Below are 57671 nucleotides of genomic sequence, written 5' to 3' on the forward strand. Positions count from 1 at the left end.
TGGTGGGAGAAGACTCAACTGGGACTGGTTGTTGGTCTTCCAGACAGGACTGGCTTTCATACCATGAAGATACGAAATACTGAAAAGTATTCAAAAAAAAGAGACTGCCTTTTAAGACAGCCTCATTTTTTTATGGCCTTCCCTTGTTACATAATCTTAAGATTTCTTTAGAACAGATTGGAAGCGATAAACCGTAACTTTAACTTTTACTAATAAAATACCAACATAAATGATATTACAAAACGCTCAAGTTCCAAGAGATGCATTTGAGGTGCAAGATGCTATAGGTAAGTTATGGGAAAAATTAGGTGGATGGTTAGATGCCGTTATTCTTAAATTACCCAACTTTATTCTAGCAATAATACTTCTAATTATTTTTTACTTTATTGCAAAAGGTCTAGCAAAATTTAGTCGCAAAGTATTATTTAAAAAACTAGAACAAGAATCTATTAGACAGATGTTGAGCAAGCTCACGTTTGCTATTACATTTATAATAGGATTCTTTATTGCATTAAGCGTTTTAGAGTTGGACAAAGCCCTTACTTCTGTTCTCGCTGGTGCTGGTGTCGTAGGTCTGGCTATCGGTCTGGCTTTACAGGGTACGCTGAGTAATAGTGTATCTGGTCTCGTATTGTCATTTATTCCAAATGTGAGAATAGGTGATTATGTTGAGACAAATGATAAGAGCGGTTTTGTAACCGAAATAACTTTGCGTAGCATAGTCATAAGACAGCCTAACAATGAATATGTGGTTATGCCAAATTCAAAATTTGTAGATGAACCCTTTACCAACTATTCGTTAACAGAGCGTTCGAGAATCTCCGTATCCTGTGGGGTAGGATACGAAAGTGATTTGCAGATGGTAGAAGATATCACAACAGAAATTATTGGTCAGGCTTTTGAACAAAAGGGCACGGAAGAAATAGAATTCTTTTTTACAGAATTTGGAGATAGTTCTATAAATTTTGAAGTGCGATTTTGGATAGACTGTACAGCTATAAAAGCAAAAAAAGCTGCCACACACAAAGCTGTAAAAATTATTAAAGCTCGTTTTGACAAGGAAAATATCAATATTCCTTTCCCTATCAGAACGTTAGACTTTGGAAAAAATAATTTACAGATTGTAAAAAATAGTAAAGAGTAATAAATTTAATCTTTAACAATAATTACGGTAGCCTTAGCCCCTGTTGCAAGGTTCCAGACATTAGATGATATTACTTTTTTATCATCATCATACATCACAAACTGAGCTGTGTTAGGCCCAGACTCACCTTGATTCAAGGCTTCGATATCTATTTTATTGAAGCCTTTTTCTAATTCTATATAAAATCCTTGAAAATCACCCTGCAACAATATATTGGGATGAATTACCTGATCATTGATATAAACGCGTATTCTGTCACCGTCCACATACTCGTGATCGCGGTAAAGGAAATTTACAAACTTCGATCCACTTTTAAACTGCCCTAAATTCTGATCTTTATAAAACTCAGGTTTCAGGGGTCTATCTGCCTTAGCGTAAGATTTATTTAATTTCTCAGCAATGACTTGATAGTCTTTCTCTTTAAACTCATTCCCTTTATTAAACCGTACATTTTTCTTTATATCTGCCTTTAGAGGGTCACCTAATTTTACACGACTTTTAATGGAGATAGTGCCAGATGTAATTTCATCTTTTGCAAATTCTGGAGAGACGAGAACAGATTCTTTTATGGTATTTTCCTCAACAGCGCCTATTGCGATAGACTTTCTCTGAAAATCAATCTGTGCATTACTGGCAGCAACCACCGTAAAAAGAAATAAAAATGATAGTAGGTTTTTCATTATGATTTGGAAATCTATCCGGTCTCTATTGTAAATATAATCATAGTTACTAGACTAATGATTAACGTTATTGTTCCTCTCTTGGTTTATCTTATGACACGAATTATGCCAAAAGGATTAAGATTATGGCTTGATATTATTATTTATACGCTTTCGCGAAAGCGTAAATCTGACAACTACCTCTCCTATCAAAGATAGCTCTGTCTACTCGTCGTAGTACTCATTACAGCAAGTTTGAAATAAAGTCCTAGATATAGACGTTATCGCAATATCAATTTTAATCGAACAATTATGAAGTATAAAATGTTTACTGCCGCAATTATGGCTGCCTTCCTAACTTTAGGATGTAGCACTCGCGATGATGATGGACTCGAATCTAGCAATGTAGATGATTGCCTTAACTTTGGTTCTAGTGAGTTAAGACTCACAATACAAGAGTCCTTTACTACATTACCTTCTAAGGTTTCTGTATTTTTTAAAGTGACCGACAACGATGGTAATGGAGTCTCTAACCTCCTCGGCTCAAATTTTAGAGTTTTTGAAAAAGGAAGAAATGATGATTGTCCTAATGAAATATCAAGTGCCGAATCTTCAGGGGACATCTCTCCCAATGCTCAAATTTTTAAGAATAACGCATTTCTAGTTTTAGATTTAAGTAATAGCGTGTTATCCACCAGCTTAACCGAACTTAAACAAGCATCTATAAGTTTTGTAAACAATGTCGTTCCGCAAACACAAACAGATTCTTTTAGAATGGCTATTTACTGGTTTGATGGAGAAAATGAACTTCATTTATTACAACCACTTACATCAGATATTACAACACTAGAAGCTGCAATAAACGGTATTACTACAGACATTAGTAATGACCCGTCTACAGATTTATATGGTGCTGTTATAAAAGCGACCGCTGTTGCAGATGATGTAATAGATACGTTTGAGCAGCAAGAAATTTTTGCGGCAGCATCTGTCGTCATATTTACAGATGGTACAGATCAAGCCGCACGCTTTACAAAAGCACAAGCGCTACAAAGTGTACGCAACGCAGATGCCGATATATCAATATTTACGATAGGCTTAGGGAGCGAAATAGACCAGCAAACATTATCCCAAATAGGTAAAACAGGAAGCGTAGTCGCAGAGAATTCTGCACAGTTAGAACAAGTATTTAATACGATATCTGAAAATGTTTCTGGAGAGGCGAACAGTTTTTATCTTTTTGAATATTGCAGTCCTAAACGCGATGGAAGTGGTACTAACGAATTAACTATTCAAGCCTTTGACGGAGATAGACAGGGGTCTGTAGAAACTTCATTTAATGCAGAAGGGTTTACATCAGGCTGCACCAACTAGTAGTAATTAAGAAAGACTAATTATAAATTAGACATAATCCATTCTAAAACATTGCGCTTTTAGAATGGATTTGTATTTTTCGGTGTGAAAATGTTAGAATCTAATTTAATAAGTGAGATCGAGGATACTTATATCCTCGATTTTGGTACTTTCTATTTTTGTACCCATTACATCGTATCAGAAGTAAATGAGGGCGTAACATTTTCGTGGAAAAATGCCGAAAAGATTATGGAGTTGGGGTATGCCCACTATGGAAAAGATGTAAAAATTTCCTATATATCAAATCGCATAAATTCGTATGCTGTGGTTCCACAGGACTGGCTTAAATTATTTAGAGGACATGAAACAGTTCAGGCCGTCGCTGTTATAACGTATAACAAGTCTGCCCTAACAAATATTATGATGGAAAAACTATTTTTCCTATCTCAAACATTAAGACAGTTTGAATCTCTGGAAACAGCCGCTGCTTGGATCACTAAAAATAGGCCTGCAATAAGGTCTAAAACGTACGACCGCTAGTCTTACTCCTTCAGTTTAATAGAATCTGTTAGAAAAATCTTAGGTGATTTATAATAGTTTATTCCTTGTAAATCCATTCTAGACTGATGTTGTTTTAATCTGTTTTTGTATGATTCCCATTTGAGAGAAGCAGGTGCGCTCCAGCCCATTTCGGCGTGACCTATGATTCTTGGGAAAGCAAGATACTCGACATCATCTATAGTTACCGCCGTTTCTGACCATAGAGGGGATTCTATTCCTAAAATAGCCTCGTGGGGTACATCTTTGAGAATACTCTTTGGATTCCATAAATACGCACTATCTACTGCTGTAGGTCCGGCCCACCTCAAACCTATTCTAGTAGTATCGTTGTACTTCATATCAAGATATGTTTTAGGGGCTGGTGACAAAACGACTTTTGCTCCTTTGGAAACACCTAACTCAGCTTTATTTGCAGCTGTCCAATGCTGGACTATAGTTTCTTCATTCACATCCATTATAGAAATATCTTCCCAACCCATAACTTTCTTATTATACTTTGCGACAATGGGCGCAACCCTATTTAAGAATTTTACATAATCCGCATCAGAAGTTGCTTGGGATTCATCTCCTCCAAGGTGGATATATTCCCCCGGTGTCATCGCGGCAAGCTCTCGGATCACATCATCTATAAATTTGTATGTTAGTTCCTTGTCCACACAAAATGAAGAGAAGCCTACTCGCATTCCTGTATACATTACAGGAGAGATGCCATTACAGTTAAGCTCTGCATAAGAAACAAGTGCGGCGTTAGAATGTCCTGGCATATCAATTTCAGGAATTATGGCTATATAGTTTTGAGTGGCGTACTCTACAATCTCTTTATAGTCTTCCTGAGTGTAGAAACCGCCTTTACCTCCTCCTACGGCCGTCTTCCCTCCTATTGTTGTAAGTTTAGGCCACGATTTAATTTCTATACGCCAGCCTTGATCATCTGTCAGGTGCAAGTGAAGTGTATTCAATTTGTATTGAGCGATTAGGTCTATATACCTTTTTACATCTTCTACAGAAAAGAAATGCCTGGCTACGTCCAGCATTGCTCCGCGGTATTCGTATTCTGGATAATCTATAATGGTCAGTCCAGGAACTGCCCAGTTTATTGAGTCAGAAACAGATTCTTTGCTTTCGATTTGTGAGGGAAGTAGTTGTTTTATGGTTTGCAGGCCTCTATAAAGTCCGCTGGGATGTATTGCTTTTATTACAAGTCTTCTATTGGCGCTTTGGATTGTATATCCCTCCTTTTTATACATTAGTTCGGGGATACTATCAATCATAAAATAGACTCCCTCTTCACCTATTTCTGCGGTTATTATTGCATTTTCTATTTTGAAAATGCTTGCTTTATTAAACTGATTTACAAATCTCTGTGCAATTGCAAGTGGCTCATTTCCTGAGCTAGCATATACTCGAGTGTTTTCTCTTATGACAAAGGTTTGCTTTCCTAATTTTGAGGTATCGGGAAGAGTAAGCTTTTGCGTAAGCGGGATTAAAACCCTTTCACTTACATCTACGTGAAGGATTTCTGGCTCAAGTTCCTTTTCTGGAGCGCATCCCGTTATAAGAAGAAAAAAAACTAGAATTAAACTAGAAAAACACTTTATCATAACTTCTACTTTTTATCTAATACACTTTATAATAACCGCATTTAAGATAAGCACCCTCTGGAAAAGCGATAGGATGGTCGCTGTCGTGGTAGGTTTTATCTAAAATTTCAAAAGAATGACCCGCGTCTCGAAGTGTACTTTCCGAAATATCAAAAAATTGCTGAGCGCTTACACGAGAAGAACAAGATGCAAGAATCAATGTGCCCCCTTTTTTTGTTAGTTTCCCCCCTAAAGCTGCGAGACGGGCATAACTGTTTTTTGCCGTATGGACCTCAGAGGCGCGCTTTGCAAAGCTAGGGGGATCTATGACAACAATGTCAAACGCTTTAGAATCACTTATGAGTTGCTGCATTCCTTCAAAGGCGTCTATTGCATAAATGTTGTGAGTTCCCTTAGACGGGTTTAGTTTTCCGTTTTCTAGAGCTACTTCTAACGCTTGTTTACTAATATCTAAGCTCATCACCATCTTTGCTCCTCCAGCCAGAGCGTGTACAGAAAATCCTCCGGCATAACTAAAAACATCGAGTACCGTCTTCCCTTTAGCCATTGCTCCTACCCGTTTTCTATTTAAACGATGATCGAGAAAATACCCCGTTTTATGACCGTGTATCACATTTGCTGAAAAATTAATTCCGTATTCTTTAAAGAATACAACTTCATTTTTTAATACTCCAAAAACAACTTGTCCATCACTTAAACCATAATTCTTTTGCTGTTGTAGATTTCTGCTTAGACGCAATACCACAGTTTTTACTTTACTTATTTCTTTAAGTAATAGTAAAATCTCATTAAAGTAAGGGTACCAAATAGCCGAGTATAATTTTACCACGAGAAAATCATCATAAACATCTGCGATTAATCCCGGGAAGCCGTCATTCTCTCCAAAAATTAATCTGTAACTATTCGTATCTGTCCTAAGTAACTCAGCGCGAAGTTTAAAAGCCTTCTCTATTTTTTCTTTAAAAAAAACAGTTTCAAGTTTTGCGGGAGCGTAATTAATGACTTTAATGCGTATGGGAGACTGCGCATCATACAATCCAATGGCAAACGGTTTATCACGTCTATTGTCAAAAAGCACAGCGATATCCCCCGTTACACCTTCTTTATTACATTTTACGATGCTGTCTGTAAAAATCCAAGGATGACCCTGCTTTACTAGCTTTTCGGCAGTAGCGGTGAGTTTTATGGCTAGTGTTTTTGTTAAAATTTCTGGAAGAAGTTGCATGTATTGGGCAATTGCGGCTTGATAAGTTAGTAAAAGTAAGACAAAATAGTATTCCGCTTTCGCGAAAGCAAAATCAAAACAAATTAAAATCGTATTTTCAAAATATGAAACGATCGCTACTTCTTCTTCTCTGTCTGATAAATTTACTTACAACTGCCTTCCAAACTAAAAAATCTGAGCCGCTTGTAAATATAGAATCATTTGATAGTGTATTCGCATATGATGTGCGCTATGCAACCGAAAATAATTTTTTAAAACAAGCTGTTTACGATTGTGAGCAATGTCTTTTAATACCAGAAGTCGCCCAGGCTCTGGTAGATGCAAATGACTACTTCTGTGATTTAGGTTATAAGATAAAACTTTACGATTGCTACAGACCTGTTTCTGTACAAAAAAAAATGTGGGCAATTTACCCTAACCCATCTTATGTAGGAAATCCTTATGGCAGCGGATCAATCCATAATCGAGGCGCTGCGATAGATATGACTATTGTAAAGTTAAATAATGACACTTTAGATATGGGTAGTGACTATGACCATTTTGGTAAAGAGGCGCATATAGACCACCCTCATAATGACACAGTTCGGGCTAATCGGAAACAACTATGGCAGGTGATGAAAAAATTTGGCTTTTCCCCAATTAGAACAGAGTGGTGGCATTTTAATTATGATGCAAAAAATTACGGATTGAAGGTTATGGATGTAGATTTTGATTGTAATAAATAGATGTTAGGCCTCAGAGTTCGTTAATTTCAATATTACAAAAAGTGATATCCTAAAAATGAATCTCATTAATTTGATCGTGGGGATTGCATGAGTGATCTTAAAATATTTCACAAAAAAAACGTCTCAATTGCTCGAGACGTTTTTACGTGTTTGGTTGGTTTAACCGTATTAATATGCTTAGTTATTAATTAAGCGGAATTCTGTACGACGATTTTGTGCGTGTTGACGCTCAGTACACGATACTCCATCTGCACAACGATTTTTAAGCTTACGCTCTCCAAAACCATTTGCAACAAGTAAGCTACTGTTTACACCTTTAGAAATAAGATAGTTTGCAACAGACTGAGCACGACGCTCAGACAATGCTTGATTGTTACTATTATTTCCTCTTGAATCTGTGTGAGAAGCAATTTCTAACTTTACTCCAGGATTTTGAGCTAACAATGGCATTAATCTAGTATCAATAATACCTTTTGCTTCATTAGTAAGCGTTGCACTTCCTAAATTCCAGTTTATAGGTAAAGCTTGATACTCAACAAGAGCACACTCTACTTCTCTCCAAGTAGTTAATCCACCTTTTTGCTTTAAAACTTCTTTTGAAACCGTACTGAATGTTGCAGGAACAGTCTCTTCTGTTGTAGTAGCGTCTTTTACTAATACTGTTTTAGTGATAGTTGCGTATTCAGCAGGAATTTCTTCTTCTACAACGCGTGCAGGCTGGTCTACAACTCTTTTTGTGTAAGTTCCGTTTGCAGAACCTCCTGGGGTAGTTGATACAGATGCATCAGAAGCAAGCGTTCTTACAGAAACTGTCTCATACTCTGCTGGGTATCCTTTGTAACACCAGTATCTACAATCATCAGGATTAGATGATGCACAATCTGGAGCAGGTGCACCTAGCTCCCATTGAGCATAAGCAGACTTAACTTCGATTGTTTCTGTGTCATTCCCAAAAGATGCAGGAACTACACGTAAAGAAGAACCAGAAGTACTCTTTACGTAAGAAACTGTTTCAGTTTTGTAGGTAGCTGGAATAACTTTAAGACGCTTAGAAGCCTCTTTTACAAGTACTCTCTCAGTAACTTGCTCGTACTGTGCAGGGACTACAGCAAGTTTCTTGTATGCTGGAGTTTTCTGAATTTGAACCGTCTGAGTTTCATAAATATCAGGAGTTGTACAACGTACATAACATTTACCAGCCTCTGGGTTTGTTGGGAGATCTTGCGCTTGTGCAGTTGTAACTACAAATGCGAACGCAGCGCATAATAATAAAATTTTCTTCATAATAATGGTTATTTAATAGTTAATGTGTTGGAATTCAATTTAAAGTTACAAAATTAGGACAATAGTTCCACTATTGATCTCCAAAATTCCAAGAAGATTAATTAATAGACAAAGTACATCTCAAAACCGTTGAAAGACACAAAATTTTAAAAACCCTGCCTTTTAGTGCAGATTTAACTTGTACTATATTGCGCTATGATGATGCAAATGCCTTTAAAATAGCCAGAAAGCGCTCGTGTTGCTCTTGAGCATAGTCGTAATGCGTCACAATTCTCAATTTCCCTTGTCCCATATTACTTATAGCAATTTCATTTGCACTAAGATAACTAACGAATGATTGTTCGGACTCACGATCTTCTAGGGTAAAAATGACAATATTTGTATCAACCGGTTCAACGTTTGTCACAACGTTTAGTTTACTCAATTGCAGAGCTAGCTCTTTTGCCTTATCATGATCCTCGCTCATTCTATTTATGTGATGATCCAGTGCATAGAGTCCTGCGGCGGCCATAAAACCTACCTGTCTCATTCCTCCACCTAATACCTTACGAACTCGCATAGCTTTCTGCATTAAAGATGAATTACCCACAAGTACTGAACCCATAGGAGCCCCAAGACCCTTAGACAAACAAACCGAGATAGTATCAAATAGGTTTCCATATACTTTTGGGTCGGTACCTTTTGCAACGATAGCATTCCAAATTCGTGCGCCATCCAGATGCAGGCCTAAATCATGCTCAGCACACAAAGCGTTAATTTCACGTATTTCATTTATATCATAGCAGGCTCCACCTCCTTTGTTTGTTGTGTTTTCTAAACAAACAAGCGACGTGAGCGGACTATGGTAAAAATCCGGTGGATTAATAGCCTCTTGTATTTGTGCTGCTGTAATCATCCCGCGATGACCGTCTATAAGTTTACAGGAAACGCCGCTGTTAAAGGAAACTCCTCCTCCTTCATAATTATAAACGTGAGCATATTTATCTGCAATGAGCTGTTCTCCTGGTTGGGTATGCATTTTTATGGCAGCTTGATTTGCCATACTTCCGGTTGGGAAATAAAGTGCGCTATCCATCCCAAACATCTCAGCTATACGGCGCTCAAGCTCATTTACAGTCGGGTCTTCCTTATATACATCATCCCCTACCTCAGCCTGCATCATAAATTTGAGCATCTCTGCAGTAGGCTTTGTAAGTGTATCTGATCGTAGGTCTATTTTCATATTCATTACATTTTCCGCGTAGGCGGAAATCTATATTTTATATTCAACATTCTTCTTTTGACGGTAATCTTGTTAATCATTCAACTTACTCATAAACTGTAATCTCAAGCGCCGTTGACATAATTTGTGGGTGCTTCTTAATGGATCGGCTCCTCAAAACATCCTATAGGAGAACCATCAGGAATTTTTGGCGATGGAATCACTTTAAATTTTTCTGGCTCTTTAAAAAAGGTCTCAATCTCAGACATCATATAAGCACTATTTGCGTCAAGGCTTCCCAACTTCTTGAGGTTGTCGTGTATGGTTTGTAGTTGCGCTTTCGCGAAAGCTTTACTCTGAGGGATCGCATCTTTATGGACGGTCAAGTTCATCAAATGTTTAAGTACATTATAATTAATGGTGCGCTGCACCTCAGCCTCATATGCTGAGTTTGTCTGATAATTGAGGGTCTCACGAGCCAAAGTACTAAGCATTTCAGGTAAGCCCAGATTTTTCTGATTCATCGCCTTTTGTTGCACGAGCCTGTTTGCCCTTTCAGGATGTAATAATAGTCCGAGTGTCATATCACTTGCGGTTGCCGCGGCTCCTAGAGCATCAAAACCTACGCCATTATTACTTTTAAAACTCTCCCGGGTGCGCCCGTAGCCGTGCGCTCTTGGTGGGAATAGTTCCAGCTTATCCTGAGGGATGGCCAGATGATCTGCTTGTAAGGTTTTTAGAACAGCCGTTAACGCAGCGTTTTGCTCTTTGCTGTTAAGGATAGAAACAACATTTAAATTTTTATCGCCTTTTACGGCATAATTATAATCGAGACCGCCTATAGATTTTACGGCAGCTTCTGTCTGATATCTGTGATAAAAGTAGAGAGGCACAAAAACGTCCTCTAGAACCGAGAGTGGCTCTCCCGTCTTTATGTTATCTATAGAAAAATTCTCTATAGCACCTTTACGTAATTTTAGGAGTGCATTAAGTTCTGATACAGCATTTGAGCCATTGTCCCAAAGGTGCGCCTTATAATGGGCTCCTCCTTGCGGTCTGGCATCACTGTCTGTAATGTAGTGGAGACCTTTTTGTTCTGCGTCTTCTATGACGTTATTTAAATACTCCTGCTCCGACACACCAGCCGGCGGAATGCCATAGCTATACTTCACCGTTACTTTATCCCAATCGCCTATACCAACGGCGTATGCATTAGAAAAATCAACTTCCTTCCCTGTCCAAGTTAATGTAGGATGCGGATAATCCATCACGCTGGCCCGACCATTAGGACTGGCAGCAAAGTTATGTGCAAACCCGATGGTATGACCTACCTCGTGGGCGCTTAACTGTCGTATTCTTGCGAGTGCCATTTCCAGCATAGGCTCATAGTTATCATCGCTATCCTTATAAGGTTGATTCATTAAAGCCTGAGCGATAAGAAAATCCTGGCGAATGCGAAGACTTCCCAGACTCACGTGACCTTTTATGATCTCGCCCGTTCGTGGGTCTGTAACACTCGCGCCATAACTCCATCCCCTAGTACTGCGGTGCACCCATTGTATCACATTATATCGTACATCCATCGGGTCTGCATCGTCTGGTAGCATTTTTACCTGAAAAGCATTTTTAAACCCTGCGGCCTCGTATGCTTCATTCCACCAGCTCGCTCCTTCCAACAAAGCCGAACGTACCGGCTCTGGAGTTCCCGGGTCTAGGTAGTAAACAATAGGTTCTACCGCTTCACTCATTGTGGCGTTTGGGTTTTTCTTTTCTAAACGGTGTCTATTTGCAAATCTTTTTACTATGGGCTCTTGCACGGGTGTAGCATAATCTAGGTATGTAGTAGAAATGTTTCCAGCTCTCGGGTCAAAGGGTCTAGGAGTATATCCATCATCCGGTAACTCCACAAAAGAATAGTGCTGTATCACCGTAAGTGCTCCAGAGTCTGGTGCCACAGAACGAATGTTTCTTCCCGTTGCTTCACCTTTAAAGGTAAGCATCGCCTCAAATTCCGTGTTCTTAGGGAAACTCTTTGTGCGCTCCATATATAGGGCACTTCTTGTTTTATCAACTTTATATGTTCCCTCTTTTCCTCTCTTTAATCTACTCGCAACACCGTGGGTGTCTTCCATTAAGAAAGGAGTAAGATCTATGACATAGGTGTCGCCTTTAGTCTCCTTAATTTCAAATCCAAATAGGACTGAACGTGCAAAAGCCTCTTCGATAGAACGCCGTTCCAAGACATTATCTGTATTTGCTCTGTAATTTAGATTGGGTTGCATAAGGAGTAACTTGTTCCCCGCTTTTTGAAACTTTACAACTGCTGTTCCTCCTAACTGTCCACGATCTAAACCTATGTCATTTGAGCCTAGTCCAGTACGTAAAGAATGTACAAAAAGGAATTCTTCATCTAGTTTATTTACTTCTAGATAGAGTTCATCTTCGGCTTCATTGTAATGGAATTTAAAGAATCCATCTTGAGTTTTTAGGTCTTCTTTTTTTTCAAGGAATTGTGCAAATGTGGTCGTGGCGATGAGTAGCCCCACGATGAGAAATAGATGTCTTTTCATTTTCGGTCGGATTATTATGGACTAAGATAGGGGTTTGTACGCTTTCGCGAAAGCGGAATACTTAAAGTAGAAATTAGAAATATGAATTACAAACTTTTTGACTCTTCCAGCATCCAACACCCACACCTAACATCCAGCATCCTACACCCCACTCTAAAAATTATTACATTTCATCACACACATCTCTTTTACAATTCTAATAAAGAAAGTACATTTACCCTATGATTTCTACAGACCACATAAAAGCACTCCAAAAGCGCGTAGACAGCTTGAGGAGATATCTTTGACATCGATCGTAAGCGTATCGAGATTGCAAACGACGAGGAAAAAACATTTGACCCAAATTTCTGGAATGACCCTAAGGAGGCTGAGGCTTTAATGAAGGTAATCCGTGGTAAAAAACAATGGGTAAAAGACTATGAGCAAGCTGTTACTCTGGTAGAAGATCTCGAGGTTATCTACGAGTTTGCCAAAGAGGACGAAGCCACCGAAGATCAAGTACAAGCTCGTTACGAAACCGCCGAAGACCACATAGAATCCATAGAGTTTAAAAATATGCTCTCTGAGGAAGGTGATGAATTGAGCGCGGTACTCCAAATTACAGCTGGTGCTGGTGGCACAGAATCCTGTGACTGGGCAAGTATGCTTATGCGCATGTACCTGATGTGGGCAGAGAAAAAAGGCTTTAAGGTAAAAGAGCTTAACTTTCAAGAAGGTGATGTTGCGGGTATAAAAACTGTATCGCTAGAGATAGATGGGGACTTTGCCTTTGGCTGGTTAAAGGGAGAAAATGGTGTGCATAGACTAGTGCGCATATCCCCTTTTGACAGTAATGCAAAGCGTCACACTTCATTTGCGTCGGTATATGTATATCCTATGGTAGATGACAGTATCGAGATTGAAATAAATCCAGCAGAATATGAGATCATTACTTCACGCTCCTCAGGAGCTGGAGGACAGAATGTAAACAAGGTAGAGACTAAAGTCCAATTGACCCACTTCCCTACTGGAATACAAATCTCTTGTTCGGACTCTCGCTCGCAACACGAAAATCGAGCTACAGCTCTAAAAATGCTCAAATCGCAACTCTACGAACTCGAACTGCGCAAGCAAATGGAGGCGCGTAATGCCATAGAAGCTAATAAAATGGCTATAGAATGGGGCTCACAAATACGTAATTACGTATTGCACCCCTACAAACTCGTAAAGGATGTGCGTACTGCTGTCGAAACTGGGAACACAGATGCTGTTTTGGACGGTGATATCGATAAGTTCCTTAAGGGCTATCTAATGGCTATGGGGCAGGAAGAAGCGAGTGATGAACTTTAAGAAGGCTATGCTTTTGCCGAAAACTTGTCCCGCATTTTTTTGAGAGCGCTATCCTTAAAAATGATATCATTATACAGGTAAGTTAATTATTTGTTAAAAGCTTGACTTGCTATTTCACGACTTCAAATTTGAATATATGTTTGTCACGCAAAATGAGTCCTATAAAAAGACCCATTGCCTACTTCTAATGAAATCAATTTTCACGTTTGGGCCTAGGATGATAATGAAGTCTAATCCAAAAGCTACCCAAGATTTTGGGAACCGAATGCTCAGGCTGGCTTCTGCAGTATCTAGCACTTGTAAGAGTCTGGCATCATTTTCATTTACTCCATTTACTGTTTTCATAATCCGCATCTGAATTATTAGGCTTAACGGTATATTAATCTCTACCGTTCATTTCATTTTGTAACTTTATACACTATTCATAATTTCAACTTTCTTTAATGAAGACTAAATACATTGATCTTATAGATCAGAGTTTCTATTTTCCTCAAGAGGAATTTACTTTAGAAAATAATGCATTGCAGTTTCACGGTATTGACCTAATGAAACTGGTTGAGCAATATGGTGCCCCTCTAAAGTTTACCTATCTACCTAAAATATCTGATAACATCCAGAGAGCAAAAAAATGGTTTGCAGATGCTATTGAGGCAAACGGATACGAAGGAAATTACCACTACTGCTATTGCACAAAAAGTTCACATTTTAAACACGTGCTTAATGAGGCGTTAAGTAATGATATACATATTGAGACTTCCTCAGCCTTTGACATAGATATCGTAGAGCGTCTTAAAGTCGAAGGAAAAATCACAAATGAAACTTACGTAATAAGCAACGGCTTTAAGCGTGACCAATATGTAAATAATATCGCCCGACTTATCAATAACGGACACAAGAATGCCATTCCCGTGATAGATAACTATGAAGAAATAGAATTGTTAAGTGAGGAGATAGAAGGAAAGTTTAAAGTGGGTATACGCATCGCGTCAGAGGAGGAACCTAAATTTGAGTTCTATACATCTAGATTAGGAATTGGGTACAAAAACATAGTTCCTTTTTATACAAAGCAGATTGAGAGTAATCCTCAAGTAGAGCTTAAGATGTTGCACTTCTTTATCAATACTGGAATACGCGATACTGCATATTACTGGAATGAGTTGATGAAATGTATCAAAGTCTACATTGCCCTAAAAAAGGTATGTCCTACACTAGATAGTCTCAACATAGGTGGTGGGTTTCCTATTAAGAATTCGCTTGCTTTTGAGTATGACTATGCCTATATGATTAATGAAATCATCTACCAGATCAAAACAGCTTGTGATGAAGCTGGAGTAAAAGTTCCGCATATTTTTACAGAATTTGGCAGTTTTACAGTAGGCGAAAGTGGCGGAGCCATTTATGAAGTACTCTACCAGAAACTACAAAACGACCGTGAAAAATGGAATATGATTAATTCCTCATTTATCACAACAATGCCAGACACTTGGGCGATAAACAAGCGCTTTGTGATGCTTGCAGTAAATCGCTGGAATGAGGAATATGAGCGTGTCCTCCTGGGCGGACTTACCTGTGATAGTGACGACTATTATAATAGCGAGCAACATATGAATGCGATATATATGCCTAAGTATAAAAAAGACAAACCGCTCTACATCGGCTTTTTTAATACAGGCGCTTATCAGGAAACCATAGGAGGATTCGGCGGACTGCAACATTGCTTGATTCCTTCGCCCAAGCATATATTGATAGATAGAGATGAAGACGGAAATCTTACTACCGAAGTTTTTGCACAACAACAGACTAGTGACCAGTTGCTAGGAATTTTGGGGTATGGAAAAAATATAAATGGTGAGAATAACGCTCCCGAAATAAATTCGGGACAAGTTTTCGCGAAAGCTAAAGAAAAAACAGATCCGATTACAACATCATAAATTATTATACGCGTGTCCGCCGAAGCTTTTGCGCAGGTGGAAAAGCAAAACAAAAACCACAACAATTAAACTTTAACCTTTACCAAAATGAAAACGTACGCAGGTATTCCACAAGAATATGCAAGTCCAGAGAAATCAAAAATTATTTTAATCCCAGTTCCTTACGATGGAACAAGTACTTGGGGAAAAGGAGCAGATAAAGGCCCAGAGGCGTTTCTTAATGCTTCTGAAAATATGGAGCTCTATGATATCGAGACCGAAAGTGAAGTTTACAAACAAGGAATCTACCTTGCCGACCCTATAACCGAAGATGCTTCGCCAGAAGCAATGGTAAAGGCAGTACACAAACAAGTAAAGGAGAATATAAAACGTAACAAGTTTGTCACAATGTTTGGTGGAGAGCATTCTATCTCTATCGGCTCTATTAGGGCGTTTAATGAAATGTTTGATGATTTAACGGTTTTACAAATAGATGCTCACGCAGACTTACGTGAAAGCTACGAAGGCTCAAAATGCAACCACGCGTGCGCCGTGTATGAAGCAAACCAAACCACAAATCTCGTACAGGTTGGTATACGCAGTATGGATGCTGTAGAGAAAACCGTCATGAATGAAGACAATGTGTTTTTTGCGCACGATATGGCACAAGATGAGTATTGGGCAGATACGGCTATCGAAGCAATGACAGAAAATGTGTATATCACTTTTGATCTTGACGCTTTTGATCCGTCAGTACTTCCAGCAACAGGAACTCCAGAACCAGGTGGATTGTTGTGGTATGAGACACTAGACTTTTTACGTCGCGTGTTTGCAGAAAAAAATGTCGTAGGTTTTGATATTGTAGAGCTTTGTCCAAATAGTCATAGCAAGCCCTCAGATTTTGCAGCAGCGAAGCTATACTACAAGATGCTGAGCTACAAATTTGAGCAAGAAGATGCAGACGAAGAGTATGCAATGAGCGGACTTCAAGAAAAGTCTAAAAAAGTTAACCAAGAAGAAGACGATTACGATGAGTAATAAAGGAGCGATTTCACAATTTATAGAAAAGTATTATTTACACTTCAATGCGGCAGCAGTTGTAGATGCGGCAAAAGGGTATGAAATACAGCTGGACAATGGTGCGAAGATGCTTGTTTCCCTAGCAGGTGCGATGAGCACGGCCGAACTAGGAAAGATCTTTGCAGAAATGATTCGCCAGAAAAAAGTGCACATCATCTCTTGTACAGGTGCAAATCTAGAAGAAGATATTATGAACCTTGTGGCTCACAGCCATTACAAGCGTGTTCCTAATTACCGTGACCTCACACCACAAGATGAGTGGGATTTGTTAGAAAAAGGACTCAATCGCGTTACTGATACGTGCATCCCTGAGGAAGAAGCTTTCCGTAGGATACAAGAGCACATTGTAAAAATCTGGAAGGATGCAGAGGCTGCTGGAGAGCGTTACCTGCCACATGAGTATATGTATAAGTTGTTACTCTCGGGAGTTCTTGAAGAGCATTATGAAATCGACCTGAAAGACAGCTGGATGTACGCCGCTGCCGAAGCAAACCTGCCTATCATCTGCCCGGGATGGGAAGATAGTACGATGGGTAACATATTTGCTAGCTATGTACTTAAAGGCGAGCTTAAAGCCAGTACGATGAAATCTGGGATTGAGTATATGACTTTTCTTGCAGACTGGTACACGGACAATTCTCAAAATGGCATCGGTTTCTTCCAGATAGGTGGAGGAATTGCTGGAGATTTCCCTATTTGCGTAGTTCCTATGCTGTATCAAGATATGGAACTTACAGAGACACCATTCTGGAGCTACTTCTGCCAGATAAGTGATTCAACAACAAGTTATGGTTCCTACTCTGGAGCGGTACCTAACGAGAAAATCACTTGGGGAAAACTGGATATGGATACTCCCAAATTTATAATAGAAAGTGATGCTACGATTGTAGCTCCATTAATTTTTGCTTACCTACTAGATATGTAATTTATGAGACAACCTAGCAACTTAAAACGAGTTATTGTAGATTATGCAAAGCTCAATGATGATATCCTTAATTTATTGGTAGAAAAATATCCTTTTGGGTACGACCCAGCAGATATTATTTCTTTTAAGAACGCTAAAGGCGAGATGGTAGACTGCGTAGAGGTTAAAACCGATGACACCTTATATCTCGTCAAAGTTAGTAAGCGTCTCGTAGCTGCAATGGAAGATTTTGATGCAGATGATTATAACGATGACGATGACGAAGATGATGACAATGACCCTGATTTTGACTTAGGTGATGAGCCTGAGGAAAAAGAGTAAAATTTAATTATTTTTTTGAAACATTTTAACGGTTTCTAACGTATAACAATAGGTTCAGAAAATGGAGATAATACACATCTCCCTGAAGTTTTTAATACAATAGTGGTCGCACAAGCGGCAAAGCTTTAAACAAATCTAATTTTTAAAAGTTACGCTATTATGAAAACTCTTTTTATTACAATTTTTGCGCTTATTTCTTTATCGGCTCCTGTAGAGACAGAAACAATAACTGCCGTTTACGACGGTATGGAAGAAGGAACCTATTACTTTACAGATGAGGACGAACTCGTTCACTCCTTTGATATGGTAACAGATGGTGTCCTTACAACGTATGACTTGGACTCTGACGCCTTTCACGGCAAAAAATTCAAGGTTACTTATAATACGATGACAGAAATCAATGAGGATGATGAGGAGTATGATATGCACGTCATCACAAAACTAGAACTGATAAAATAAGTTCTATGGGCAGGAGTTCTTTGCTTCTGCCCTATTTATTACGCTTTCGCGAAAGCTAAACTAAACGCGTTTCATTAACGTACGTCTAAACGTTACAATCTTTAGCAAAATTTACTAACATTTCCTTTCCCTATAGTTATCTTTTACCAAATCACAAGGTAAACACACATCAATGAACCTAAAAGACGGTGTAAAAACTGCAGAAAATAAAATCTCCTCAGAAGCAGAAAAACTGAGTGAGTTAGTTAAAGACACATCAAAAACACTTACGGATAGACTTGAAAGTTTTGAGGATATTATAAGTTTGGAAGTGGGCGACACCGCGCTCACAAGAGCAAAAACGCTAGAGCGCGATTTTGACATTAGACAAGTGTATATAAAATACGAAGGAGATAATCCTACGGGAACACAAAAGGACCGTATCGCTTTTGCTCAAGTATATGATGCACTAAGACGTGACTTCGACACTATAGCGCTTGCTACTTGCGGTAATTATGGGGTCGCTGTAGCACTAGCGGCAAAATTGGGCGGACTACATTGTCACATTTACATTCCAGAATCCTATCACACAGACCGCATTGTAGAAATGGAAAAACTGGGCGCAACAATTTTCAGGATTAAAGGAAGCTATGAAGATGTTGTAACTAAAAGCAGTAAACTCGCCTCTCAAAACGATTGGTACGACGCAAACCCTGGCGGTGCAAACACCCCATTGCAAATACAAGCCTACTCGCAAATAGCAGTAGAGATTGTAGAGGATCTGGGAGATGCACCTAAATACTGCGCAGCTCCAGTCTCAAATGGAACCCTATTTGCAGGGATTTACCGAGGTTTTGTGAGTCTGTACAAACGAGGAAAAACATCACGCATTCCTAAAATGATTGCCGCCTCTTCTACAGGGAAGAACCCGATAATCCAATCCTTTAAAGAAGGTCTAGACCACTGTAGAGATTTGAATCCTGATAAAATCAAAGAGACAAAATACAACGAACCATTAATAAATTGGCACAGCTTTGATGGTGAGGAAGCATTGTACGCCATACAGCAATCTTATGGTGATGCTTACAATATAAGTGATGCAAAAATGAAAGAAATGACAAGTTACCTCCTCAAAAAAGAAGGAATGCGCATTTTACCTGCCTCTACAGCGGGACTCATCGCATTGCTTGAACTGGATGAAAAAAATAATCTTGAGCCAGACCGCTTTGTGGCAGTGCTCACGGCAAAATACTAAATTATAATTCTGTTTCTGATCGATACTTTCGGAAATAATAATACTTAACCGCCAACGCGGTCAACAATATGAAAAAATCAATAGACGGACGCGCTTTAGTTTACTGCGAAGGCGCGTTTAATACCCCAAATGGTAAAACAGCTCACGGTCTCGTAAGATTTACAGAACGCTATGATGTTGTAGGTATAATAGACAGTCGCTACGCAGGTAAAGATGCGGGGCAAGTGCTGGACGGAAAAGCAAACGGAATATTTGTCTTTACTGATTTGGACGGCGCCGTAGCTCAACTCAAAGAAATGGAACTGTTGCCACAATCATTGGTCATAGGCCTTGCTCCTGACGGCGGAAGATTGCCCAAAGAGGCAAAAACAACAATTGCCAGAGCTTTGGAAATGGGTTGGAACGTGGATAGTGGCCTGCACGACTTTTTGACCAATGATCCTAACCTTGTAGAAACGGCAAAGGCTAATAAGGTACGTATCCGTGATATTCGGAAAACTCCGGATAGGGATGCGTTACACTTCTTTACTGGAGATATTGAGCAGGTGGATTGTTTAAAGTTAGCTGTACTGGGAACGGATTCGGCGATAGGTAAACGGACTACGGCGTGGTTAATCGTGCACGGTTTTCGCGAAAGCGGCCTAAAGTCAGAAATGATAGGCACAGGTCAAACGGCGTGGATGCAAGGCGCAAAATACAGTATGGTGATGGACAGTTGTATCAATGATTTTGTGTCTGGAGAAATTGAACACGCTGTAGTGAGCGCTTACAAAAATGAAAAACCAGATGTCATTGTGATTGAAGGTCAGGGTAGCTTAATGAACCCTGCATATCCCGGTGGATTTGAAATTCTCGCCGCAGGAAGACCCGATTATGTCATTCTGCAACACGCTCCTAAACGTGTAGAATACGACGGATTCCCAGGTTATAAATTGCATTCCCTGCAAGAGCAAATCAATGCAATCGAGGTGATTTCCGGTAAAAAAGTAGTGGCAATAACCGTAAACCACGAGGGTATGACTCCAGAAGAAATTGATCCCGCGTGCAAAGCAATTACACAAGAAACCGGACTGCCTGCTTATGATGTGCTTGCTCACGGTGCGTCTGGACTTGTTGAAACACTTAAATCCTACATCAAAAACGCTTAATGAAGATTACTAATGTTACCTACGAACGTCTGGATTTAGTTTTAAACGAACCATATACCATTGCCTATGAAACCGTTTCAAAAGCTACAAATTTTATTCTAAAAGTTGAGACTGATTCAAGCATTGTAGGCTATGGCTGTGCCGCTCCAGACCTTGAAGTAACAAATGAAAATGCCGAAGATGTCGAACGGGCGCTAGACCTCGTAATTCTTCCCTATCTCAAAGGAAAAAACCCGATCAATTATAAAAAGATTCTTGAGGAACTCAAACCACTCTTGAGTGTCGTCTCCTCTGCCCTTGCGATGGTGGATATGGCATTGCTGGATATTGCGGCAAAGAAGATGGATGTCCCGCTCTACCAATTTTTAGGAGGTTACAAAAAATCCATTGCGACAAGTATCACCATAGGTATTGTTTCCTTAGAAGAAACGATGTTGCAAGCAAAAGAGTTTGTAAACCAAGGGTTCCAAATCATTAAACTTAAAGGTGGGTTATCTGTAGAAGAAGATATTGAAAAGGTGTTACGCTTGCGCGAAAGTTTCCCCAACCTTACTCTGCGTTTTGACGGAAATCAGGGCTATTCCGTACGTCAGGCCGTACAATTTGTGGAGCAAACAAAAACTGCCAAACTCGAAATGCTGGAACAACCCACACTCGTAGGACAGGATGAAAAAATGGGTAAAATCACAAAGCTAGTACCCATTCCCGTTATGGCAGATGAAAGTCTTAAAACCCTAAAAGACGCCTTCCGCCTAGCTCAGAATGGCCGAATGAATATGGTAAACATCAAAATTCAAAAAGTGGGTGGTATTATGGAAGCAATGCATATTGATTCCGTGGCAAAAGCTGCCGGCCTTAAAGCTATGATAGGGTGTATAGATGAATGCAGACTTGGCATTGCCTCGGGATTACACTTTGCGCTATCACGTCCTAATACGCTTTATGCAGACCTTGACGGACATCTCGATTTTGAAAATGACCCGTTTAAAGGATTGTTTAGTATAGATAAAGGAATAATGACGCCTAATGGGAAGGCTGGGCTGGGGTTGATTTCGTAAATGACGAAGAGCATTAAATCCAATCACTCGACGATTTTACACCAAATTGCCGGATACTCAGTTCCATAAACCCAAAGTATTCTATGATTCTTTCTAATTTGAGCGTAGAGTTTTCGTTCGGGTAATTTATTTTCCGAATTTCTCTCTTGCATAAAAGTAACTATCTCTCCTTTATTAAATTTTCTATTTTCATAAGATACCAATACTGATAACGTGTCGGGCAATTGTTCCGTTAAGGTTTCTCCAATAAACAAACCATAAGGTATTCCTTCAAAATCACCAAATTTCTCTTCATTAGGATGATATTCCAAAACCCTTACTTGAAAAGAATTTGGATAACTCATTAAATTAAAGTCTTTCGCTCCAATGAATTCCTCAGTTTTATACCTAGGGTAACGAGATGAATGGCAACCCATAAATGTCGCAAGAATGAAAATTTGAATAAATACTTTCACAAATCCTATTATATATAGTTTACCTTGATTTATTATAAACTGGGTTGAATAAAAATATCGTCATTATTTACGAATCGGGCAATTAATACCACGTTGTTAACATCTCCCTAAATCCCTCTTCAAAGAGGGACTTCTTAGCTTGTTCTCCTTGAAGAGAAAGCTTAAAGCATTACCTCTGAGTCTAATTTAGAGATATCTCCTGCATTCAACTTATTGATTTTATAATTTTACAATACATATTACACTAAACTTTTATTCGTCATACTTTTTTCTACAACAGTGCCTCTCTTTGAAGAGAGGGTCGGAGAGATGTTCGCAACAGTGTGCTAAACACGATTAATGTATATCGGCTAAATCATAGAATTTCTCCCATCATCATTATAACACTTAATCCTTATACCGCTTCAAATTATAAATCCCCAAAAATATCATCACCGCCTCTGCAATCATTCCTACACCATACTGAGGCGACCAACCATCAAGAATAGTACTGATTAACCTTCCCACGGCAAGTCCACCCATAAAGAGAATATTGACTATCGTTGCAGAACGCCAATGGTTCGGTTTTAAGATTCCATATACCCAATATCCGCCAAAGGCAAGATAAATTCCCATTACAGCCCTAAAAATGTTTTTGAGTTCCAAATTCTGGACTTCAAAGCCAAAAATATACGGCAAGATCACACTAGGATGCGCCCCATATACAAAAGCCATACAGATAACGATAAATGCTGATAGGGCGAGGTGTAAATTTTTAGGTAGCCTACTCATATTCTTCCCGCAATCCGATCCTTAGCGAGTTGTAATATCGTATGAAACTGGTCACTCACGTTGGTATGCGTATTATCTATGACAATAGCGTCATCTGCTTGTACCAGCGGGGAATCTGCACGTGTAGTGTCTATATGATCTCGCTCTACGACGTTTGCAAGTACAGCTTTATAATTTACGGTATCTCCCCTATCTAATAATTCTTGGTAACGACGTTTAGCCCGTTCTTCAGCGCTCGCGGTCATAAATATTTTAAGTTCGGCGTCGGGAAAGACTACGGTGCCTATATCGCGACCGTCCATCACGATACCTTTTGAAGCACCCATCTTTTGTTGTTGTTCGACCAACTTTGCGCGAACCTCCGAAACGGTGGCGATGGGACTTACGAAAGTGGAAACTTCGAGCGTCCGAATGTGTTTTTCGACATTCTTGCCATTCAACGTTACTTCCGCCTTTCCAGAGTCGGTGTTTCGGGTAAAGGCGATTTCGATATCGTCCAGCTTTTTGATGAGCGATTCTTTGTCAAAAAACCCATCGGCTATCAGGCTGTTTTCCATTGAATACAGCGTCAAGGCGCGGTACATTGCTCCGGTGTCTACGTAAATGTATTCTAGCCAGTCGGCAAGTTGTTTGGCAACCGTACTTTTTCCTGTGGATGAATATCCGTCTATGGCGATGGTGATTTTTTTCAAAAGGCGCTCATTTTCCACAAAAATAGGGAATACCAATTGTTAAGCGTGGCATTGTTTAAAAGGTTTGCTATTTTTAGAGGATAATCAACAGCCATTGCATTATGCTGTCCGACTTCTTATGATATTGAAAAGAATAAAAATCATCATTGTATTTCTTATCCCGTTCTTGTTTTCAGGATGCTCTTTTCTGACAGAATTCTATATTCAGAATTTCACCAATGAACCCAAAATAATTCAAGTAAAATTTAATGAGAAAAGATTCATTATGGATACCTTGGATTATACAAGTCGAATAGTACAGCCCAAGAAATTCTGGAAGATAAAAAACGACAGTTTACAGCAAATTGTAGGAATTGAAAAGGAATCACAATTAGTCGAATATGTCATAAAACCTAATTCCACAACGCGCGTGGTACGATCAATAAACTATATGTGGAAAACTTATTTTATCGATTATATAATAATTGATTCTGTAAAATATACTGTCGACAAAATCGTAGAAGATTCAGAAAAAATTAAAACGCACTACGTTTACAAGATGGAATAAATGAGACGCTACTTAAATTAATAATAATGATATTTAAACATATATTTTCGGTTGTTGTGGTGTTCGCTTTCGCGAAAGCGTTATCAGCACAAACCACCGCCACTCCAGGGCCTGTGATTTCCAATTTTGGCAAAACCTACCCAATAGAAAATCCAGACTTTGTAACCAACACTTCCCTAGTTTTTAAAGCAGTCTTTGACGTTTCCAAAGCGCCCGAAGACCCAGCCACCCGAAACCCGTACATAGAAACCATCGCCCGCTTCCTGAATATGCACGCCAAAGCAGGCGTTCCCGTAGAAAACTTGCAGGTGCGAATGGCAATGCACGGGCAAGCCTCCTACGGATTGCTCAAAAATGAGTTTTACAAGGAGAAATACGGCGTAGACAACCCAAATATCGAACTATTAGAAGCTATAGACAACGCTGGAGTAGACGTCATCCTGTGCGGACAAACCGCGGGAGCCAGAGATATTTCGCCAGAAAAACGAATCCCACTCACCCAAACCGCCCTAAGTGCAATGACGATATTATTGCAGTCGCAAGCGGAGGGGTTTGGATTGATTGCTTTTTAATGAAAGGGCTTCTAAAAATAGCGCTCATACTCCTGTTTTATCAAAACAGCATAAGTGTATTTTCGCAGTACTCCCAAAGTCAGTTGGATTCATTGTGGAGAGAGTCAAACAAAATAAAAATAATGAGTGCAAAATATGTTACATCAGAAATAAAAGGAGATTCATCAATTACAATTATACAAAAGGCTAAAGATTATGTGACCGCTCAAACAATTTTTGATGATGGCAATAAATTCAACCTAGAATTCTTCCTTTTTGATTCTGAAATAGCTAGAATATCAATCATTGACAATTGCACCTCCGATACAGCTGGCTATTATGACTATATTATCTGCGATGATGATATATGGCACAAAAGCTATTCTCATTCTATTAATGGTTGCAACATTTTCAAGGATGCTGAAAAATATTCCGACAATCATTATAACTGGAAGGATGTTCAACTTTTTAGTTTGAATCTTTTTGAAAAAATAAAACCTAATAAACAAGATTCCCGCCTTCGCGGGAATTAAATAGAATTATGAAAAGACACCTATTCCCTGCCCTATTCCTAGCTTTTGCTGGAACGGCAATTGCCCAAACAGATTTTGATAACGACATCGCATCTGTAAAAGATAAAGTCATTGAGTGGCGACGCGACTTTCACCAAAATCCAGAACTCTCCAATCGCGAATTCAAAACGGCAGAAAAAATTGCCAAGCACCTCAAGTCCTTAGGTATCGAAGTGCAAACAGGAGTTGCGCACACAGGTGTTGTTGGTATTTTAAAAGGAAATAATCCGGGAAAAGTAGTCGCCCTCCGAGCAGACATCGATGCACTTCCTGTAACTGAAAGAAATGATTTACCCTTTAAATCTGAGGTAAAAACGAAGTTTCTTGACTCAGAAACGGGTGTAATGCACGCTTGCGGTCACGATACGCATACGGCAATCCTAATGGGCGTGGCAGAAGTGCTTTCAAAAAACAAAGACAAAATAAACGGTACCGTAAAGTTCATCTTCCAACCTGCTGAAGAAGGAGCTCCTCCGGGAGAGGAAGGTGGAGCAAAATTGATGATCAAAGAAGGCGTGCTTAAAAACCCTGATGTAGACGCCATTTTTGGACTGCATATTAATAGCGCGACACCTGTCAACACGATTCGCTACAAACCGGGCGGTACAATGGCGGCCACGGAGCGTTTTGTGGTCAACGTAAAAGGAAAACAAACGCACGGAAGCCAACCCTGGTCTGGCGTGGATCCTATTTATATTTCGGCGAAAATTGTGGATGGGTTTCAGAGTATTATTTCGAGAGAAAGTAAGCTCATAGAAGAAGCTGCAGTGATTACGGTGGGTAAAATCACTTCTGGACTTCGTTTTAACATCATTCCCGAAAGTGCAGAAATGATAGGAACGGTACGCACCCTAGACCCAGATATGCGTGAGAAAATCATACGCCGTATGGATGAAATGGCCGCAGGAATAGCCAAGGCATACGGTGGCGAAGCAACCATCGAGTGGCAAAATATGACGGCCGTCACCTACAACGACCTCGACCTCACAGCACAAATGCTTCCAACACTTCAAAAAGTGGGCGGCACCGAAAATGTGAATTTGCAAAAAGCAGTCACTGGCGGCGAGGATTTCTCATTTTTCCAAGAAGAGGTTCCTGGTTTTTATTTTTTCCTAGGAGGAATGACACCGGGCAATAAAGAAGCCTTCCCACACCACACCCCAGATTTCTTTATAGACGAAAGCGGGTTTCAATTGGGAGTAAAAGCGTTGAGTCAGATGAGTGTGGATTATTTGAGTAGCGAGGACTAATATCATATTTCTTGATAAATTTTATAAATATTCTATATGCATCCAATAATAATTTTAATAATAATTGCCATTTGCTTTTGGTCAGTTTTTACAACCTCTAAAGCAATTTATCTGATACTTACAAAAGACTTTACTGGTGATAAACCTACTTGGATTTTGACAGTTATGATTGGGATAATTGGCCCTATTTTATGGATTACAAGAGGAAAGAAATTGATTGTTCAAAAATGAGAGGAATTATTCTTACGGTGTTTGTAGTTTTCCTTTATAGTTGTAATTCGGGTAAGGAAAAGATTAATTATGGCACATTTAAATTGTACGAAGATGACACTTTAGTAGGTACTATTTATAGAATAGATAATTTTCAAATCGAAAAATATCTAGACGAATCAGAAGTAGTTGCAAAGATTCAATACACTTCGGACTCAACATATATTATGAGTGGTATAGAAAAGAACCAAGTTGGAATAGACACATTAAAATGGCTCAATACCTACAGAAAAACTGGAAATAGTAAATTTCAGATTATTGCAAAACCACAGAACTCCGATATTGATTATGAATATAAAGCTACTCTTGTAAAAACAAGAAATGAAGTTCCTATAGAATTTGCTGAAAGACTAAATGAACTTAATGAATAAAGCGTTAGTTGTAATAATCAATACTCGGAGTCAAACGAACAAGCCATACTACATCTATAAATATTAAAAACCCAGAAACACTAATTATGCAAAAATATTTACAACCCCACCTCCTCCTAACCCTACTCACCCTAACTACCACCCTATCCTTCTCTCAAGAAACGGCAAAACCCGTTTTTGAAGACGGAGAAGCACAGGTAGTTCCAGCCTTTGAAAACCCAGACAACTGGATACGAGAAGACTTATGGGTAGAAACTGAGTTTGACACAGACGGTGACGGGAAGCCCGACCGTATGCACGTGGACGTGACACGTCCTGAGCAAACGGAAACCTCAGGATTGAAACTTCCTGTGGTATATGAGTCTAGTCCGTATTATGCTGGCGTTGCAGCAAATGATACAAACTTATTTTATGACGTAAAGCACGAAATAGGCGCACCAGAAAAACCCATTGCAAATGGTGTAGTCGTACGAAGAGGCGAACGTCCCATCATTTCAAATTCGCAAATTAGAACTTGGGTTCCTCGAGGGTATATCGTGGTGCATTCTTCCTCACCAGGAACAGGACTCTCGGACGGTTCTCCTACCGTGGGGGGAGATAACGAGTCTCTCGCGCCTAAGGCAGTTATAGATTGGCTCAACGGCCGAGCCAAAGGCTACAAGTCTCGTGAAGGAAATGAAGAGGTCAAAGCTTATTGGTCTACAGGAAAAGTGGGAATGACGGGGACTTCTTATAACGGGACGCTACCACTAGCAGCCGCGACAACAGGTGTCAAAGGACTGGAAGCCATCATCCCTGTTGCACCTAATACTTCTTATTATCATTATTACAGATCAAATGGTCTTGTGCGTTCTCCGGGAGGTTATCTAGGTGAGGACATAGATGTACTATACAATTTCATTCACAGTGGTGATGAGTCTAAGAGAGCATACTCAGACAGTATCGTGCGCGATACCGAATATAAAAAAGGAATGGACCGCGCCACAGGGGATTATAATGATTTCTGGGCGGGACGGGATTATCTTAACGATATGGAACCTATGAAGGCCGCCTTATTGATGTCTCACGGTTTTAACGATTGGAATGTTATGCCAGAGCACAGTTATCGTATTTATAAAAGAGCCAAAGAAATGGGAATTCCGAGCCAAATATTCTATCACCAGAATGGTCACGGTGGCCCACCACCTATGAAAATGATGAATAGATGGTTTACAAAATACCTGCACGGCATAGATAATGGCGTAGAAAATGACCCCAAAGCCCAGATTGTAAGAGAAAACGACCCACGCAATGAACCCACGGCTTATGAAGATTATCCTAATCCAGAGGCAGAGAATATTACTCTTCACCCAGGAGCCAGCAAAAAAGGACAAGGTACACTAGGCTTTAAGAAAACAAAGACTAAAGAGTCTTTTGTAGATAATTACACTATAACCACTAAGGATATGATGAAAACGCCAGCATCGGCGCAACGTTTGTTGTACACTACACCAGTGCTCGATGAAGACCTGCATATTTCGGGTACGCCACAGGTAACCATCAGTATTTCTAGTAGTAAACCTGCGGCCAACTTGAGCGTATATCTGGTCTCCTTACCGTATGAAGAAGGCGACGATGTAAAAATAACTGACAACCTCATCACCCGCGGTTGGGCAGACCCTCAAAATCATAAATCCATTACAGAAAGTGAACCGCTTAAAAAAGGAAAATTTTATGACGTCACGTTTGACTTAATGCCAGATGACCAAATTATCAGAAAAGGACAGCAAATAGGCCTTATGATTTTCTCCAGTGACAGCGAGTTCACTATCCTCCCTGACCCGGGAACGGTACTGACGGTGGATTTAAAAAAGACAGAACTCGTGTTGCCTGTTGTGGGCGGAGAGGACGCTTTCGCGAAAGCGATAAAAAAATAATTATAATAAGAGTAACCTAAACGCATTATGAAACATACAACGATTATAGTACTAGCAGGGTTGGTGTTGGTATCCGCTTTCGCGAAAGCGCAAACCTCCCTGGACAAAGAAATAAACGCCATAGAAGATAAAGTCATCGAGTGGCGTAGAGATTTCCACCAAAATCCAGAGCTGGGAAATCGTGAGTTCAAAACTGCCGAAAAAATTGCTACGCACTTAAAATCCCTAGGGATGGAGGTGCAAACGGAAGTTGCCAAAACCGGAGTGGTAGGTATCCTCAAAGGAAAAAAGCCCGGAAAAGTTCTCGCTCTGAGAGCAGACATAGACGGATTACCCGTAGAAGAACGCGCAGATTTGCCCTTCAAATCGACCGCCAAAGGGGAATATCGAGGTGAGGAAGTTCCCGTAATGCACGCCTGCGGTCACGATACGCACATTGCTATCCTAATGGGTGTGGCAGAGGTGCTCGCAAAAAATAACGACTTTGCAGGGACCATAAAATTCATTTTCCAACCTGCCGAAGAAGGCGCTCCTCCAGGAGAAGAAGGTGGTGCAGAACTTATGGTAAAAGAAAACGTTTTGAAAAATCCAGACGTAGATGCGATTTTTGGACTACACATAGGTTCTGGGCAAGAGGTAAATACGCTTGCATATAAACCTGCTGGGATTATGGCTGCATCTCAAAGCTTTGAAATAAACGTAAAAGGAAAGCAAAGTCACGGCTCTACCCCGTGGACCAGTATTGACCCCATTATGGCAAGTGTAAAAATCATTGATGGACTGCAAACAATTATTTCTAGAGAATCGCCACTTACCCAAGAAGCTGCCGTGCTTTCCATAGGGAAAATTACTTCTGGCGTACGTAGTAATATCATTCCAGAAACAGCACAAATTATAGGAACTTTGCGCACATTAGACCCGGAAATGCAAGGGATGATTAATAAACGAATGGAGGAAATGGTGCCCGCCATTGCCGCGGCATACCGCGCCGAAGCAACTATAGATATCGCTACTGGATATCCGATAACGTATAACGATCCGAAACTTACGGCTCAAATGCTTCCTTCATTAGAAAAGGCGGCTGGTAAGGAAAATGTAAAACTGATTAAAGCAATTACAGGAGCCGAGGATTTTTCGTTTTTTGCTCAGGAAGTGCCAGGATTATATTTCTTTTTAGGAGGAAAAACTCCAGGTAGTACAGAAGTATTTCCGCATCACACTCCGGATTTCTTTATAGACGAAAGTGGACTGCTTTTAGGTGTAAGAACCTTTGTGCAAATGACCCAGGATTATTTAGGTAACTAATAAGAGCTCTTTTAAAACTGTAGAAGAGATGATTTTATAGTCATCTCTTTTTTTTGTGTAAACATTTTATTTTCAATTATTTAGAGTACGCTTTCGCGAACCTGCCTCGCCGGCAGGCAGGAGCGTAAATAACAAATACGCAAACGTTTTCGCTTTTGGCACGCTTGTTGGAATTTCACTCATAACAACAATTTAAAACCTTGTATTATGAAAGATTCTAGAAAAACATTTGCCGAAAAATGGAGTGAATTTGTAATTAACTTAGAAGAAATTGCAAAAGCGTGTAGTTATGCCATCCATAGATAATCATAACCTTATACCTCCGACATTTTAGAATCCTTTACAGCAATAGTAAAGGATTTTTTATACCTCAGTTTCTATGATATGTCCCAACTTTTCTAAAGCTCCTTGTGCTGCTCTCTCCCCAGAAATCATTGCAGCGTTGAGTGAACCGTTAAGCAAATAATCTCCGGCTAGAAATACATTTTCCTTTATTTGAGTTTCTGACGGTGCGCAGTCGTATCTCAATGTATCGAGTTTTGGCAAAGCCTTTGAAATTCTGTAATGTTTTAAGAATTTTGCGTTTTTTATACCGCAATAAGTTGAAAGTTCTGATGTCACAATGGCGACAAGCGCCTCTACACTTACATCGTGCTGCTTTACAACCGTTACAGACAGTAAATCCTCACTACCAAGTTGCTCAGTTTCTAACACACTATGATTGAAAATATTATTGATATGAGCACCTTCGTCAGACACTAAACCTATGAGCGGCTTTCGGTCCTTCATTTTTGGTATTGTAAAATACAGCGTATCGCAGGATTTCCAAGGAATGTCCTGTCCACGCATATTGGGAATTAAGTCACTCGCTTCTGTCGCAACAATGATATAGTCTGCATTTAATGCCTCCCCATTTTCCAGAGTCACAAGGTTGCTATCGACTTGCTTCACTTTTGAGTCAAATCGGAATGTCGTCTGGGTAAGTTTATCCTTGAGTTGTTGCGGAATAGCCTCAATTCCAGCCTTGGGTAAAGTCGCCATCCCCTCTCCGAACATTTTATAGACAAACTCAAACATCGCACTTGAAGTGTCAAGATGGGGCTCGAGAAATATTCCGCTAAAGAAGGGTTTAAAAAAATCTGTTATTATCTCGTGACTAAAGCCCTTTTCCTGAAGGTATTCGAGGGTTGTTTTTTTGCTCCTGCCTGCCGGCGAGGCAGGTTCGCGAAAGCAGTCTTCTACACTTTGCTTTTGTAGCGTATTATTGAGTTTTAAGATCTTGACCTTATCAGCAAAAGTTCCTACCGATGATTTTAGGGTAGGTAATAGTAATTTAAGACTTCTCAATGGGTCGCCTATGGTCTGACTCTTTCCATTTTTAAAGATTTGAGCGCCAGGGAGAAAAGATTGCAATTGTAAAGCATCGTAATCTAGATATTGTTTTGCCTTAGGATAGCCATCTAGCAACACCTGAAAGCCACGGTCTAGCTGATACCCATCTACGATATCTGTTTTTACTCTACCGCCCACCCCGGAACTTGCTTCTATAACAATGGGCGTGTAACCTTTTGATTCCAACACCTGTGCTGCTATCAAGCCACTGATACCTGCGCCTATGATGTAAATAGATTCTTCCTTTTTATCCATATCTCAAAAATAGCCAATAGACGCTCTCTAAAAAATAGCCAGATTCATAAATGTATGCCAAAGAAATAGCCCTTACCTGTAGATTGACATAATTCTTGTGGCAAATCATTAAGATAACATTCGGACTGCCTTAACGTTTATTAAGAAACAGTAAAATTATTTTTGGTCATCAACAAACAATCATATCATGAAAAAACTCATTTTTACTTCGCTATTATGCGTTGCTTTTGCACTAACTGCGGGAGCACAGGAAATTTCTAAAAATGCTATAGGTCTTCGTATAGGAGACAGTGACGGCTTCGGGACAGAAGTATCGTATCAAAGAGCTTTAGGTGATAACAATCGTCTAGAATTAGATCTAGGGTTTAGAAACGCAGATGATTTTAATGCATATCGTCTTACGGGTCTTTATCAATGGGTTTGGAATATAGACGGAGGGTTTAATTGGTATGCTGGTGCTGGTGGAGGAATAGCACAGTATGACGGACGAAGAAATGACCTTGACTTTGACCAGACTGTTTTTTATGCCGCTGGTGACATAGGTATAGAATATAATTTTGATTTTCCATTATTACTGTCTCTCGATTTTAGACCCGAATTTGGAATTAACAATGACGTTGTAGACGACTTTGTTGAGTTCGATATCGCACTTGGAATAAGATATCAATTCTAGACTGTCGGAATATATAATAGAAAATGCCGAGCAAGTTGCTCGGCACTTTTTGTTTTAAAGCATATCTATATCTCATTATTCCTGAGCGACTAAAACACGCTCATACAATTCTTCATAAAGAGGAACAACTTTATGAATATCAAAACGACCCGCTTCTCGCTGCGCATTGTCTTTAAACTTTTCTAAAGTAGTATCATCTCCTAAAATTCGAATACCATTAAGCGCCATTTCTGCAATATTACCTACGTTAGAGAGGTAGCCTGTGACACCATCTATATTTACCTCAGGAATTCCTCCAGCGTTACTAGATACTACAGGAACTCTGTTTACCATTGCCTCTAAGGCCGCAAGTCCGAAACTCTCGGCTTCGGATGGGAGTAAAAATAAATCTGAGAAACATAATATTTTATCTATCTCATTACTATTACCTAAAAATTTTACTTTATCCTCTAATCCGAGTTTGGCCACAAGTTCCTCTGCTCCTTCTCTCTCTGGTCCCTCTCCTACCATCAGTAATTTGGAAGGTACTTCAAGCTGTATTCTATGAAAGATTTCTATAACATCCTGAACACGTTTTACTTTCCTAAAGTTACTGATATGCGTGATGATGCGTTCGCCTTCATCTGCCATCAAATCCCGCTGACAATCTGTAAAAGAGCTATCTGATGCTCCGACGTCTATAAAATTGGGAACCACATCAATTTCTTGTGTTATATCAAAGAGACGCAGCGTATCCTGCTTCAAGCTATCAGAAACAGAAGTTACCACATCACTATTGTTTATACTAAAAGCGACTGCAGGACGGTAAAATGGATGGCTACCCACGAGTGTAATATCTGTCCCGTGGAGTGTGGTTACCATAGGAATATGAATACCCTCTTCCTTAAGCATCATTTTTGCCATGTAACCCGCATAAGCGTGAGGAATAGCATAATGTACGTGGAGGATATCTATATCGTGCTTTTTTACAATATTCACCAATTTGCTAGACAAGGCCAACTCATATGGTTGATAATGGAACAGTGCATAATCCGGAACATTTACCTCGTGAAAATGGATATTATCATTCAGCAATGCGAGGCGCACGGGCTGTTTATACGTCACAAAGTGTACTTCGTGGCCTCTATGTGATAATGCTATTCCTAGTTCTGTGGCTACTACTCCACTACCGCCAAAGGTCGGATAGCATACAATTGCAATTTTCATAATCTATTTGATTTTTGGCTACGCCCCGATGTGTGGATGTTATTCCGCTTTCGCGAAAGCGTAACCTTCAAAATTCTAATCAATTATCGATTTATATATCGCTTCTTGAATCTGCGTACGAAGCCCGGAAGAAACTAATTTCCTGTTCTCCATCGTAGGGAACGTACGGTTTGATAAAAATACGTAAACGAGTTCATTTTCTGGGTCTGCCCAAGTGTAGGTTCCTGTAAAACCGCTGTGCCCAAAACTCGTCATTGGTACACAACCGCACGTGGGACCGCTCCCCGACAACTGAGGTTTGTCGAATCCTACCCCACGCCTTACATTCTCATCGCAATAATTGCAAGTATTAAACTCCTCTAAGGTTTCTTTTGAAATAAAACGCTTCCCGCCATAGTACCCATTTTGAAGGAACATCTGCATCATCTTTGCTACATCATTTGCATTGCTGAAGAGCCCTGCGTGACCACCCATGTTACTCTGCATTGCAGCGCCCATATCATGCACGTAGCCTTGTACTTTCTGATTACGCCAGTAAGTGTCATTTTCTGAAGGGACAATATCCTTTTTTCTAAATTTATTAAGAGGTCTGTACCCTGTTCTAGTAGCTCCTATCGGATTGTAAAAACGTTGTGCCGTAAGATCATCCAGATTCTTACCGTAGTAATCTTCTAAGTATTTTTTCATTAAGTAATAGGGTAAATCGCTATACTTATAAGACAGTCTGTCCCGTAAATCACTCTCTCCAATAAAGCGAATTATGCTATCGGGATAGTCGCTACGCAAGTACATCTCATCTGCAACCTTTACGTTAAAATCGCTACTGTAAGATTTTCTGTAATACTCCTTAGACGGTTTTTTTGTAACGCTGTCTAACGTTTTAAGATAAAAAGGTATCCAAGCCTTAAATTGTGCGTAATGGGATAGCGCTTTTTTTAAGGTTATTTTTGATTTATTGGTTCCTTTCATTTCTGGCATTAGCTCACCTAAAGTATTATCTAGTGAAATAGAACCTTGACTGCGTAGTTCCATGAGTAAGGGTAATGTCGCTAGTATTTTAGTCATTGAGGCGACATCATAAACATCATTTAGGTTAACTTTTTCCTTCTTATTGTAAGTATGATAACCATAGGCTTTCTCAAAAACTACTTTTCCTTTTCTAGCGACTAATATTTGAGCACCTGGCATCATTGCTCTGCTCAGTCCTATCTTTACTAAAGAATCTATTTTTTTATTTAGGGTGTCGCTATTGATACCCACTTCTTCGGGTATACCGTATTGTAATCTTCGTAGAGTTCCAGATTCAAAACCATCTCCAGCTTTTGAAGTTTTAAGACTTACAGGAAGTTTCCCCTTGCTGGGAATTGCCCCGAAGATAAGCTGAGCACTCTTTTCTTGTGCTATCTTACTGTTTTGATAACTATGTATAATACCCTCAATACTAGCAGTACTATCCAAATCCAGCATTGCATAGGGTCTCACAAAGAGATCGAGAACAACATCTTTTTGAGAAGCAATAGTCTCAAGAATAAGTCTCTCTTTTGCAGAAAATCCATACGATTTCCACGGATTGTCATTAGAACGATGAAAGCCTACGACAACATAATTGTAAGGTTCTAATTTTTTTGAAATCCCTATGGTGTCATTTACCTTTACTGATGTAACGTTTGCATACTTTTGCATTTGTGATACAAAAGCATCACCACTATCATCTCCTAGACCAACATAGGCTATTTTCTTCTCGTCTATATTTTTAACAGGCAGGATTTGCCCTGCGTTTTTAGTAATAGTGATGGCGTTTTCAATTGCCTGACTGTACACAATGTCATCGAGGCGTGTATTCAAGTTATCCACGAGGTTTTCGGTGATGACAGGCTCGTAATTATTAAGGCCTACTTTATACTTAGCGTACAGAATCTTTTTTACTGAATGTGCGAGACGCTCTTGTGTAATCTCCCCTTTATTAATCGCTTCTAAAATTTTTGCAGAAGCAGAAGGAACATCTTCACTAATTAGTAATATATCATTACCTGCTTTAAATGCAGCTAAGTCTATGTCACCTGGACTTTGAAAATTTGCCGCTCCTTTCATATTTAAAGCATCGGTAAAGATGAGTCCGTGAAATTTCAGACTATCCTTAAGGATTTTAGTCACTACCGTAGGCGATATTGACGTAGGATATCCCTTCTCTGGAACAAGTTTAGGAACATTAAGATGGGCAATCATAACACTAGCAATACCTTCCTGAATGATAGGCTTGTAAGGATACATCTCGATATTATTAAGACGTTCTCGTGTGAAATCCAGCGTGGGTAGCGTTTTATGACTGTCTTTATCGGTGTCACCGTGGCCTGGGAAATGCTTTGCACTGCCCAAAACTCCCGCACCTTGCATTCCTGTCATAAAAGCAATGGCTTTCTCAGTAACATTTACTTTATCTTCTCCAAAAGACCTATTCCCAATGATAGGGTTTGCAGGATTGATATTGATATCTACTACAGGACCAAAGTTAATGTGTACTCCCAATCGCTTGCAATGGAGTCCAATTTGCCTTCCAACTCGCTCTACAATTTTATTATCTTGAATCGCACCTAGCGTCATATTCCACGGGAATGCGTACGTACTATCTAGCCGCATCGCCAGTCCCCACTCTGCGTCCATCCCAACCATAAGTGGGACTTTAGAAAGAGCTTGAAATTCATTATTCAGTTTAGCCTGACGCATCGGGCCGCCTTTAGAAAAAATAACGCCGCCTATATGTTGTTCTTTAATGAGCCGGCGTACTTTATCCACTTTGGATTTTGGGTCGCTAGACAAAATATCGACCATAAAAAGTTGGCCCACGCGCTCTTTCTGGGACATAGCATTATACACGCTGTCCACCCAAGTTTTTTGAGCTTCAATATCTGCCGAGTAGAGCGGATAGGATTGCTGCGCAATTGTAACGGTAGAAAAAAGTAGTAATAAAATGTATGGAAGTGTCTTTTTTAGGGACATAAATTGCGTCTATTAAAATTTTGAAAAGATGAGCATTTAAGTGTACTCAAAAGGTACCGTAAATACAACTATAAAAGTAAAGGGTTTGTTGTACGCTTTCGCGAAAGCGTATAAATCTTAACAACATCTTATGAACCGAACAGCTTCATACCACGTAAGATATTTAAGACCTATCCAAATAATTTTTTCCTCAAAATTATTAATAACTTGCATAAAAATCCTACAATGAAAAATTTTGTCCCCATTCTCGTTCTTTTCCTCTTATCAAATGTGCTCAAGGCACAACAGCAAGACTTCTTTTATGCAACGATGAGCAAGCAGCACGCTCAAGAGCTCGCCGTTGAAGCGCCAGATGAAATAGAACTCATTGCAACGAATAACGATATAGCTGCCGTACGACTTTCTCTTGAGGGCAGTCATCTATTGCACGAGAAAATCCTCGCGCACGGTCCTGGATACATTTATAGAACTTCAGAAAGGGAGGCGCTAGCTGTTATTCAATCCAATAAAAGAAACGTAAGGGCCGAAACTGAATTTACAATATCTGAAAATGAAACTGTGCTGGATGTTATTGATCGAATTAACATCACAACTATAGAAGAGCATATTATAGAACTAGAAAACTACGGAACACGTTTCCACAATACCGCTACGGGTACTCAGGCCGCGCAAGACTTAAAGGCTAGATGGGAGGCAATGGCTGCAACCTACAACCGCTCAGATGTGAACGTACGACTTGTGGAACATACAAATACAACAATGCCCTCTGTGGTACTCACCATTACAGGTACTACGCTCCCCGATGAGTTTGTAATCGTGGGAGGTCACTTGGATTCTACTTCTGGCCAAAATCAAACTAATGCGCCTGGCGCCGATGATGATGCCTCTGGAATTGCCACCATTACCGAAGCGACAAGAGCTCTTTTTGAGGCAAATTTTATCCCACAGCGCACGATAGAGATAATGGCCTACGCTGCCGAAGAAATAGGGCTCGTAGGTTCTAACGAGATTGCACAACAATATGCGGCAAACAATGTAAATGTGGTCGCCGTAGCTCAATTTGATATGACTTTATTTAACGGTTCCTCAAATGATGTCTCCTTTGTCACAGATTTTACAAATGAAACTTTAAACAACTATATGATGAGTCTTTTAGACCATTATAATGCATCTGGAGAGCATCAAGTTACGTATGGCACATCACTATGTAACTATGGATGTTCTGACCACGCAAGCTGGACAGAGCAAGGATATATGGCTAGTTTTCCCTTTGAGGCAAACTTCGGAGATCATAATGGAAGTATTCATTCTCCTAATGATACTTTTAATTTAATAAACACCGCAGCACACTCTGTTAAGTTTGCAAAACTGTGCGCTGAGTTTTTAATAGAAATTGCAAAGTCAGACGCTTCTTCTCTCGGAATAAATGAAGAGGAAGAACCATTTATCTCCCTTTTTGTTTTTAATGGTAAGTTGATATATGATACATCCACAAGCACAAAGGAATATCATAAACTCAAGCTCTATTCACTTGATGGACGTCTGGTTATACAGCAGCAGGTGTCGAGAAAAAAAGGTGAATTTAACACTCCTCAGTTAACTACGGGCGTCTACATTGCTGCGCTAGAATCTACTAATGGAGAGGTAGTTACAAAGAAAATAGTCGTTAAAGACTAAGACTTACCCTTTTTAAGGAAACGGCTATGCCAGCTATCTATTGCAGGAATTTCCCAGTTCTCTTCAAACTCACCTAGATCAGTAACAAGATTGTTAAAGACAATGGTGTTTTTACCTACCGCACCATCTTTTGCCATTTTTCTGAATTCCATTAATGGCTTGTAATGCACGCGATCGTTTTGATAATAAGTGACATTCATCTTATCGAGTAAATCAATACCAAGCTCTTCTTGAAGTGAAATGATAAAGCGTACTTGGCTGTCTATAGAACAGCCACTAGCTTGTGACTTAGATTGATCTAGGGCAATTATGACAAAACGATTATACTTTATTATGAATCCGGCGTTAAGATCAGCACCGTGTGCAGTCCAAGCAGTTAAGAATGAAGTCAAATCAATCTTTATCTTCTTTTCCTGTTCCTCTGAAAATTTTGTGTCACTCTGGTAAATCCAGATTCGGGATTCTTTAGGCAAAGTATCAAATGGTACAATCATAGGATTATAATTCTTCGGCAGAAGCAATCATCTCTGCAATGTCCATTACCTCAATACTATCCTCTTTTTCTTTGCCTTTAATACCATCTGTCATCATGGTGTTACAAAAAGGGCAACCAGCAGCAATAACATCTGGTTTTACTTCAAGTGCCTGCTCCGTACGTTCTATGTTTACATCTTTATTTCCTGGCTCTGGCTCTTTAAACATTTGAGCACCTCCAGCGCCACAACATAGACCGTTAGTCTTGCACTTACGCATTTCTACAAGTTCTACATCAAGCTTACGTAGTAAGTCTCTAGGAGCTTCATACACACCATTTGCACGTCCTAAATAGCACGGATCGTGAAAGGTGATGCGCTTTCCCTTAAACTTCCCTCCTTCTACAGTAAGGCGACCATCATCTAAGAGTGATTTTAAAAATTGTGTGTGGTGCACCACATCATAGTTTCCTCCTAAAGATGGATATTCGTTCTTAAGAGTGTTGAAACAATGCGGACAGGCCGTAACGATTTTCTTAATATCGTAGCCATTGAGCACCTCAATATTAGTCACAGCTTGCATCTGGAAAAGGAATTCGTTCCCAGCACGTTTTGCCGGGTCTCCTGTACAGCTTTCTTCTGCTCCAAGAACGGCAAAGTCTACATTTGCTTTGTTAAGGATGCGAGCAAAAGCTTTTGTAATTTTCTTTGCTCGATCATCAAAACTTCCTGCACAACCCACCCAGAATAATACTTCTGGAGATTTTCCTTGAGCCATATATTCGGCCATTGTGGGTACTTTCAACGTTTCACTCATAATTCTTAGTCTTCAAAAACTTCAATAGTCACTTCTTTTTCTACTAAATCCGTAAATTTTCCTTTGTAGCGCGTTGCCTTTACAAGGTGGTTGTCTACCCAATGGTAATTTCCTCCTCTAGGTTTACCCATTAATAGACTGTGAAATTTAAATCCGTGACGGTTAAGCCATTCTGTAGTTACATCTCGATGCTCTTCTGTTCTAGAAGTGAAGAAACAAATGATGTGACCCTCGTCATACCATTTATTCAATGTTTTAAGAGCATCTGGAAAAGGCTCACAAGTCTTCATACGATCTGGCTCTTCATTAGGCACATCTTCCGTAATTGTCCCGTCTATATCGATAAGATAATTCTTTACACCCTCAGGAAGGACTGGACTTACGTGTTCTCCATCTTCTAATTTCTCGCTCAACAATTTGTTCACTTCGTCTTTATTCATTTTGCTCATTTAAATTCTTAAAATCCTTTTTACTAAATCGCACTACAAGTGCTAATCTGTGTTCGCCTGGCTTCCTGTATTTTGGGTTGTATCGTTCTAGCATCGATTGTCGCATTGCTTCTTGCTGCAAGACGTCCATTTGCTTTTCAGAACAAAAGTCACAGAATATCTTTTTTACCGTAAGAGAATCTACTTCTAATTTTTCTCCTATATACAATCTGGTGTACATTTTAAATTGTAAGGAATCTTGTCTATAGTCGTAATGGGTTTGCGCTTTCGCGAAAGCGGAAAAAAACAACATCCCAGCTATGACAAAAAAATTAGTTTTCACTTATCCAGTTTCCTCTATCCATCTGATTAAACGGCCACGGAGCTCCGTTGTTTTCAATATTGGTCATTGCATTATTAAGATCTGTAGGGGCGCTACTCTCTTCCATCACCATATAGCGGCGCATTTCCATAATAATACTCAATGGATCTATACCTATAGGACAAGCCTCTACGCAGGCATTACAAGTCGTACAAGCCCAAAGTTCCTCTTTTGTAATATAATCGTCCAGTAATTGCTTCCCGTCAGGGATAAAAACGCCCTTGTTTGCATCTATATTCTTTCCAACTGTTTCTAGACGGTCGCGGGTATCCATCATAATTTTACGGGGAGAAAGCAATTTGCCCGTTTGATTTGCTGGACATTCTGAGGTACAACGTCCACACTCGGTACAGGAATAGGAGTTCATAAGTTGTACCCAATTAAGATCCATGACATCGCTGGCTCCAAATTTTTCTGGTTCACCTTCGGCCTCATCTTCTGGAGGTGCCGCAAATGGGTCTGCATCAGGATCCATCATAAGCATAACTTCTTTTGTTACGGCTTCTACATTTGTAAACTCTCCTTGTGGTTTGAGCTTTGCATACCAAGTATTAGGGAAAGCGAGTAAGATGTGTAAATGCTTAGAATAATATAGATAGTTCAAGAAGACTAATATACCCAGAATGTGCAACCACCAGGCGGCACGCTCTAAAATAACCAGACTGCTCGTAGACATCCCCTCGAAGAGAGGAGCTATATACTGACTGATAGGAAATGCTCCCATTATCTCGCCAGTAGTAGATGCGTAGTGATCTGCTCCTTGAATTTGTAATTGTAAATCTGCCGCATTCATTGTAAGAAATAGTCCCATAAGCACCATTTCAAAATAAAGAATGAGATTTGCGTCTAGCTTAGGCCAAGAGGTCATCTCACGAGCCATAAAACGTTTTATGTTCATCACATTACGACGTATCCAGAAAATAACAACACCCACAAAAACGAGTGCCGCAAAAATCTCAAAGGTTCCAATCAAGAAATCATAAAATCCACCTAAGAAAGAAAATATACGATGCGTCCCGAAAATACCGTCTATAATGATCTCAAGCACTTCGATATTAATGATAATAAAGCCAAGATAGACAATGACGTGAATAATGCCAGAAACAGGGCGTTTAACCATTTTGTACTGCCCTAGGGCTATTTTGGCCATGTTTTTCCATCGTGCTGGCTTGTTGTCAGAACGATCTATGTCTCTTCCTAAATTAATATTACGAAGTAGTTTTTTTACATTCTTAGCAAAAAAACCAACGCCCAGAATTAGGGCGATGATAAAAACTATATTGGGTATGTATTGCATATTGCATTAGTTAGGCGAGACCTAACGTAACGAATCCTTAGGCTCTTCATATTCTTTAGGTCTCTTCCCGAAAACCGAGAAGTGAACGTAGCGCTTGGGATTGAGCTTCATATCTTGAAGTAATTGCTCCATTTGCTTCGTTGTACGCTCCAAATTTACGTAAACTTGATCATCATTCAAAAGTTTACCCATCGTTCCTTGTCCAGAATTGAGGTTATTTGAGATATCCTCAAAATCTGCCACAACTTTTTCAAGATTTGCCACTAAAGTTCCCACATCTACATTAGAAAGCGAATCAGAAATAGTAACAAAATTTGCAGACATTTTATCAAGATTTGTAAATGTTCTGTTGAGTTTATCTTCGTTCTCGCTGAGCATGCTATTCATTGATCTGGAGATCCCCTTGAGACTTGTTGCTGTGGAGGTAAAATCTGCAATTGCAGCCCTCAAGTTTGCCCTAGTGTCTATATCTAAAACTGCATTTACATTAGTAAGTACAGAATCTGCGTCTACTATAACAGCTTCTACTTTTTCTTGCAATGGAGTTAGTCTTTCATTTACAAGTTCCATAATTCCCTCACTAGACTCCGAGAGTAACGTGTCACCATCTTTTGCCATAACTCCTCCGCTATAGTCAGGAATTATAGAAAGTGACTTACCACCTATAAGTCCACCCCCGTATATCCGAGCAACACTCTTCTTGGAAAACTCAAAATCTTTTTCTACTGTGAAAGTAACTAGTAATTTTCCTTGCTGGTCTGCAAATCCAATATCTAGTACTTTCCCCACTTTTAAACCATTTATGGTTACGGCAGATGCTGGGGCGAGACCCTCTACATTATCGTATATGGCATAAAAGGTTCTACTTTTATCTAGTAGATTTTGCCCTTTTAAATATTGATATCCAAAAATCAATAATGCAATGGACACAATCATTAAAATTGCGGTCTTTACTTCTCTAGAAATTTTCAATGGTAAGTTCTTTAGTGTGTGTACAAATGTAGCCCAATAATAGAAAGTTCATATAATGGATAAGACTAATTTAACACTTTATCAAGCGGGATTTTGATGTTATTATCATCAAAAGAAACAATAAATGCAGAGGTATATCCTTTAGACTTTGCCTCGGCCAGTCGTTTTCTTATCGCATTATAATCATTTGTACTACCGCTATAATATTTATAAAGATTACCATCACGCACTCTTGAGATTTCTGGTAGTTTTTTAAAGTTATAAGATTTTGGCTCTAATTTTTTACTGCTAGCGGCGAGTTGCACTTTAAAAGTTACATTATTAAATATTTGCTTCTTCTCTACAGCAACCGATTGTTCTTTAAAAGCCGTGGGTTCAAAAACAAAAACCTTGTCCTTATAGCTTCTAACCGACTTTGCAATAGCGCCAGCAATTTCTTGCTGGCCCTTTTTTGAAGCCAAATATTTTCCTTCTGTCACATTTGTTATAAAACCAGTTTCAATAAGAATGCTTGGCATTGTCGTTTGGTGCAGTACGACAAACCCTGCTTGTTTTACACTACGGTTCTTCCGGCCAAGATCTTTTGTAAAGTTGTCTTGCACCATTGATGCAATAAGAATGCTTTGATCTAAAAACTCTTCTTGCATTAAGTTGAGGCCTATAATTGATTCAGGAGAATTGATATTGTAATCTGCATAAGCGACCTCGTAGTCTTCTTCCATAAAAATTACGGAATTCTCTGCTTTTGCAACACGCAGATTCTCTTCGTTTGCGTGAAGTCCCAGTACATAAGTCTCCGTTCCATAAGCTTGGGTGTTATGTGCATTACAATGTATGGATATAAATAGGTCAGCTTTCTCGCGATTTGCAATAGCTCCACGCTCTCTTAGTTTTATGAAAACGTCTGTTTTACGCGTATAAACTACGTCGATGTCCGTATTTTTTTCTAGTTGCTCCCCAAGAGCTAGTGCAATTTTTAGCGCAATATCACTTTCTTTGAAACCTGCCTTAGAAGGCTTTCCAGGATCATCTCCTCCGTGACCTGCATCGATAACGACCTTAAATTTCTTAGATGATGGTTGTTGTGAGTACGCTTTCGCGAAAGCGGAAAAAACAACAAGCAACGTTAAAATAATATTAAATGTAATTCTAGAACGCATCCTTTTATTCAAAATTTAATCTTTTACACGTTAGTGACTGTGATATACAACCTTGTCTATGTCTTAACGCACATCGCTGCACGCTTATTTTAAATTGTACTTCCTTGCGGGAATCGTCCCGAAAAAAAGGTGTAATTTTGGCACTTTAATTGCGGCTACTGGCACAAAAATAGGATTAATCGCATTGCAAACAAAAATCGCAAATTTCTTGCTGCTTTCAGGCTTTATGCTCTGCTCATTTTTGGGCTATAGTCAAGACCTTCCACCCAAAGACAATGCCAGAAAAGTTCCTGCGCGCGACACGACTCTCATAACTACCGCTGCCGAAGGTTTTGAAATTAAAGAAATCATACAAGACACCGTAAAATCTGATACTGTACGTGTTAATAAAAAGGAAACCCTTACAGATAAAGTACGATATAAAGCGACCGATTACGAGCGTATCTCGCAACGCTTAAAACAAATTATCCTGTACAATGAGGCAGAAGTAATTTACGGTGATATGAAAATAAACGCTGGAGAAATCATATTAAATTACGAGAAGAACACCGTATTTGCAAAAGGGATTAAAGACAGCGCTGGGGTTTATACCCAAATACCAGTTTTTATTCAAGGTGGGAACGAAGTAGTACCTGACTCTATTGCCTTTAACTTTGACACGCAGCAAGCACTTATTTATGGCTCGCGTGTAGAAGATCAAGCCACAGGCTTTAATATTAAAAACGAAGTTAGTAAGCGCGTAAACGACTCTGTGGTATTTATGCGTAATGTAAAATTTACTACTTCTGAAGATATTGATAACCCCGAATATTATTTTTATGCGAGAAAGGTAAAGTTTGTTCCTGGGGAAAAGCTTGTTACGGGCCTTACCAATATGTACATTGCAGATGTCCCTACTCCCATAGGACTACCCTTCGCATTTTTTCCGATGGATAAGCAACAAAGTGTTTCAGGTTTTGTTCTTCCATCACCAGGAGAAACGAGACAAAGAGGATATTTTCTTCAAAACGGTGGATACTATTTTGCCCTGAGCGACTATTATAATTTGCTCGTGGTAGGGGATTATTATACAAATGGCAGCTACGGTCTCCGAGCTTCTTCGGAATATAAACTAAGATATAAATTTAGTGGCCGACTTAATTTTAGCTACGAACGTATACTGAATAGTGAGCGCGGACTTCCAGATTTTACCGAAACAAATACCTATAATATACGCTGGAATCACAGCCAAGATACTAAGTCAAGTCCAAATAGTAGATTCTCGGCCTCTGTTAACTTAGGAAGTTCTGATTTTTACCAGCAATCTATAAACCAGAGCAATACAGGTAATTTCTTGAATAACAACTTTAGCTCTTCAGTTTCGTATAGTAAAACTTTTACTGGAAAAGTTCCTGTAAATTTAACCTTAGCAGCTACACATTCTCAGAATTCGAGAACCCAAGAAATAAATATGACCCTTCCTACGGCGCAAGTAAACGTAGACCGTATCTTTCCTCTAGCGCCCAAATCAGGGAGCAAAAAGGGAGCCATTCAGAACATTAATTTTAGTTACTCTGCTCGAGGAGAAAATAGGTTTAACACTACAGACAGTCTGTTCTTTACTCCGGAAATGTTTAGGGATGGGCAGATGGGTGTTCAGCATAGCGTTCCTATTTCTACAAATTTTAAAATAGCAAAATATATTAGTACCAGCGTTGGAGGTAGTTATACTGAGAATTGGCTTTTTAAAACTATTGATCAATCTTTTGACGAAGAAGAACAAGTTGTGCTAAGAGACACAATAAGGGGTTTTGACTCTTATAGAACCTATAATGGAGGAATAAGCTTTGGAACAACGGTTTACGGGCAGTTTAATATGCGCAAACTCGGCGGGAGACTACAAGAAATTCGCCACGTTATGCGCCCTTCTTTGAGTTACAGCTATACTCCTGCTTTTGACCAATTTTATGATAGCTACACAAGAACTGACCCCACAACCAATGTGACTGAAGAGGTAGAGTTCTCCAGATTCCAAGGTGGCTTATATGGTGCCCCTGGAAACAGGGTGGCCAGCTCTTTATCATTTAGCCTAAGTAATATTATAGAGGCCAAAGTTATTTCAAAAGATACAACAGCCACAGAACCCAAAAAAATATCATTACTCAAAAACTTGAACCTTGGAACGAGTTATAATTTTGCAGCAGACAGCCTAAAACTCTCCCCTATTCGTGTAAATGGCACACTACCCATTATAGAAGGCAAGCTAAATATAAACTTTAGTGCTGGGCTTGATGTTTATGCTCTTAATAATGCAAACCAGCGTATTAACACCCTCAATATCGATAACGGTGGCAGTCTTTTTAGGCTTACAGGCGCAAGTGCAAACTTCGGGTATTCGTTTTCGAACAAAGATTTTGATGGCTCTAAGGATGTGGAGCCAGACCGCAGGGACAACTCGCAATTTGCTGCTGGAGGTAGACCGGACGACCTTTTTGGGGAAGGAATTGATATTACAGGTAATAGTCTTTTAGATGATGAACCATTAGATGACGAAGACCGAGAGGAACAGGAAGTAAAATTTTATAATTTTGAAATACCTTGGAATCTTAGACTTTCTTATCAGATCAACTACTCCAATAACAGGAGAGAGGATGAGATTTCTGTTCATACTCTCAATTTTAGCGGAGACGTAGAACTAGGAAAACGGTGGTCTATAAGAGCGTCATCTGGTTATGATATCAAGAATCCAGGATTTACTTATACATCTTTAGGATTTGCAAGAGATCTTGAAAGTTGGAAATTAGACTTTAATTGGGTCCCTTTCAGCGCGAGGTCATCTTGGTACTTCTTTATTGGGATTAAGAAAAGTATTCTAAGTGACATTAAGTATGACAAACGCCGTGCTCCGGACGAGCGTTTATAGTAATAAAGAAAACTACTACTCGTCTTTTACTTTGGGATAAATTAAACTTTGTTTGGTTTCAAAAGAGATGCTGTCCCCCTCTCCTATTTCATATCCTATAAACAATTCCCCCCAACGTTCTCCGTCAGAGAAATCTGCTATAATCCACTTGTGGTTTAAGACTTGAACTTTATTTATTCTGAAAGGAGCTCGAAGGCCTTCAAAGGGGATGAGGTCATTCCCTTCTTTTGTATTTCTAGTGTATATTGCATCTTCTATTTTTGGAATGATAGTGTCTATTACGTAGCCGTCATTTTCAAAATAAGCGTAGGCATTTTCATTCCCTTTTACAGTAAAATACTCTGCGTCAAAAAGAGCATCTTTTGTCGTTTGCGTTTGGGCTTCGGCAGCCTGAACTTGTGCTTCTAATCGTGATATTCTTTTTTCTTGATTCTCATAAACTTTTACGTTGTTTACGTATTGAAAAACAATCCACAAGGCGGCAAAAAGAAATAGGTACAAAAATATGTTACGTCTCATCTGTTGTAAGTGTTAAGCCATCATAGGCAAGGTATACGTTTTCTGGAAGTTGTTTTTCAACTTCTGCGTGAAAGCCCATAATATGGCTTATGTGGGTAAAATATGTCCGTTTAGGTTTTATGAGCGATACAAGTTCCAGCGCCTCTTCTACATTGAGATGCGTAGGATGTTCCTCATAACGCAGCGCGTTGATCACGAGTATATCGAGACCTTTTAATTTTTCAATTTCGGCTGGAGCTATAGTTTTAACATCTGTGAGATATGCGATCTGGTCAAAACGATATCCAAAAACCTGCAATTTACCGTGAAAAACTTCAATGGGCACGACTTCTACACCACTCAGTTTTAGAGAAATATTATTTCGAACTTCGATAGCTTTAACGCTGGGAGCGCCAGGGTATCGATTTTCGGTAGTAAATATGTAGTCAAATCTTTCTCTTAACGTCTTCAGCACTCTTTGATGTGCATAAAAAGGCATATCGCCTTGCCTGAAGACGAATGGCCTAATATCATCTAGTCCAGCAACATGATCTGCGTGTTCATGGGTAAATAGGATACCGTTCAACACAGGAAGTGGCTGTGGGGGATTACGCTTTCGCGAAAGCGTACGCAACATCTGTTCCCTAAAATCAGGACCGCAATCTATTACATAATTATTATTCTTCCATTGTATAAGAACGGAGACCCGCAACCTCTTGTCACGAGGGTCATCACTATGACAAACAGGGTGATTACTCCCTATGACAGGGATTCCTTGCGATGTTCCGGTTCCTAAAAAAGTGATTTTCACAGCTGTAACTTTATCACAAAAGTAACAGTTTAATTTTTTGTTCAAGGGCTGTATTCCCTATCTTTGAGATAGCATTTTTTAACAACTAAAACAGCGCTATGGCTATTGCAATTCTTGGCGACAAGGACTTTGAAAAAGTTCCTTCCATAAAAAACAAAGTACTACGAGTAAATCTTAATGAAAACATCTACGGCACTTTTGCCGAGATAGGCGCAGGCCAAGAAACGGTGCGTCATTTTTTTAGGGCAGGTGGAGCTAGTGGTACAATAGCAAAGGCGATGAGTGCCTACGACAAGGACTTTTCTGATGCGATTTATGGTATAGAGACAGACGGACGTTATGTTACTGAGGCCCGACTTAAAAAGATGCTTACGCACGAGATGCAACTCATAGAAGATCGTATCTCTCGCTACAAACAACCTAATAAAATTTTCTTTACGTATGCAAATACGGTGGCTACTATTGATTTTGCAAAAAAATACAAAGGTCACGGTTGGGTGGGTATAAAATTTCAAATATCACCAGAGGGTGAGTTTAACGAGATTATATTGCATGTCCGTTTTCACGAGAACGATGCGCGTTTACAACAGCTCACTTTAGGAACATTAGGAGTAAATCTTATTTACGGTGCTTTTTACAAACACGATAATCCTAAAAAATTACTCAAGTATCTTTATGACCATATCGATAAAGATCAAATTGAGATAGACACCATTAATTTTTCTGGACCACAGTTTGAAAATGTGGACAATAGACTTATGAGTCTTCAATTAGTAAAGAACGGCATGACTGAAGCGGTAATGTTTGACCCTTCTGGAAACAATGTCCTTCCAGCCGCACTACTTTACAAGAAAAATGTTCTGGCATTGCGCGGGAGTTTCCGCCCCGTAACAAGGGTAAATATGGATATGTACGAGAAGTCTCTTGCAATGTTCCTAGATGCAAACCGTGTAAATAAAAATAAAACTGAAGTCATTTTTGAAATCACGCTTTCTAACCTTCGTGCCGAAGGTGAGATAGACGAAGAAGATTTTATGGGACGTGCCCAACTGCTGTGCGCACTAGGACAGACGGTTATGATCTCCAACTTTAAAGAATATTATAAACTCGTAGAGTATTTCTCAAACTTTACAAAAGAAAGGATGGGGCTCACCATGGGAGTAAACAACCTAGTGGATGTTTTTGATACCTCCTACTATCGTCACCTTAGTGGCGGTATATTGGAAGCCTTTGGAAAATTGTTCTTTAAGGACTTAAAAGTGTATCTCTACCCGATGAAAGATCCAGAAACGGGAGAAGTTACGACTAGCGAAAACTTAAAAGTACATCCACGTATGAAAGAGCTTTATAAGTTCTTTAAATACAATGGCAAGGTTGTAGATATTGAAAATCCTGATGAAGATATCTCTAATGTTTTCTCACGAGAGGTTCTACGTATGATTTCAGATGGAGAAACGGGCTGGGAAGGTATGCTACCGGAGGGTAGTGCAGAGCTTATTAAATCTCGTAACCTCTTTGGTTTTGATAACACCACAGTTCTAGAAGAGAAGCAATGATGCAAAAACTTTTGAAATTCTTTGTAATCGCTCTGGTAATGTTAATCACTTTTGCCTGTGGCGAGAAGTCTACAACAAATGTAGGAAGTACAGAGCTTCAGACTTATAATTTAACTGCAATGAGTTCTGGACAAATCGTGGGTGACACAAATAACGCTCTGGAATGGGAAGAAGCCTATATGCTCGGAGAAGACTTTAGCTTTGAGAAAGTGCGTGTACGCGATGGCGAGACCATCACTGCTTCTGGAAATTACGAGCGCAAAGCAATGGACGATGGAGAATATCTCATTTTAAATTACGAGAAAGCACATCCGTTAATAGGTAATTGTTCTGGGGATTATACAGAAACATTGCGTATCGTAGATGAAACTAAACTACAAGGTACTTGGATTGCTTGTGATGGCCCTGCTTTAACATATACCTTAAAGGTCAATTAAGTGAAGAGTAAAACTTAAATATTAAAAATAAGGGCGGTTCAAATTTGAACCGCCCTTATTTTTGTTATAATGTGCAACAGGAATATCAACCCAATAGTTGCGCTGCGTGATCTTTAGTTTTTACTTTATCAATGACCTCTGTAACGACTCCTTCACCATTTACTTTAAAAGTTTTACGATGAATCCCATCATACTCCTTTCCCATAAATTTTTTATTACCCCAAACACCAAAGGCATTTATTACCGAGTGATCCTCATCTGCCAGTAACTGGAAAGGGAAATCATACTTGGTCGCAAAGTTCTTTTGACGCTTTTCAGAATCTGCACTCACTCCCAAAAGTGTATATCCTGCTTCCTGTAGTTCTTTATAATTGTCCCTAAGATTACAAGCTTCTGCCGTACAACCCGGTGTCGAGGCCTTTGGATAAAAGAAAACGATCAAATCCTTTCCTTTAAAATCAGACAAAGACACCTTATTTCCGTCTTGGTCAGTGGTTGTAAAATCTGGCACCTTGTCTCCTACTTTAAGTGTATTCATAATTTTATTTGAATTTACGCGAAGGCAGAAATATCGGTCCACCCCACACGGTTATTAATATGTTACTAATTTATACGCTTTTCCTCTTACGTTGAAGCTTTTGCAGACAATTACGAAACCAGAAATCTCACCCGTGCTTCCCGATTTTAAAAGATATTTCTAGTCGTATTCATAGTTCAAATCGCAACTAATCGCGATGAAATCTCCCTCCACTATTCGCTATTCCTAATACTGCTTCTTATCTTTACATTATACGCTTTCGCGAAATTTACTCTGAATTCATTTCACGAGCGTAACCATTATAAAAATACTGATTAATGACCAAACAGGAGAAGGTAGACTATGTTATCTCGACATTGCAGGAATTGTATCCACAGATTCCCGTCCCTCTGGATCACAAAGACCCCTACACCCTACTCATAGCCGTTTTATTGAGTGCACAAAGTACAGACGTGCGGGTAAATCAAATCACCCCACTCTTGTTTGAAGTTGCAGACAACCCTTACGATATGGTCAAACTCACGGTCGAAGAAATACGTGAGATCATAAAACCTGTAGGACTCTCACCTATGAAGTCTAAAGGAATCCATGGCTTGTCCCAGATGCTTATAGATAAATATGATGGCGTTGTTCCAAATGATATTGCATTGCTTGAGGAGTTTCCAGCTGTTGGGCACAAAACGGCAAGTGTAGTAGTTTCTCAAGCATTTGGAACACCTGCATTTCCAGTAGACACGCATATACACAGGCTAATGTATCGCTGGGGATTTACAAATGGAAAAAATGTCGTTCAGACAGAAAAGGATGCAAAACGACTTTTTCCCGAGTACACTTGGAATGATCTTCACCTACAAATTATCTGGTATGGACGTCAATACTCGCCTGCACGTGGTTGGGATCTTGAAAAAGATATCATTACAAAAACTATTGGAAGGAAAACTGTGATTAACGACTACTACAAAAAGCTAGAGAAACGTAATAAGAAAAAGTAGGGAATAAGGTGAGTTAAAGACCTTTACTGTACTTTAAAAAATACTTAATTTATGAGCCACAATAGTGAAATAATGAGTTTTCGAGAGAATGAGAGCAAAACGCTAGATTATATAGACAAAGTACTTGAAAATATGCCTTCAGAATGGTTGGGCCTAACCACTCACCGTCTAGATATTTATAATGAAGAAAAAGCTAAAGTCCAGTTCCTAGACCAGTTTCAAGCATTATATGAGGCTAATGTTTATGAAAAATCAGCATTTAATCAATTACCAACTGCTTATGACTATATAAGATTAGGTCATCCGCTTTCCTGTGTGCTGGAATGGACAATTGCTAAGCTAAATGGACTTGAGACTGAAAGTGTTATTAGTTTTTCATCTAGGAGTGCTCCAATTTTGGCTATTCTAAGAAAAAATCTCTTGGACAAGAGGAACACTCAAATCGTTTACACAGATGCTTTGCCAGATTACGTAGATGTAGATGTTTTAAAGCGTGTTTACGGTTACTCTTTTGACTTAAAAAAAGTGAACGACGTAGAAGAAGTCTCTACTTATGAAGGTAGTATCCTTTTGATCTCAAAACAATCTGAATTTAAAACAACTAAACTCCAGTCTAATATTGATTTTTATATCAACATTTACGACAATCTAGGGAGCGTATTATTAGTAAACGGGAAGAGAAATCAAAGTTATATCCCTGACATACAGCACGTCCGAAGAAGGGAAACTATAGCAATGACACCTGCAGACTCACTGACTGCTCTACAAATGCTAACCGGAAAAACTATATCCAGAAAAGAGGATAGTACAAACCCTCGACATAAGACCATTGTTTTAGATACCATTAAAGAAGTAACGGGCACCAATCTGAAGCCGCTTGTGGGCTCTAGCGGCCTCTCCATACAGTACGCAATAATGATGGGGCTTATAAATGATGCACTTGAAAATCATAAAGGAAAAGCTATTAAATTTATCGTTCCGCCTAACTGCTATGGTGGTACAAATGACCAAGCAAGGCGTGTTGCTGCCTGTCTCGATACCGTAGAAATTGTAGATTTACCTGTAGACGGTGACAACGATATGGTCAGAAGTATTGATACTGTACTTGTAAAAATTGCTCAAGAAGATGCCATACCCTATATCATAGCCGAAATACCAACAAATCCAAGAGTTGAAGTTCCAAATCTTAATGATTTAAGAGTTGTCCTGTCCAAGAAACGCAAAACTGCACAAGGTAATCCCGCGATAGACCCTGTCTTTATACTTGATCAAACCTTCTGTCCCAACGTGCATTTTTTAGGAGAAGGGAAAACACTTTCAAACGTAAGGACGATTTCTTATGCCAGCGGATCTAAATTTCCAAGTGGTGGTAAATGTACCGCTGGCTATTGTGTAGGCAATGACAAGACAGAAGCACTTATGACCAAGATTGAAAGACACCTCATACTTTGCGACAATGAGGCGACTGGACTTCAATACGCAATTCTTGCAAAGCAATTACCATCAATGAATCAAAGAATTACCGATGCTTATATCAATACTCGCGAGTTTGTAAATTTTATACACAAGGTTTTGCCAGAAGCAAAAATTAATTTTGTCTCTGAGGAACTAGCACAACGAGACTTTACGCCCTCTGTTTTCTCCTTAGATCTTCCAACAAAGGGGAGTAATGATCAGGAAAGAGAATCACATAAAAGAGCTCTGAATCTCAAGTTGATCAACCTAATGATAAGTGAGATACCTGAAGAAAGTAAATTTTGTGTGAGTTATGGTCAACTCAAAGGATGTTACTGGACCATCCCAGCTACTTCAACACAAGGCACAACCAAGGAAGGTGACAAAGACTACATAGTACGTGCATCACTTTCTCCTGACCTTGATTTAGAGCGTCACAAAGAGGTTTTTTTAAAATTTACAAAAAACATCTAACTACATAGGGAGGCACGATGTGCCTCCCTATTTTATATCTATCAAATAAGTAATTATAAGATTATTTTATCTCCACAAAACGATTAATCCATTGGTACAACTCACCTTTAGTAATAATTGCACCTTGTTGTATCAGGGCAAATTTATCTAGGTTAGGGTCCTCAGAATATTCTTTTCTGGCTGTGAGGAACACTACATCGTCGTCTCCCAAATTATCTTTCAACCATTGATAACCTTCTTTTGTAGTTATGTCTATATCTTCTTTATTAATTTTAATTGCGATAAGCTGCATATCGTCAGCTCCTAACTGGAACAAATGCATTTGATTAGGAGAAACGTGTTCTAAATATTGGGCTGCTTTTAAAACACCTTCCCAAACTAAGTCTGAAAAGACATCAATCTCTTCTTCGGCGACTTGAGGCTTATTTTTTTTAATATCTTCCCACTCATCGCCCGTTATAGATTGGGTTGCAAGAAAGTTTATAAATTCTGGATGTAGCTCCTCCAGTTGTTCTTTTGTTAGTCTTAAATATCTCATTGTATTGAATTAGAAATACGCTTTCGCGAAAGCGTAAAAAGCAAAAAACCGCTCTTAAAAATAAGAACGGTCTTTAAAAATTTATGCCTTGACTTAGTTAGCCTCTGCAACTACGTCAAAAGGTAATGTTGCAATAACATCTCTGTGAAAACGGATGGTAGCTTCGTAGTTACCTAAACGTTTTACACTATTTCCTGCGATAGAAATAAACTTCTTCTCTACAGAAACACCTTCTTTCTCAAGGTACTCAGCAAGGTCTGCATTAGTAACTGATCCGAAGAGTTTATCTCCTTCACCAGCTTTTGCTGCAATCTTTACTTCAAGACCATTTAATTTTTCAACTTGTTTTTGTGCCTCATCTACAACTTTTTGCTCTTTGTGAGCACGTTGTTTTAGATTTTCGGCAAGTACTTTTTTAGCACTTGGTGTAGCAAGTACAGCGTGGCCTCTAGGAATCAAGTAATTTCTTCCGTAACCATTCTTTACATCTACAATATCGTCTGCAAATCCTAGATTCTCAACGTCGTTCTTTAAAATAAGTTCCATTGTTGTCTCTAGTTTTTATTTATACAAATCTGTAACGTAAGGCATAAGAGCTAGGTGGCGTGCGCGCTTTACAGCTACACTTACCTTGCGCTGATACTTTAAAGACGTTCCTGTAAGACGGCGAGGTAACAATTTACCTTGCTCGTTTACAAAACCTGCTAGCCAGTCTGCATCCTTGTAGTCTACATACTTAATTCCAGATTTCTTAAAACGACAATATTTTTTTGCCTTATTAGTTTCAATGTTAAGCGGAGTAAGGTATCTTAATTCTCCGTCTTTTTTTCCTTTAGCTTGTTGTTGAAGTGTTGCCATTTCTTATGCGCTTTTTTTGTCTCTTATCACTCGTTTTGCAGCCCAAGCAATTGCGTGCTTATCTAGGCTTACTGTAAGGTAACGCATTACACGTTCATCACGACGAAAAGCAAGTTCATACTCTGCAATAACCTCTCCAGGTACTGTGAATTCTAAAAGGTGATAGAAACCACTCTTTTTGTTTTGGATTGGGTAGGCTAATTTTTTAAGCCCCCAGTCTTCTTTGTTAATCATCTTGGCACCTTTAGAAGTAAGCATATCTTCGTACTTCTTAACTGTTTCCTTTATCTGTTCATCAGATAAAACGGGATTCAAGATGAAAACAGTTTCATAATGATTCATAATTAATGAAATTTTAGATTAAAATGAGTGCAAAAGTAATTATAATTTCCCAATGAGCAATACCTAGCACACAAGTAATTCTAAATTTTTATAATATAGAACACACATTTATAGATATGCTATTTGTAAGTATATAAGGTCGAGATCAAATACATAGTTCAACACATTGAAAATCAAAGATTTAAACTAAATTATATCGATAAAACAAGCTAAACTCTCGATGAAATTCACAAAAATGTTGCATTTCATCGATATTTTGTATAATATTGACAGACTTAACCTAATTCTAATATCTCAAATCGTGGAGGGAGTATTACTAGATTGCGCCGTTGTAGATGATTCAAGCTTACAGCGCCTTGCTATTGTAAAGATGATCAATGATCATCCCAATTTGCGCCTCGTGGCCGAATATAACAATGCCATCGAAACTAAGAACGGACTCCTTGAAACAAAGGTAGACCTAATTTTCTTAGATATTGAAATGCCTATCCTGTCTGGATTTGACCTACTGGATGATCTTGTGCATAAGCCACAAATCATCTTTGTCACAGGAAAAACAAAGTATGCGTACAAGGCATTTAATTATAATGCCATAGACTACCTACGCAAGCCTATTACTAAAGATCGTTTTACAAATGCGGTATATAAAGCAATAAGCCTACATAAATTAAAGACCGAAGGTTCTGTAGATGATGACGATTACATCTTTGTAAAGTCTAATCTCAAGAAAAAGAAGGTAATGCTGAGCGAGCTTAAGTATATAACTGCTCTAGGAGATTACGTAAAGCTCGTAACGGTGCACGACCCTATCATTGTTCTTGCGACTATGAAGTCTTTTGTAGCACAATTACCACCAGAGCGTTTTATGCGTATACACAAATCTTACATAATTAATATAGACAAGATAGAAAAGTACAATTCTCGTAACATCGAGATAGATGGTGAGAAGATACCGCTGAGTAGGCACAAGAAGTCTGACTTGATGGAGGTGCTTTCTGCTTAGATTTATATTGAATTGATACTATTTAAAAATCCGCTTTTTGCGGATTTTTTTGTTGATGGAATGATTTATCTTTATGGGATATCGACGATAAAAGTTATTATATAACAAGTTGCTAGTAATTTAAAAACACAGTAGATAATTAATGAAATTTGCGCTTTTAGACAACAAAAGAATTGAAGCTCAACCAAATTTAATCGCAGAATGTCCGAATTGTGGAAATGCTGTAAGGTCTTATTGTGGTGAACAGATTGTTCATCATTGGAAACATATAAAACTAAGTGATTGTGATGATTGGTATGAAACAGAAACAGAATGGCATCGAAATTGGAAAAATCATTTTGACAAATCCTATCAAGAAGTTATAAGGTTCGACAAGAACACTAATGAAAAACATATCGCAGACATTTACAACGGCGAAAAAGATGTCGTTTTAGAGTTCCAACATTCACCTATTGAAATTCAAGAAATTAAAGCTCGCGAAATATTTTATGACCGTATGATTTGGATAATCGACTTGATAGCTATTAAAGATAATTTAGAATTTCATAAATCAAAATCTGCCATTGAATATGAACTTAGCAAAATGAGACATAATCTACCTAAAGATTTTAAAGTAAAGGAAGATTTTGAAATGAATGAAAGTCAAAAGCAAGTTGGCGATTTTTTAAATATGCTTGGCTTAGATAGTGTTAATACAAATGAAAGCCATTATATATCTGAACTTCAAAATAAATACAACGATTTATGTGAGAAAAAAAACTACTCATTGATGACTTGGAAATATTTACACAAGAGATGGAATGATAATCTAAAACCAAAATTTATAGATATAGGAAATAATTATATTTATCAATTAATTGAAAAGGTTAAAATAGGAAACGCTTATATTGTTAAACAATACGAAAAGCAGAGGTTTATAAATCATTACCGATAAAAAACTACTGGCAACATCTATACAACATATAAAACAACCCATCACATTAACTGAAATATTGAATCCAACCCCTCAATAACAATCCACATCCATAATTAACCGCACACTTCTAAACTG

Annotated in this window: 55 protein-coding genes; 28 read left to right on the top strand and 27 right to left on the bottom strand. The window is 39.0% G+C overall.

Annotation, left to right across the window (positions count from 1 at the left end; genetic code table 11):
- Window positions 1-229 precede the first annotated feature (229 nt).
- Window positions 230-1144: a mechanosensitive ion channel family protein gene (locus EAX61_RS05150; protein WP_121916607.1), complete on the top strand. Its 915-nt coding sequence runs from the start codon at window positions 230-232 to the stop codon at window positions 1142-1144.
- A gap of 5 nt (window positions 1145-1149) precedes the next feature.
- Here EAX61_RS05150 and EAX61_RS05155 read toward each other — a convergent pair whose 3' ends face one another.
- Window positions 1150-1824, bottom strand: a complete 675-nt coding sequence (locus EAX61_RS05155) for a hypothetical protein (RefSeq protein WP_121916608.1) — start codon at window positions 1822-1824, stop codon at window positions 1150-1152.
- Between the two features lie 291 nt (window positions 1825-2115).
- Between EAX61_RS05155 and EAX61_RS05160 the strand changes: the two genes are divergently transcribed.
- Window positions 2116-3177 (top strand): vWA domain-containing protein, encoded by a 1062-nt coding sequence (locus tag EAX61_RS05160; protein WP_121916609.1) that lies wholly within the window; start codon window positions 2116-2118, stop codon window positions 3175-3177.
- A gap of 84 nt (window positions 3178-3261) precedes the next feature.
- Window positions 3262-3696, top strand: a complete 435-nt coding sequence (locus EAX61_RS05165) for a hypothetical protein (protein ID WP_147448339.1) — start codon at window positions 3262-3264, stop codon at window positions 3694-3696.
- Window positions 3697-3698: 2 nt separating this feature from the next.
- On the opposite strand, the gene EAX61_RS05170 is transcribed toward EAX61_RS05165, so the two are convergent.
- Together EAX61_RS05170 and EAX61_RS05175 are read right to left on the bottom strand one after the other, a co-directional pair.
- Window positions 3699-5318, bottom strand: coding sequence for a beta-N-acetylhexosaminidase (locus EAX61_RS05170; RefSeq protein ID WP_121916611.1), 1620 nt, complete (start codon window positions 5316-5318; stop codon window positions 3699-3701).
- A gap of 16 nt (window positions 5319-5334) precedes the next feature.
- A complete protein-coding gene (locus EAX61_RS05175) occupies window positions 5335-6543 on the bottom strand; it encodes a class I SAM-dependent rRNA methyltransferase (RefSeq protein WP_121916612.1) in 1209 nt (402 codons plus the stop codon).
- A 104-nt stretch (window positions 6544-6647) separates the two neighbouring features.
- Between EAX61_RS05175 and EAX61_RS05180 the strand changes: the two genes are divergently transcribed.
- On the top strand, window positions 6648-7268 hold the full coding sequence (locus EAX61_RS05180) for a M15 family metallopeptidase (protein WP_121916613.1): 621 nt from the start codon (window positions 6648-6650) through the stop codon (window positions 7266-7268).
- A 177-nt stretch (window positions 7269-7445) separates the two neighbouring features.
- Here the strand turns inward: EAX61_RS05180 and EAX61_RS05185 are convergent, their stop codons facing one another.
- The 3 genes from EAX61_RS05185 to EAX61_RS05195 all read right to left on the bottom strand — a co-directional run bounded on the left by EAX61_RS05185 (window position 7446) and on the right by EAX61_RS05195 (window position 12323).
- Window positions 7446-8552 (bottom strand): OmpA family protein, encoded by a 1107-nt coding sequence (locus EAX61_RS05185; RefSeq protein WP_121916614.1) that lies wholly within the window; start codon window positions 8550-8552, stop codon window positions 7446-7448.
- A gap of 193 nt (window positions 8553-8745) precedes the next feature.
- Window positions 8746-9774, bottom strand: coding sequence for a threonine aldolase family protein (locus EAX61_RS05190; protein WP_121916615.1), 1029 nt, complete (start codon window positions 9772-9774; stop codon window positions 8746-8748).
- Between the two features lie 137 nt (window positions 9775-9911).
- Complete coding sequence (locus EAX61_RS05195; RefSeq protein ID WP_121916616.1) at window positions 9912-12323, bottom strand: zinc-dependent metalloprotease; 2412 nt, start codon at window positions 12321-12323, stop codon at window positions 9912-9914.
- A 221-nt stretch (window positions 12324-12544) separates the two neighbouring features.
- Between EAX61_RS05195 and prfB the strand changes: the two genes are divergently transcribed.
- A protein-coding gene (prfB, locus tag EAX61_RS05200) for a peptide chain release factor 2 (RefSeq protein ID WP_121916617.1) occupies window positions 12545-13652 on the top strand; the annotation gives its coding sequence in 2 pieces (ribosomal slippage) (window positions 12545-12607 and window positions 12609-13652; 1107 coding nt in all).
- A gap of 159 nt (window positions 13653-13811) precedes the next feature.
- Here prfB and EAX61_RS05205 read toward each other — a convergent pair.
- Entirely contained in the window at window positions 13812-13997 is a 186-nt protein-coding gene (locus EAX61_RS05205; protein ID WP_121916618.1) for a hypothetical protein, read from the bottom strand.
- Between the two features lie 98 nt (window positions 13998-14095).
- On the opposite strand from EAX61_RS05205, the gene EAX61_RS05210 reads away from it, so the two are divergent.
- The 8 genes from EAX61_RS05210 to EAX61_RS05245 all read left to right on the top strand — a co-directional run bounded on the left by EAX61_RS05210 (window position 14096) and on the right by EAX61_RS05245 (window position 21787).
- On the top strand, window positions 14096-15583 hold the full coding sequence (locus EAX61_RS05210) for a type III PLP-dependent enzyme domain-containing protein (RefSeq protein WP_121916619.1): 1488 nt from the start codon (window positions 14096-14098) through the stop codon (window positions 15581-15583).
- Between the two features lie 87 nt (window positions 15584-15670).
- Window positions 15671-16600 carry an agmatinase gene (speB, locus tag EAX61_RS05215; protein ID WP_121916620.1) on the top strand — a complete coding sequence of 310 codons (930 nt, stop codon included), beginning with the start codon at window positions 15671-15673 and terminating at the stop codon, window positions 16598-16600.
- Window positions 16593-17567 carry a deoxyhypusine synthase family protein gene (locus tag EAX61_RS05220; RefSeq protein WP_121916621.1) on the top strand — a complete coding sequence of 325 codons (975 nt, stop codon included), beginning with the start codon at window positions 16593-16595 and terminating at the stop codon, window positions 17565-17567. Before speB ends, EAX61_RS05220 begins: the two co-directional genes overlap by 8 nt.
- A gap of 3 nt (window positions 17568-17570) precedes the next feature.
- Window positions 17571-17888 carry a hypothetical protein gene (locus EAX61_RS05225; RefSeq protein WP_121916622.1) on the top strand — a complete coding sequence of 106 codons (318 nt, stop codon included), beginning with the start codon at window positions 17571-17573 and terminating at the stop codon, window positions 17886-17888.
- Window positions 17889-18047: 159 nt separating this feature from the next.
- Window positions 18048-18347, top strand: a complete 300-nt coding sequence (locus EAX61_RS05230; RefSeq protein ID WP_121916623.1) for a hypothetical protein — start codon at window positions 18048-18050, stop codon at window positions 18345-18347.
- 172 nt (window positions 18348-18519) lie between these two features.
- Window positions 18520-19581 (top strand): pyridoxal-phosphate dependent enzyme, encoded by a 1062-nt coding sequence (locus tag EAX61_RS05235; RefSeq protein WP_121916624.1) that lies wholly within the window; start codon window positions 18520-18522, stop codon window positions 19579-19581.
- A 68-nt stretch (window positions 19582-19649) separates the two neighbouring features.
- Complete coding sequence (locus EAX61_RS05240) at window positions 19650-20729, top strand: N-acetyltransferase DgcN family protein (RefSeq protein ID WP_121916625.1); 1080 nt, start codon at window positions 19650-19652, stop codon at window positions 20727-20729.
- Window positions 20729-21787, top strand: coding sequence for a mandelate racemase/muconate lactonizing enzyme family protein (locus EAX61_RS05245; RefSeq protein WP_121916626.1), 1059 nt, complete (start codon window positions 20729-20731; stop codon window positions 21785-21787). The genes EAX61_RS05240 and EAX61_RS05245 overlap by 1 nt, the downstream gene beginning before the upstream one ends.
- Window positions 21788-21810: 23 nt before the next feature.
- Here EAX61_RS05245 and EAX61_RS05250 read toward each other — a convergent pair whose 3' ends face one another.
- From EAX61_RS05250 to cmk, 3 genes are all read right to left on the bottom strand, one after another.
- The gene (locus EAX61_RS05250; RefSeq protein WP_147448340.1) at window positions 21811-22242 is read right to left on the bottom strand and encodes a hypothetical protein; all 432 of its coding nucleotides are present in this window, start codon (window positions 22240-22242) and stop codon (window positions 21811-21813) included.
- Between the two features lie 387 nt (window positions 22243-22629).
- A complete protein-coding gene (locus EAX61_RS05255; RefSeq protein ID WP_121916628.1) occupies window positions 22630-23013 on the bottom strand; it encodes a DUF4345 domain-containing protein in 384 nt (127 codons plus the stop codon).
- Window positions 23010-23705: a (d)CMP kinase gene (gene cmk / locus EAX61_RS05260; protein ID WP_121916827.1), complete on the bottom strand. Its 696-nt coding sequence runs from the start codon at window positions 23703-23705 to the stop codon at window positions 23010-23012. Before cmk ends, EAX61_RS05255 begins: the two co-directional genes overlap by 4 nt.
- A gap of 573 nt (window positions 23706-24278) precedes the next feature.
- Here cmk and EAX61_RS05270 point away from each other — a divergent pair.
- The 6 genes from EAX61_RS05270 to EAX61_RS05300 all read left to right on the top strand — a co-directional run bounded on the left by EAX61_RS05270 (window position 24279) and on the right by EAX61_RS05300 (window position 30487).
- Window positions 24279-24824 carry a DsrE family protein gene (locus tag EAX61_RS05270; RefSeq protein WP_121916630.1) on the top strand — a complete coding sequence of 182 codons (546 nt, stop codon included), beginning with the start codon at window positions 24279-24281 and terminating at the stop codon, window positions 24822-24824.
- Window positions 24825-24946: 122 nt separating this feature from the next.
- Window positions 24947-25336, top strand: coding sequence for a hypothetical protein (locus tag EAX61_RS05275; RefSeq protein WP_147448341.1), 390 nt, complete (start codon window positions 24947-24949; stop codon window positions 25334-25336).
- Window positions 25337-25344: 8 nt separating this feature from the next.
- Window positions 25345-26625 (top strand): M20 family metallopeptidase, encoded by a 1281-nt coding sequence (locus tag EAX61_RS05280; RefSeq protein ID WP_121916632.1) that lies wholly within the window; start codon window positions 25345-25347, stop codon window positions 26623-26625.
- A gap of 227 nt (window positions 26626-26852) precedes the next feature.
- Entirely contained in the window at window positions 26853-27266 is a 414-nt protein-coding gene (locus EAX61_RS05290; protein ID WP_121916634.1) for a hypothetical protein, read from the top strand.
- A gap of 86 nt (window positions 27267-27352) precedes the next feature.
- Window positions 27353-29182: a Xaa-Pro dipeptidyl-peptidase gene (locus EAX61_RS05295; RefSeq protein WP_121916635.1), complete on the top strand. Its 1830-nt coding sequence runs from the start codon at window positions 27353-27355 to the stop codon at window positions 29180-29182.
- Between the two features lie 27 nt (window positions 29183-29209).
- Entirely contained in the window at window positions 29210-30487 is a 1278-nt protein-coding gene (locus EAX61_RS05300) for an amidohydrolase (RefSeq protein ID WP_121916636.1), read from the top strand.
- Between the two features lie 363 nt (window positions 30488-30850).
- On the opposite strand, the gene EAX61_RS05305 is transcribed toward EAX61_RS05300, so the two are convergent.
- Window positions 30851-32134, bottom strand: a complete 1284-nt coding sequence (locus EAX61_RS05305; RefSeq protein ID WP_121916637.1) for an NAD(P)/FAD-dependent oxidoreductase — start codon at window positions 32132-32134, stop codon at window positions 30851-30853.
- Between the two features lie 187 nt (window positions 32135-32321).
- Between EAX61_RS05305 and EAX61_RS05310 the strand changes: the two genes are divergently transcribed.
- A complete protein-coding gene (locus EAX61_RS05310; protein WP_121916638.1) occupies window positions 32322-32807 on the top strand; it encodes a hypothetical protein in 486 nt (161 codons plus the stop codon).
- A gap of 75 nt (window positions 32808-32882) precedes the next feature.
- On the opposite strand, the gene bshA is transcribed toward EAX61_RS05310, so the two are convergent.
- Window positions 32883-34013, bottom strand: a complete 1131-nt coding sequence (bshA, locus tag EAX61_RS05315; protein WP_121916639.1) for an N-acetyl-alpha-D-glucosaminyl L-malate synthase BshA — start codon at window positions 34011-34013, stop codon at window positions 32883-32885.
- A gap of 75 nt (window positions 34014-34088) precedes the next feature.
- On the bottom strand, window positions 34089-37010 hold the full coding sequence (locus tag EAX61_RS05320) for a serine hydrolase domain-containing protein (RefSeq protein WP_121916640.1): 2922 nt from the start codon (window positions 37008-37010) through the stop codon (window positions 34089-34091).
- Between the two features lie 225 nt (window positions 37011-37235).
- Here EAX61_RS05320 and EAX61_RS05325 point away from each other — a divergent pair, with 225 nt between their 5' ends.
- On the top strand, window positions 37236-38687 hold the full coding sequence (locus EAX61_RS05325) for a M20/M25/M40 family metallo-hydrolase (protein ID WP_121916641.1): 1452 nt from the start codon (window positions 37236-37238) through the stop codon (window positions 38685-38687).
- Here EAX61_RS05325 and EAX61_RS05330 read toward each other — a convergent pair.
- From EAX61_RS05330 to EAX61_RS05360, 7 genes are all read right to left on the bottom strand, one after another.
- Window positions 38684-39181 (bottom strand): ABC transporter ATPase, encoded by a 498-nt coding sequence (locus EAX61_RS05330; protein ID WP_121916642.1) that lies wholly within the window; start codon window positions 39179-39181, stop codon window positions 38684-38686. The two genes, EAX61_RS05325 and EAX61_RS05330, sit on opposite strands and share 4 nt — an antisense overlap.
- Window positions 39182-39185: 4 nt before the next feature.
- The gene (locus EAX61_RS05335) at window positions 39186-39977 is read right to left on the bottom strand and encodes a (Fe-S)-binding protein (RefSeq protein ID WP_121916643.1); all 792 of its coding nucleotides are present in this window, start codon (window positions 39975-39977) and stop codon (window positions 39186-39188) included.
- A gap of 5 nt (window positions 39978-39982) precedes the next feature.
- Entirely contained in the window at window positions 39983-40417 is a 435-nt protein-coding gene (locus tag EAX61_RS05340; RefSeq protein ID WP_121916644.1) for an LNS2 domain-containing protein, read from the bottom strand.
- Window positions 40410-40748 carry a hypothetical protein gene (locus EAX61_RS05345; RefSeq protein WP_121916645.1) on the bottom strand — a complete coding sequence of 113 codons (339 nt, stop codon included), beginning with the start codon at window positions 40746-40748 and terminating at the stop codon, window positions 40410-40412. The genes EAX61_RS05340 and EAX61_RS05345 overlap by 8 nt, the downstream gene beginning before the upstream one ends.
- Window positions 40738-42084, bottom strand: coding sequence for a 4Fe-4S dicluster domain-containing protein (locus tag EAX61_RS05350; protein ID WP_121916646.1), 1347 nt, complete (start codon window positions 42082-42084; stop codon window positions 40738-40740). Before EAX61_RS05350 ends, EAX61_RS05345 begins: the two co-directional genes overlap by 11 nt.
- Window positions 42085-42105: 21 nt before the next feature.
- A complete protein-coding gene (locus tag EAX61_RS05355; protein ID WP_121916647.1) occupies window positions 42106-43056 on the bottom strand; it encodes an MlaD family protein in 951 nt (316 codons plus the stop codon).
- Window positions 43057-43121: 65 nt separating this feature from the next.
- Entirely contained in the window at window positions 43122-44216 is a 1095-nt protein-coding gene (locus tag EAX61_RS05360; RefSeq protein WP_121916648.1) for an N-acetylmuramoyl-L-alanine amidase family protein, read from the bottom strand.
- Window positions 44217-44442: 226 nt separating this feature from the next.
- On the opposite strand from EAX61_RS05360, the gene EAX61_RS05365 reads away from it, so the two are divergent.
- Window positions 44443-47118, top strand: a complete 2676-nt coding sequence (locus tag EAX61_RS05365; protein ID WP_236641993.1) for a putative LPS assembly protein LptD — start codon at window positions 44443-44445, stop codon at window positions 47116-47118.
- Between the two features lie 15 nt (window positions 47119-47133).
- Here the strand turns inward: EAX61_RS05365 and EAX61_RS05370 are convergent, their stop codons facing one another.
- Window positions 47134-47637, bottom strand: a complete 504-nt coding sequence (locus EAX61_RS05370; RefSeq protein ID WP_121916649.1) for a hypothetical protein — start codon at window positions 47635-47637, stop codon at window positions 47134-47136.
- Window positions 47627-48427 carry an MBL fold metallo-hydrolase gene (locus EAX61_RS05375; RefSeq protein ID WP_121916829.1) on the bottom strand — a complete coding sequence of 267 codons (801 nt, stop codon included), beginning with the start codon at window positions 48425-48427 and terminating at the stop codon, window positions 47627-47629. Before EAX61_RS05375 ends, EAX61_RS05370 begins: the two co-directional genes overlap by 11 nt.
- A gap of 98 nt (window positions 48428-48525) precedes the next feature.
- Here EAX61_RS05375 and EAX61_RS05380 point away from each other — a divergent pair, with 98 nt between their 5' ends.
- Together EAX61_RS05380 and EAX61_RS05385 are read left to right on the top strand one after the other, a co-directional pair.
- On the top strand, window positions 48526-49983 hold the full coding sequence (locus EAX61_RS05380) for a TonB-dependent receptor (protein ID WP_121916650.1): 1458 nt from the start codon (window positions 48526-48528) through the stop codon (window positions 49981-49983).
- An 11-nt stretch (window positions 49984-49994) separates the two neighbouring features.
- A complete protein-coding gene (locus EAX61_RS05385; protein ID WP_236641986.1) occupies window positions 49995-50420 on the top strand; it encodes a hypothetical protein in 426 nt (141 codons plus the stop codon).
- Between the two features lie 85 nt (window positions 50421-50505).
- Here the strand turns inward: EAX61_RS05385 and bcp are convergent, their stop codons facing one another.
- On the bottom strand, window positions 50506-50958 hold the full coding sequence (bcp, locus tag EAX61_RS05390; protein ID WP_121916652.1) for a thioredoxin-dependent thiol peroxidase: 453 nt from the start codon (window positions 50956-50958) through the stop codon (window positions 50506-50508).
- A 317-nt stretch (window positions 50959-51275) separates the two neighbouring features.
- On the opposite strand from bcp, the gene EAX61_RS05395 reads away from it, so the two are divergent.
- Together EAX61_RS05395 and EAX61_RS05400 are read left to right on the top strand one after the other, a co-directional pair.
- Window positions 51276-51950, top strand: coding sequence for an endonuclease III domain-containing protein (locus EAX61_RS05395; protein WP_121916653.1), 675 nt, complete (start codon window positions 51276-51278; stop codon window positions 51948-51950).
- Between the two features lie 51 nt (window positions 51951-52001).
- The gene (locus tag EAX61_RS05400; RefSeq protein ID WP_236641987.1) at window positions 52002-53879 is read left to right on the top strand and encodes a PLP-dependent aminotransferase family protein; all 1878 of its coding nucleotides are present in this window, start codon (window positions 52002-52004) and stop codon (window positions 53877-53879) included.
- A gap of 61 nt (window positions 53880-53940) precedes the next feature.
- On the opposite strand, the gene EAX61_RS05405 is transcribed toward EAX61_RS05400, so the two are convergent.
- From EAX61_RS05405 to rpsF, 4 genes are all read right to left on the bottom strand, one after another.
- Window positions 53941-54417 carry a DUF6495 family protein gene (locus EAX61_RS05405; RefSeq protein WP_121916655.1) on the bottom strand — a complete coding sequence of 159 codons (477 nt, stop codon included), beginning with the start codon at window positions 54415-54417 and terminating at the stop codon, window positions 53941-53943.
- Window positions 54418-54510: 93 nt separating this feature from the next.
- Window positions 54511-54963: a 50S ribosomal protein L9 gene (gene rplI, locus EAX61_RS05410; RefSeq protein ID WP_121916656.1), complete on the bottom strand. Its 453-nt coding sequence runs from the start codon at window positions 54961-54963 to the stop codon at window positions 54511-54513.
- Between the two features lie 15 nt (window positions 54964-54978).
- Window positions 54979-55275, bottom strand: coding sequence for a 30S ribosomal protein S18 (gene rpsR, locus EAX61_RS05415; RefSeq protein ID WP_121916657.1), 297 nt, complete (start codon window positions 55273-55275; stop codon window positions 54979-54981).
- A 3-nt stretch (window positions 55276-55278) separates the two neighbouring features.
- Window positions 55279-55617, bottom strand: a complete 339-nt coding sequence (rpsF, locus tag EAX61_RS05420) for a 30S ribosomal protein S6 (protein WP_121916658.1) — start codon at window positions 55615-55617, stop codon at window positions 55279-55281.
- Window positions 55618-55918: 301 nt separating this feature from the next.
- On the opposite strand from rpsF, the gene EAX61_RS05425 reads away from it, so the two are divergent.
- Window positions 55919-56620, top strand: coding sequence for a LytR/AlgR family response regulator transcription factor (locus EAX61_RS05425; protein ID WP_201739424.1), 702 nt, complete (start codon window positions 55919-55921; stop codon window positions 56618-56620).
- A gap of 142 nt (window positions 56621-56762) precedes the next feature.
- Entirely contained in the window at window positions 56763-57554 is a 792-nt protein-coding gene (locus tag EAX61_RS05430; protein WP_121916659.1) for a competence protein CoiA, read from the top strand.
- The last annotated feature ends 117 nt before the right edge of the window (window positions 57555-57671 follow it).

Origin of the sequence: Dokdonia sinensis (assembly GCF_003688895.1) — a bacterium.
In the GTDB taxonomy this organism is placed as follows: Bacteria; Bacteroidota; Bacteroidia; order Flavobacteriales; family Flavobacteriaceae; genus Dokdonia; species Dokdonia sinensis.

Coding starts and splice junctions, on each gene's coding strand:
- rpsR (WP_121916657.1), bottom strand. CDS start 55,275: ATGGCAACACTTCAACAACAAGCTAAAGGAAAAAAAGACGGAGAATTA.
- rplI (WP_121916656.1), bottom strand. CDS start 54,963: ATGGAACTTATTTTAAAGAACGACGTTGAGAATCTAGGATTTGCAGAC.
- EAX61_RS05280 (WP_121916632.1), top strand. CDS start 25,345: ATGAAAAGACACCTATTCCCTGCCCTATTCCTAGCTTTTGCTGGAACG.
- EAX61_RS05160 (WP_121916609.1), top strand. CDS start 2,116: ATGAAGTATAAAATGTTTACTGCCGCAATTATGGCTGCCTTCCTAACT.
- EAX61_RS05270 (WP_121916630.1), top strand. CDS start 24,279: ATGATATTTAAACATATATTTTCGGTTGTTGTGGTGTTCGCTTTCGCG.
- EAX61_RS05400 (WP_236641987.1), top strand. CDS start 52,002: ATGAGCCACAATAGTGAAATAATGAGTTTTCGAGAGAATGAGAGCAAA.
- EAX61_RS05230 (WP_121916623.1), top strand. CDS start 18,048: ATGAAAACTCTTTTTATTACAATTTTTGCGCTTATTTCTTTATCGGCT.
- EAX61_RS05175 (WP_121916612.1), bottom strand. CDS start 6,543: ATGCAACTTCTTCCAGAAATTTTAACAAAAACACTAGCCATAAAACTC.
- EAX61_RS05150 (WP_121916607.1), top strand. CDS start 230: ATGATATTACAAAACGCTCAAGTTCCAAGAGATGCATTTGAGGTGCAA.
- EAX61_RS05210 (WP_121916619.1), top strand. CDS start 14,096: ATGAAGACTAAATACATTGATCTTATAGATCAGAGTTTCTATTTTCCT.
- rpsF (WP_121916658.1), bottom strand. CDS start 55,617: ATGAATCATTATGAAACTGTTTTCATCTTGAATCCCGTTTTATCTGAT.
- EAX61_RS05325 (WP_121916641.1), top strand. CDS start 37,236: ATGAAAAATTTTGTCCCCATTCTCGTTCTTTTCCTCTTATCAAATGTG.
- EAX61_RS05190 (WP_121916615.1), bottom strand. CDS start 9,774: ATGAAAATAGACCTACGATCAGATACACTTACAAAGCCTACTGCAGAG.
- EAX61_RS05310 (WP_121916638.1), top strand. CDS start 32,322: ATGAAAAAACTCATTTTTACTTCGCTATTATGCGTTGCTTTTGCACTA.
- EAX61_RS05205 (WP_121916618.1), bottom strand. CDS start 13,997: ATGAAAACAGTAAATGGAGTAAATGAAAATGATGCCAGACTCTTACAA.
- bcp (WP_121916652.1), bottom strand. CDS start 50,958: ATGAATACACTTAAAGTAGGAGACAAGGTGCCAGATTTTACAACCACT.
- EAX61_RS05195 (WP_121916616.1), bottom strand. CDS start 12,323: ATGAAAAGACATCTATTTCTCATCGTGGGGCTACTCATCGCCACGACC.
- EAX61_RS05295 (WP_121916635.1), top strand. CDS start 27,353: ATGCAAAAATATTTACAACCCCACCTCCTCCTAACCCTACTCACCCTA.
- EAX61_RS05155 (WP_121916608.1), bottom strand. CDS start 1,824: ATGAAAAACCTACTATCATTTTTATTTCTTTTTACGGTGGTTGCTGCC.
- EAX61_RS05300 (WP_121916636.1), top strand. CDS start 29,210: ATGAAACATACAACGATTATAGTACTAGCAGGGTTGGTGTTGGTATCC.
- EAX61_RS05305 (WP_121916637.1), bottom strand. CDS start 32,134: ATGGATAAAAAGGAAGAATCTATTTACATCATAGGCGCAGGTATCAGT.
- EAX61_RS05365 (WP_236641993.1), top strand. CDS start 44,443: ATGCTCTGCTCATTTTTGGGCTATAGTCAAGACCTTCCACCCAAAGAC.
- EAX61_RS05405 (WP_121916655.1), bottom strand. CDS start 54,417: ATGAGATATTTAAGACTAACAAAAGAACAACTGGAGGAGCTACATCCA.
- EAX61_RS05380 (WP_121916650.1), top strand. CDS start 48,526: ATGGCTATTGCAATTCTTGGCGACAAGGACTTTGAAAAAGTTCCTTCC.
- EAX61_RS05245 (WP_121916626.1), top strand. CDS start 20,729: ATGAAGATTACTAATGTTACCTACGAACGTCTGGATTTAGTTTTAAAC.
- bshA (WP_121916639.1), bottom strand. CDS start 34,013: ATGAAAATTGCAATTGTATGCTATCCGACCTTTGGCGGTAGTGGAGTA.
- EAX61_RS05170 (WP_121916611.1), bottom strand. CDS start 5,318: ATGATAAAGTGTTTTTCTAGTTTAATTCTAGTTTTTTTTCTTCTTATA.
- EAX61_RS05330 (WP_121916642.1), bottom strand. CDS start 39,181: ATGATTGTACCATTTGATACTTTGCCTAAAGAATCCCGAATCTGGATT.
- EAX61_RS05340 (WP_121916644.1), bottom strand. CDS start 40,417: ATGAATAAAGACGAAGTGAACAAATTGTTGAGCGAGAAATTAGAAGAT.
- EAX61_RS05370 (WP_121916649.1), bottom strand. CDS start 47,637: ATGAGACGTAACATATTTTTGTACCTATTTCTTTTTGCCGCCTTGTGG.
- EAX61_RS05350 (WP_121916646.1), bottom strand. CDS start 42,084: ATGCAATACATACCCAATATAGTTTTTATCATCGCCCTAATTCTGGGC.
- EAX61_RS05320 (WP_121916640.1), bottom strand. CDS start 37,010: ATGTCCCTAAAAAAGACACTTCCATACATTTTATTACTACTTTTTTCT.
- EAX61_RS05290 (WP_121916634.1), top strand. CDS start 26,853: ATGAGAGGAATTATTCTTACGGTGTTTGTAGTTTTCCTTTATAGTTGT.
- EAX61_RS05240 (WP_121916625.1), top strand. CDS start 19,650: ATGAAAAAATCAATAGACGGACGCGCTTTAGTTTACTGCGAAGGCGCG.
- EAX61_RS05235 (WP_121916624.1), top strand. CDS start 18,520: ATGAACCTAAAAGACGGTGTAAAAACTGCAGAAAATAAAATCTCCTCA.
- EAX61_RS05220 (WP_121916621.1), top strand. CDS start 16,593: ATGAGTAATAAAGGAGCGATTTCACAATTTATAGAAAAGTATTATTTA.
- EAX61_RS05275 (WP_147448341.1), top strand. CDS start 24,947: ATGAGTGCAAAATATGTTACATCAGAAATAAAAGGAGATTCATCAATT.
- EAX61_RS05360 (WP_121916648.1), bottom strand. CDS start 44,216: ATGCGTTCTAGAATTACATTTAATATTATTTTAACGTTGCTTGTTGTT.
- EAX61_RS05225 (WP_121916622.1), top strand. CDS start 17,571: ATGAGACAACCTAGCAACTTAAAACGAGTTATTGTAGATTATGCAAAG.
- EAX61_RS05180 (WP_121916613.1), top strand. CDS start 6,648: ATGAAACGATCGCTACTTCTTCTTCTCTGTCTGATAAATTTACTTACA.
- EAX61_RS05430 (WP_121916659.1), top strand. CDS start 56,763: ATGAAATTTGCGCTTTTAGACAACAAAAGAATTGAAGCTCAACCAAAT.
- speB (WP_121916620.1), top strand. CDS start 15,671: ATGAAAACGTACGCAGGTATTCCACAAGAATATGCAAGTCCAGAGAAA.
- EAX61_RS05185 (WP_121916614.1), bottom strand. CDS start 8,552: ATGAAGAAAATTTTATTATTATGCGCTGCGTTCGCATTTGTAGTTACA.
- EAX61_RS05395 (WP_121916653.1), top strand. CDS start 51,276: ATGACCAAACAGGAGAAGGTAGACTATGTTATCTCGACATTGCAGGAA.
- EAX61_RS05255 (WP_121916628.1), bottom strand. CDS start 23,013: ATGAGTAGGCTACCTAAAAATTTACACCTCGCCCTATCAGCATTTATC.
- EAX61_RS05335 (WP_121916643.1), bottom strand. CDS start 39,977: ATGAGTGAAACGTTGAAAGTACCCACAATGGCCGAATATATGGCTCAA.